The sequence below is a fragment of the Streptococcus sp. IsoGale022 genome, assembly GCF_031142805.1.
GTDB lineage: Bacteria > Bacillota > Bacilli > Lactobacillales > Streptococcaceae > Streptococcus > Streptococcus sanguinis_A.
In genome coordinates, this window is the sequence record NZ_JAKZJI010000001.1 from 1 (window position 1) to 57671 (window position 57671).

Sequence of the window (57671 nt, forward strand, 5' to 3'; positions counted from 1 at the left end):
ATCAGGAGATGTTTTTTATAATTAGTTTTTAGATGCTTCTTGGAATTCAGGATTCTTCCATGCTTCGTCAATAATTGCTTGCAATTCTTTAGCAGAAGCTTGCATTTTTTGAGTTTCAGCATCATTCAGAGGGATGTTTACTGGACGTACGATACCGTGAGCACCAACGATAGCAGGCTGACCAATGAAGACATTTTCAACGCCATATTGGCCTTCTTGGAAGACTGACAATGGCAATACAGCATTTTCATCGTCAAGGATAGCTTTTGTAATACGAGCCAAAGCAACCGCGATACCGTAGTAAGTTGCGCCTTTTTTGTTGATGATTGAATATGCTGCATCACGAACGGAGATGAAAAGATCAACCAAGTCTTGTTCGTTCAAGTGACGGTTAGCTTGCAACCATTGTTCCAATTTCACACCTGCAACGTTAGCATGTGACCAAACGGCAAACTCTGAGTCACCGTGCTCACCCATGATGTAGGCATGGACAGAACGAGCATCGATACCAATCTTTTCAGCAAGAGCTTGACGGAAGCGAGCTGAGTCAAGTGAAGTACCTGAACCGATAACGCGCTCTTTAGGGAAACCAGAGAATTTCCAAGTTGAGTATGTCAAAACGTCCACTGGGTTAGCAGCAACGAGGAAGATACCGTTAAAGCCTGATTCAACGACTTGAGTAACGATAGATTTGTTGATAGCCAAGTTTTTACCAACAAGGTCAAGACGAGTTTCGCCTGGTTTTTGAGGTGCACCTGCAGTGATAACAACGAGGTCTGCATCCGCACAGTCTGCATAAGTAGCTGCGTAGATTTTCTTAGGTGAAGTGAAAGCAAGGGCATGACTAAGGTCTTCAGCATCACCGACAGCTTTTTCAAATAATTGAGGAATTTCAATGATACCAAGTTCTTGAGCAATACCTTGGGTTACAAGAGCAAATGCGTAAGATGAACCTACAGCACCGTCACCGACAAGGATGACTTTTTTATGTTGTTTAGTAGCAGTCATTTCTAAACATCTCCTTATTTTTTTAGGAAAGATTTCCCATACACATTCATTCTACCACTTTTGGCATATTTTGTCACGGTCAACCTGTGTATCTAGCGATGTAAACGTTTTTACAAACGGTTCAAAATACTGAAAAATTAAAGAAAATGTGGTATAATATAGGATAGTTTAATATGAAAGAAAGGCATTTTTTAATGCAAGACAGAAACTTAGTAAATGTTAATCTGACTAGTGAAATGAAGACTAGTTTCATCGATTACGCAATGAGTGTTATCGTGGCTCGGGCACTTCCAGATGTTCGTGATGGTCTCAAGCCAGTTCACCGTCGGATTCTCTATGGTATGAATGAGCTGGGCGTGACGCCTGATAAGCCTCACAAGAAATCAGCTCGTATCACAGGGGATGTCATGGGTAAGTATCACCCGCATGATGACTCCTCTATTTATGAAGCGATGGTGCGGATGGCTCAATGGTGGAGCTATCGCTATATGCTAGTAGACGGTCATGGGAACTTTGGTTCTATGGACGGAGACGGAGCCGCTGCCCAGCGTTATACAGAAGCACGTATGAGTAAGATTGCTCTTGAGATGCTTCGTGATATTAATAAAAATACTGTTGATTATATTGACAACTATGATGCCAGTGAGAGAGAGCCTGTAGTTCTTCCTGCTCGCTTCCCTAACTTACTTGTAAATGGTGCGACAGGGATTGCGGTTGGGATGGCGACCAATATCCCACCACATAATCTTGGTGAGTCTATTGATGCAGTTAAGCTTGTTATGGACAATCCGGAAGCAACAACTCGCGACATCATGGAAGTCCTGCCTGGACCAGATTTTCCGACAGGTGCACTAGTTATGGGCAAGTCCGGTATTCATCGGGCTTATGAAACAGGGAAAGGTTCGATTGTTCTTCGTTCTCGCACTGAAATCGAAGAGATGAAAAATGGTCGTGAGCGAATTGTCGTAACCGAGTTTCCTTACATGGTTAATAAGACTAAAGTCCATGAGCATATTGTTCGTCTGGTGCAGGAAAAACGCATTGACGGTATCACAGCTGTTCGTGATGAGTCCAACCGTGAAGGGGTCCGTTTTGTCATTGAGGTTCGTCGTGATGCCTCTGCACATGTCATTCTAAATAACCTTTTCAAGCTGACTCAGATGCAGACCAATTTCAGCTTCAATATGCTGGCTATTCAAAATGGTGTTCCGAAGATTCTGTCTCTACGTGAGATTTTGTTGGCTTACATTGAGCACCAAAAAGAAGTAGTGACTCGACGGACGGCTTTTGATAAAGAAAAGGCGGAAGCTCGAGCTCACATCTTGGCTGGTTTGCTGATTGCGCTGGATCACATTGATGAAGTGATTCGCATTATCCGTAATAGCGAGACGGACGCAGAAGCTCAGGCTGAATTGATGGCTAAGTTTGAGCTGTCTGAGCGCCAGAGTCAGGCTATCCTTGATATGCGTCTGCGTCGTCTGACTGGTTTGGAACGTGATAAGATTCAGTCAGAGTACGACGAGCTGATTGCCTTGATAGCAGACTTGGCTGATATTTTGGCTAAGCCAGAGCGAGTTATCGCTATTATCAAGGAAGAGTTAGACGAGGTCAAACGTAAATTTGCGGATGATCGCCGAACTGAACTGATGGTGGGAGAAGTCCTTTCTCTTGAAGATGAAGATTTGATTGAGGAAGCGGATGTTTTGATTACCTTGTCTAATAAAGGTTATATCAAACGTCTGAATCAGGCTGAATTCACTGCTCAGAAACGTGGTGGCCGCGGTGTTCAAGGAACTGGTGTCAAAGACGATGACTTCGTCAAAGAGCTGGTTTCAACGAGTACTCACGATAGACTGCTCTTCTTTACCAATAAAGGCCGAGTTTATCGTCTCAAAGGATATGAAATTCCTGAGTACGGTCGGACAGCCAAGGGCTTGCCAGTGGTCAATCTCTTGAAGCTGGATGAAGGAGAGACTATTCAGACTATTATTAATGTTCAGCAAGACCGAAGTGATGATTCCTATCTCTTCTTTACTACCCGTCATGGGGTAGTAAAACGGACCAGTGTAACGGAATTTGCTAATATTCGTCAGAACGGCCTTAAGGCTTTGAATTTGAAAGACGAAGACGAGTTAATCAATGTCTTTCTGACGGACGGCGCTGCAGACGTTATCATTGGTACTAAGTTTGGTTATTCTGTCCGCTTTAATGAGACAGCTGTTCGGAGCATGAGTCGTATAGCGACTGGTGTCCGCGGAGTTAATCTTCGAGAGGGCGATCAGGTTGTTGGAGCGGGTGTGATTGCTGAGGGAGACGAAGTGCTTGTCATTACCGAAAAAGGCTATGGTAAGCGTACTCTTGCCAGCGAGTATCCAACCAAGGGCCGTGGTGGTAAAGGGATTAAAACAGCCAATATCACTGATAAGAACGGGCCTCTTGCTGGTCTGATGACAGTGACTGGCGAAGAAGATTTGATGATTATCACTAATACTGGTGTCATCATTCGGACCAGTGTGGCTAATATTTCTCAGACCGGTCGCTCAACCATGGGAGTTAAGGTCATGCGTCTGGACCAAAATGCTCAGATTGTCACCTTTACAAGCGTCGAAGCAGACGATAAAGAAGATGTAGCAGAGGAAGAAAACGAATCGTAAAAGAGGACCTCTATATGGCACAAGGAAAAAGAAGTCGAAAAAGAAAACAAAAAAGCAAAAGAAATATTTTTATCAATATTGTTGCGACATTATTAATTATTGTGGCTCTTGGCTTAATCTTTAATGCGCAAATCCGAAACATGATTATGGTTTGGCATACCAACCAATATCAGGTTAGCAAGGTTTCCAAAGACTCTATAAATAAAAATAAAAATGCTGAGACTAGCTTTGATTTTAATAAGGTAGAGTCGCTTTCTACAGAAGCGGTCATCAATGCTCAGTGGAAAGCGCAGCAACTGCCTGTTATCGGAGGCATCTCTATTCCAGAAGTATCCATGAACTTGCCGATCTTCAAAGGACTGGATAATGCTGGATTGTATTATGGTGCTGGTACGATGAAAGAGACCCAGCAGATGGGGCAGGGAAATTATGCCTTGGCTAGCCACCATGTCTTTGGCATCACAGGGGCTAGTAACATGCTCTTTTCCCCACTGGACCGTGCTAAGGCTGGTATGAAGATTTATATCACCGATAAAGAGCAAGTCTATACTTATGTAATCACCAGTGTTGAAACAGTAACTCCGGATCGAACGGATCTGATTGAGGATACAGAAGGTGTTACAGAGATTACTTTAGTTACTTGTGAGGATGCCGCGGCAACCAACCGGACTATTGTCAAGGGAACATTAGAAGGTTCTGTCGAGTATGATAAGGCTCCTAAGGAAGTTCTTGAATCTTTCAGTAAGTCTTATAACCAAATGCAGATTTAAAGACAAAAAACTAAAAAAATTTCACTCCAAAGGTTAGGAAGAACTCTAACTTTTGGAGTTTTTTTATCTAAATTTTGTTTTAGGCGAAAGATTTTTTATATCAATTCTTGCTGATTCTGACTCTTTTTCCGAATTATAAGATAAGGAGGTTTCTATGTATAGCATTTCATTTCAAGATGATATTAGCATGATGCCACGGGAGCGTTTGATGAGAGAAGGGGCTGAAAAACTCAGTAACCAGGAGCTCCTATCAATCTTTCTCAGGACAGGCAATAAAAAAGAAACTGTTTTTCAAGTTTCTCAAAGAATTTTATCATCTATTTCCAGTCTGAACGATCTTAAGTATTTAACTTTGCAGGAATTGCAGACTATTTCTGGAATCGGTCCGATTAAGGCTGTGGAGCTGCAGGCCATTATCGAATTAGGGCGTCGGATTAACCGAGCAGAGGTTCTTCAGAAAGAGCAGATTATGGGCAGTCAAAAATTAGCTCAGAAGATGCAGCAAGAGCTAGGAGACATGAGGCAGGAGTGCTTGGTTGCTATTTATCTTAATAGTCAAAATCAAATCTTGCACCAGCAGACTATTTTCATGGGGACTGTAAGCAGAAGTATTGCTGAGCCAAGAGAAATTCTCCACTATGCTCTCAAGCACCTAGCGACATCTATCATACTGGTACACAATCATCCATCAGGCTCAGTCGTTCCTAGCAGAAACGACGATGAGGTGACCCAGCATATGAAAGAAGCGTGTGAGATGATGGGCTTGGTTCTTTTAGATCATTTAATTGTGTCCAAGTCTAACTACTATAGCTACCGAGAAGAGGCAGATATGATATAATTTGATTTACGTGAATATAAAAAACTTCTATTCGTGTAGAACAGAAGTTTTTCTAGGAATAGAGGATTTTAAAGAATATTGACAACATAATCAAACAGAGCTAAGTCTCCTTCTCTGGAGCCAAACAAGAACTCTGGGTGCCATTGGACGCCAAGGAAAGGACTGCCGTCAGTAGAAGTGATGGCTTCAATAATTTTATCTCGCGGATCATAGGCGATGACTTCTAGGCCAGCAGCTAAATCCTTGATACTTTGGTGGTGGAAGGAGTTGATTTCAGATGCAGGGCCATAGATTTCATGCAGAATGGAGCCGTTCTTGGTCACCATGCTTTGAGTTGTGTACTCAGCAGAGCTATCTTGCCAATGATCTTCAATGTCTTGATGAAGAGTACCGCCTAGGGCGACATTATAAAGTTGAGTTCCGCGGCAGACGGTGAAGATTGGTTTATTTTGACGACGGGCTTCCTTGATTAAAGCTAATTCAAAAATGTCCCGTTTGAGTAGATAATCATCGCTGTCAATGACTTTTTCTTCTCCATAGAACTGGGGACATACATTCTGACCGCCTGTGATGATTAATTTATTGACAATGGAAACATACTGTTTAGCCATTTCTTCATCACCGATTGGCAAAATCATTGGAATTCCGCCAACTTCTTTAACTCCCTCAACGAATCCTGTCGCTGTATAGCTCATATGGATGAAGTGATCGTCTGGGATTTCTCTTTCATTTCCGGTTATTCCAATAATAGGTTTACTCATAGAGTGTTTAATACCTCTTTCAAATTAATAATCATTTTTTCTCATGAAGTAGAGCAGAGTCTGCAGTTCGCTAGTCAGGTCAACATACTGAACGACCACGTCCTTAGGCAGGGATAGGTTCACTGGTGAGAAGCAGAGAATACCCTTTACACCAGCCTGAACTAAGATAGATGCGACTTCTTGGGCTTTTATGCTAGGTACAGTTAGGATGGCAGTTTGCACATTTCCTGACTGTATTTTTTCTTTGGTTTGGGAAATTCCATAGATAGGAATCCCATCGTTGGTTGTGCTGCCAACTTCTGGATGGTCATCTGTGTCAAAAGCCATTACAACCTTCATTTTATTGCGCTCATGAAAACGATAGTGCAGTAGAGCCCGCCCCATATTACCAACACCAACAATCATGACATTGGTGATAGCATTGTCATTCAAGAGGTCAGCAAAAAAGTTCATTAATTTCTTGACATCATAACCAAATCCTCTGCGGCCAAGTTCACCGAAATAAGAAAAATCTCGTCTGACAGTAGCAGAGTCAATACCAATGGCTTCAGCGATTTGCTTGGAGTTGGCTTTCTCAATCTTCTCAGCATTAAACCGTTTAAAAATACGATAGTAGAGCGACAGTCTCTTAGCTGTTGCTCGAGGAATTGTAGTATTTTTTTCAGTTTTCACAAAATCACAACCTTTCTAATTCTATTTTATAGGAAGTTTGTGAAAAAATCAACTAATTAAGGATGTTTGATTTATAAAAAAGAAAATCAGTAATCGCTGGGAATGGTAGGGGTGAAAAACTTAGTCCTGATAGGGACGTAGGTCTAACTGGTACATTTGGCGGTACAAGTCCCCAATTAGCCCTGTAAAAGGCAGCTGGTGTCCCTTATAAGTAACAGTAAGCACCTTGAGCGAGTCAGGAACCGTGACGCAGCCAGAGAAGGCTAGAAGAAATTCGTCGAAGTCTTCATAGGTGAGTGTTCGTTTTACCTTATATGAGTCCAAATAGGTCAGTTCAACCATGGTTAATCCTTTCTTTTGGTTCGATTAGTCATTTGATATTTTCAAGCGTTCCAAGTAGAGGTCAAGCTCGTTTAAATTTTGAAGAGTCAAAACCAAAAAAGCAAAATTACGAGAATCTTGCTTATTGTGGTGTCTTTTCAAAAATATTTCTTTCAACCAAGCTATCCATCAAGAAATAAAATTTTTGTTGGATAATGTGATGATCTTCTGATTTGAAAATATTGACCAAGCGCAGGCCTGATTTGTCAGTGATGTTGATTTTGAAGCCATTCAAATCTTTATTGACGATGATTTTCAGCAGAAAGCCATTTCCGCTATTGGGTACAGATTCCAGCAGACGAGAGAGTTCATAGTTGCCAACCTTGCTTTCAGCGAATGTATTGTCGCGCAAGGTGAATTTCTTGACATTTGGGTGAAGTGAATAGGTATATTCACAGTTTGCTAAGCTAACAGATGTTTGAAAGGCCATCTTATCCTCCTAAAATTTCTTTTAATTTCTTTGTAAATGATTGAATCTCTTGCAAAGTCGTTTGGTCCGAAGTGCTGATCCGAATGGACTCATACAAGCGATTGGAATCCCTGCCATACATAGCCTGCAAGACATGACTGGGTTGTATAGCTCCGGCTGTGCAGGCTGAGCCTGTTGAAATGGAAAAGCCATTTAAATCCATTTGAAGCAGAAGCAGGTCATTTTTTTGATTGGGAAATCCCAAATTGATGACATATGGCAAGCTTGGTTGACTTTCATTTAAGTAAAAGTCAATGTCCGATAAGTCAGCAAGTAAGTTGTCTTTTAAGTCTTGTGCACGCTCTAGATTTTCTTTTAGATGTTCCATGCTTTCTGACAGAGCCGCCGCCATGGCTGTGATAGAGATTAGATTTTCAGTTCCGGCCCGGTGTTTTTCTTCCTGATCACCACCGTGCATGAAATTGTCAAAATCCATCTTCTTGGCATAAAGGAAGCCAACGCCTTTGGGACCGTGAAACTTATGAGCTGAAGCAGATAGAAAGTCAATCCCTAGCTCGTCAGGGGAGATGGGAAATTTACCAATTGCTTGGACAGCATCAACGTGAAAAGCAGCAGGATGTTCTTGCAGTAATTTACCAATTTCCTTAATGGGAAGGATAGCACCAGTTTCGTTATTAACTGCCATGACAGATACAAGAATAGTGTCAGGTCTAAGTGCCTTCTTAATATCCTCCGCTCGAATCTGACCATCCACTGGCTGAACAAAAGTAGCTTCGAAGTCGAATTTGTCTACTAAGTACTCTACCACTTCTAAGACAGCATGGTGCTCAATAGCGGTGGTGACAATATGCTTCCCTCGGTTCTGGTGACGAAGGGCATAGCCTTTGATAGCAGTATTATTGCTTTCAGTGCCGCCTGAAGTAAAAAGAATCTTATTGCTTTGAGTATGCAGGGCATGAGCAATATCCTCACGCGCTTGTCTGAGCAGTTTACTAGCTTCTCGGCCATGGCTGTGCGTACTGGAAGGATTTCCAAAGACGGTCATAGTCTTGGTCATTGCTTGGATTGCAGCGGACGACAAAGCAGTTGTAGCAGCATTATCTAAATAAATCACTCCGGTTACCTTATTTCTTTTGATAGGCAAAGAGCGGGCTGACTGGTCTTCTTTCTTGGATGCGGACAATGGCATCACCAATCAGTTCACTTGCTGTAATGTAGTGGAGATTCTTAGGTGTTTTTTCTTTGGTATCAACAGAGTCGGTCACAAGAATTTCCCGGATAGGAGAATTATCCAGTAATTCTGCAGCTTTATCTGCAAAGAGTCCATGACTGGATACGGCATAAATTTCGACTGCGCCTTCGCGGCTGACAATTTTAGCTGCTTCAGAGAAAGTCCGGCCGGTATTTAAAATATCGTCAATCAGAATAGCTTTCTTGCCTTCGACATCTCCGATGATATAGCCCTCAGAGCGACCTGCCTCGTCTTCGCCATAATCAATGATAGCGATAGGGGCATCCAGATATTCAGCCAGATTTCGAGCGCGTTTAACACCAGAGTTTTTAGGGCTGACGACAACGACATCATCTCCCGTTAACCCCATATTACAATAATGTTTGGCAAAGAGTGGGATAGTGAAGAGGTTATCAACTGGGATATCAAAGAAACCTTGGACCTGCACGGCATGAAGATCCAGAGAAATCACACGATCTACTCCAGCTCCGACAAGCATGTTGGCAACCAGTTTAGCTGTGATTGGCTCGCGAGGAGCAGCAGTCCGATCCTGACGGGCATAACCAAAATAAGGCATGACAACATTAATCGTATTGGCACTGGCACGCTTGCAGGCATCAACCATAATCAAGAGTTCCATCAAGTGATTATTGACAGGGAAGCTAGTAGACTGAATGATGTAAATATCATAGCCACGGACACTTTCTTCGATGTTAATTTGAATCTCGCCGTCCGAGAATTGGCGGGAGGAAAGTTTTCCCAAAGGAACCCCAGCAGCCTCAGCGATTTTTTCAGCTATGGAATGATTGGAGTTGAGGGAAAAAAGCTTCATATTTTTTTTATCTGACATGAGTTGGACCGTCCTCTTTTTGTCTCTTTTTATATTTAATGCTCTATGAAATTTATTTTTCAATAGGCTTTAAATTGCTACCTTTTATTTTACCAAAAAAAATAGATTATTTCAGCTATTTTGTGGTCTTGGATTTACAAGTTTTCAGAAAATCTTGCTATTTTGCTCTTGCCAGGCTTGTAGTCGATTTTGTGCTGCTTTAGGAAGTCAAGGAAATTTTCCTTTCCTTTTTCGAAATCTTCAACTTCGACTTCAAGTTCGAAGTCTGTTTTGCCATAATAGTGGCTCTCATCCAGAGCCAGCAGACCAATTTCGTCTTCCTTTTCATAGCGAATAGTCTCTAGAGAACCTAAAATTTTTAAGTCTTGAATGGGAAGTCCTTTTTGAATCAGTGTATCTAAAATCTCACCAGCAGGAAAGATATTGTTCTGTAAAATATTTTTGGTTTCTTCTGGTGTCAAGTTCTGATTGAGTTCCAAGGCTCCGACTTCTTGAGGAATCTTGAGCGTCAGCTCAGCTTCGCGATACTTAAAAGTTCGTACTCGAAAAGCCATGTGAGCGTGACGAATACTTTGCTGGTCTGACTCGATATAATAGTTGGTCTGGCTAACGGGAGTGATGTCAGCAAACAACTGGAGCAAACGGTCGTGCTCTCCTTTGGTCAGCATGGTTTTGAATTCAATTTCTAAGTGATTCATTTTCATATCCTTTTCTTTGCTTTTGTTTGAAAGCGATTTATGTTATAATAACAGTTGTGTTTATTTTATACAAAAAATAATGATATGACAAGGTAAGTGTATGACAATAGAATGGGAAGAGTTTCTAGACCCCTATATTCAAGCGGTTGGAGAGCTGAAAATTAAGTTGCGTGGAGTGCGAAAGCAATACCGCAAGCAGCAGCGTCATTCCCCGATTGAGTTTGTGACCGGACGAGTCAAGCCGATTGAGAGCATTAAAGAAAAGATGATTCTGCGAGGCATTCGCGAGGAAAATATCGAGCAGGAGATGCAGGATATCGCTGGCTTACGGGTCATGGTCCAGTTTGTCGATGATGTGGATGAGGTTTTAGAAGTCCTGCGAAACCGGACCGATATGCGTATCGTCCAGGAGCGAGATTACATCAAAAACAAAAAAGCCAGTGGCTATCGGAGCTACCATGTGATTATAGAGTATCCAGTTGATACGATTAATGGTCATAGGCTTATTCTGGCTGAAATTCAGATTCGCACCCTTTCGATGAATTTTTGGGCAACGATTGAGCATTCTTTGAATTACAAGTATAAAGGAGAATTTCCCGAGGAAATCAAATGTCGCTTGGAAACCACAGCTAATCTTGCTTATCAGCTGGATGAGGAGATGGGTGCTATCCGTGACGCTATCCAGGAGGCTCAGGCCCTCTTTGACCCTCTTCACCGCAAGTTAAATGACGGTGTGGGAAATAGTGATGATACAGATGAAGAATACAGATAAAAAAATAGCGATTATCCGCAATCGGAAAAGACAGAGTGAACAAGTTTATCAGGATTTGAAGCAGAAGCTGAAACAGAACGGCTTTATTTTAACTCCTAAGAATCCCGACATCGTGATTTCGGTGGGTGGTGACGGCATGTTGCTATCGGCTTTTCATATGTATGAAGAACAGCTGGACCGGGTTCGCTTTGTTGGTGTGCATACAGGCCATCTCGGATTCTATACGGACTACCGTGATTTTGAACTAGATAAGCTGGTAGAAAATCTCAAATTAGACTCCGGTGCTCAAGTTTCTTATCCGATTTTAAATGTCAAAATCACTTTTGAAAATGATGATACACGCATCATTCGTGCTTTGAACGAAGCAACAATCAAGCGCTCGGATCGAACCATGGTAGCCGATGTCATTATCAATCGGGTTCATTTCGAGCGTTTCCGAGGAGATGGAATTTCCGTTTCTACTCCGACGGGAAGTACAGCCTATAATAAATCTCTGGGTGGAGCGGTATTGCATCCGACCATTGAAGCCTTGCAAGTAACAGAAATTGCCAGTCTCAACAATCGGGTTTATCGGACGTTGGGCTCGTCGGTCATTGTTCCCAAAAAGGATAAGATTGAGTTAGTGCCGACCCGCAGTGACTATCACACTATCGCGGTTGATAATCAGACTTTCTCTTTCAAAAATATTGTCCGCATTGAGTATCAGATTGACAATCATAAGATACATTTTGTGGCTTCGCCAAGTCATACCAGCTTTTGGAATCGTGTCAGAGACTCCTTTATTGGAGAGTGCAAGGAATGAGGTTTGAGTTTATTGCCGATGAGCATGTCAAGGTGAAGACCTTTTTAAAACGGCACGAAATTTCCAAAGGCCTCTTGGCTAAGATAAAATTTTCCGGAGGGAACATTCTCGTCAACCATCAGCCTCAGAACGCTGTTTATCTCTTGGATATTGGCGATAGGGTAACGATTGATATCCCGTCTGAAAAGGGATTTGAAAGTCTGAAGGCTGTTGATAAGGACTTGTCTGTCATCTATGAAGATGAACATTTCTTGGTTTTGGATAAGCCGGCAGGGGTGGCTAGTATTCCCAGTGTTAACCATTCCAATACTATGGCTAATTTCGTCAAGGCTTACTATATTCGTCAGGGCTATGAAAACCAGCAGGTGCATATCGTGACGCGTCTGGATAGGGATACAAGTGGGCTCATGCTCTTTGCCAAGCATGGCTATGCTCATGCCAGATTGGACAAGCAGCTGCAGAAGAAGCTGATAGAAAAGCGCTATTACGCTCTGGTTAGGGGTAGTGGACTCTTAGAAGAACAAGGCGAGATTATTGCTCCGATTGGGCGCAACCCTGAGAGTATCATTACGAGATGCGTGACAGAGGATGGCAAGTATGCTCATACCAGTTACAAGGTCATAGAGCGATTTGGAGATGTCTATCTGGTGGATATTCATCTGCATACCGGGCGGACTCATCAAATCCGCGTTCATTTTTCAAATATTGGCTTTCCGCTTTTGGGTGACGACCTTTATGGAGGAAGTTTGGAACACGGAATAAAGCGCCAGGCTTTACATTGTCATTCTTTGAAATTTTATAATCCTTTTAGTGGCCAGGAAGTTGAGCGCGCCAGTCCTTTGCCGGATGATTTTAAACAAGTTATCGAGAAATTAAAAGCTAAATAGATAAAGGAGTGTAAAGAAGCATGAAAATTTTTGACTCAATTCGTGAAGCCTTGAAGGATAAGGAAGTAAAGATTGTCTTGCCAGAGGGTGAAGAACCGCGTATTCTGCAGGCGACTAAACTATTGGTAAAAGAAACCAGTATTACACCAGTTCTTTTGGGGAATCCTGATAAAATCCGCATTTATCTAGAAATTGAGGGAATAAAAGAAGGATATCAGGTTATTGATCCTTCAAACTGTTCCTGCTTTGAGGAATTGGTAGAAGCATTCGTTGAGCGTCGAAAAGGGAAAATCACAGCAGACGAAGCACGCCAGTTGCTCAAGGAAGATGTCAACTACTTTGGGGTCATGTTGGTTTATCTTGGTAAGGTTCAAGGGATGGTTTCAGGAGCAATCCACTCTACGGCAGCGACTGTTCGGCCAGCTCTCCAAATCATCAAGACCCTGCCTTGGGTGTCTCGTACTTCAGGAGCCTTCCTCATGGTGCGTGATGACGAACGCTATATTTTCAGTGACTGTGCCATCAATATCGATCCAGATGCCAATGTTTTGGCGGAGATTGCTGTTAACTCAGCTTTGACAGCACAAATTTTCGGTATCGATCCCAAAGTTGCCATGCTCAGCTATTCGACCAAGGGCTCTGGTTTCGGAGAAAAGGTTGATAAGGTTGTGGAAGCGACTAAGTTGGCTCAAGAAATGCGTCCTGACTTGGTTATCGATGGTGAATTACAGTTTGATGCAGCTTTCGTTCCGGCAACAGCTGAGCTGAAAGCACCTGGCAGCCCGGTAGCTGGTCAAGCGACTGTCTTTGTCTTCCCAAGTATCGAGGCTGGTAATATCAGCTACAAGATGGCAGAGCGTTTGGGTGGATTTTCAGCGGTAGGACCAATCCTTCAGGGACTTAACCACCCAGTTAATGACCTTTCTCGAGGCTGTAATGCGGATGATGTTTATAAGCTGACTTTGATTACAGCTAGTCAGGCTGTCGGCCATTATTAAACGATAGGAAACAATTGGAGGGCATAAGCTCTCCTATTTTTCTTGCCTTATGCTATACTAGATTTATGTTAGATTTGAAAGAATACGGAATTGAGATGTGGGAGGCAGATAAAATTGCCTCTTTTCGCGAGAAATTATTGACTTGGTATGATGAAAATAAACGTGATCTACCTTGGCGCAGAACAAATAATCCTTATCATATCTGGATTTCTGAGATTATGCTGCAGCAGACTCGGGTGGATACAGTGATTCCTTACTACGAGCGTTTTCTTGACTGGTTCCCGACTGTAGCTGATTTAGCACAGGCGCCAGAGGATAGACTGCTCAAGGCTTGGGAAGGGTTGGGATATTATTCGCGGGTGAGAAATATGCAAAAAGCAGCCCAGCAGATAATGACGAATTTCGCTGGAAAATTTCCTGATAGCTATGAAGGAATTGCTAGCCTTAAAGGAATTGGGCCTTATACGGCTGGTGCCATTGCTAGTATCGCCTTTGGTCTAGCTGAGCCTGCGGTGGATGGCAATGTCATGCGGGTCCTGAGTCGCTTGTTTGAAGTTGATTTAGATATTGGCCAACCTAGCAATCGTAAGGTCTTTCAAGCCATGATGGAGATTCTGATTGATCCAGACAGACCTGGAGATTTCAATCAGGCACTGATGGATTTGGGATCGGATATCGAAGCTCCTGTTAATCCTCGTCCAGAAGACAGTCCTGTAAAAGAGTTCAGCGCAGCCTATTTACACGGAACAATGGATAAATATCCAATCAAAGCACCTAAAAAGAGGCCAGTTCCAGTCTATCTGCAAGGCTTGATTATCGAAAACGAACAGGGACAGTTCTTACTTGAAAAGAATGAAGCTGCCGGCTTGTTATCAGGTTTTTGGCATTTCCCCTTGATTGAAGTTGAGGAATTTCAAACTGAAAATCAGATGTCCCTCTTTGAGGTGGAAGAAAATCAGCCCAGTCTGGACTTGTCTCCTCAAGAAAGCTTTGAGCAGGATTATGATTTGATTGTTGATTGGCAGCAGCAGTCCTTTTCAAAAGTGCAGCATGTTTTCAGTCATCGCAAGTGGCATATCCAGCTGGCTTATGGCCGAGTTAAAGATAGCCAGTACGCTGCTGATGGAGAGGTCTTGTGGCTTCATCCAGAAGACTTTGGCAATTACCCCTTTGCCAAACCCCAGCAGAAGATGTGGGAGGCTTTTCAGGAAGTTAGAAATAAATAAAAAATCTGAGACTAATTTGGTCTCAGATTTTTTTGAATCAATTTTACAAGTTTGCAAAAGCTTTAATCTCATCCGCAGTCATAGAAGAATCACAACGAACAGAGACTTGGCCGTCTTGAACATGAACAAAACCAGGAACCGTCGGAATGCTGTATTCAGAGCGGAAGGCTTGCAGTTTCTCTAATTCGCTAGCTTCTTCGCTATTGATAAAGAAAATATGCGCCTTAGTATCAGTGACAACGCCAGCAAGAGTTGCAGCAAATTTACGACAGTAGGGGCAAGTTTTGCGACCGATGAAGAAAGTTGCTGTCTCTTTATCAGCAATTGCTTGACGAGCACGGCCAACAGTTGTGACTTCAAGGTCTTTAATATTTTGAGCAAATTGTTCCATAAATAATCCTCATTTCTTTTTATAAAACTAGTATGCCATAAAAATCAGAAAAATGCTTGATTTGGAAACGAAAAACCAGAGAATGTGAAATTTATTCTCTGGTTGATTGGTTGATAGTGTTATTTTACTTGATAAAGGCATTAATCTCTGCTTCAATAGCAGCAATTTTTGCTTGAGCATCTTCATTGCTGTCACCGACAACGGCAATGTAGAACTTGATTTTTGGTTCTGTTCCGGATGGACGGACAGCAATCCATGAACCATCAGCCAAGGTGTATTTCAGCACATCACTTGGAGGAGTCGTCAGAGCTGTAACAGTACCGTCTGCGGCAGTAGAAGTCTGCGCCTTAAAGTCTTCAGTAACAGAAATAGCAGTAGCGTTGAAATCTTTTGGACCATTGTCACGGAACTTAGCCATGATAGCCTTGATTTGCTCAGCTCCATCAACACCGGACAAGGTCACAGAGATAGTCTTTTCAGCAAAGTAACCGTACTCTTTGTAGATTTCTTCAATACCGTCAGCCAGAGTCAAGCCACGTGAGCGGTAGTAGGCAGCAAGCTCAGCCACGACCAAAACAGCTTGGATAGCGTCTTTATCACGTACAAACGGTTTAATCAGATAGCCGAAGCTTTCTTCAAATCCCATCATGTAGGTGTGGTTGTGCTTTTCTTCGAATTCTTGAATCTTTTCAGCGATAAATTTGAAACCAGTCAGGACATTGAACATAGTAGCGCCATAGCTTTCAGCAATCTTAGTCACCAAGTCAGTAGAAACGATAGACTTGCAGAGAGCTGCGTTAGCTGGCAGAGTTCCAGCACTCTTATGAGCTTCCAGGATGTACTTAGCCATGATGGCACCGATTTGGTTACCAGAAAGATTGAGGTAGCTTCCGTCTTTTTGCAGAACTTCTACACCGACACGGTCAGCATCTGGGTCAGTTGCAACCAGAACATCTGCACCAACTTTACGACCTAATTCCTCCGCTAAAGTAAAGGCTGCTTGGCTTTCAGGGTTTGGAGACTTAACAGTAGAGAAGTCTGGATCAGCTACAGCTTGTGCTTCAACAACTTCAACAGAATCAAATCCAGCTTGAGCTAAAGCGCGACGAGCCAACATTTCACCAGTACCGTGCAGAGGAGTATAGACAATCTTCATGTCCTTACCGTATTCATCAATCAGTTTTTGGTTGATATTGACATCTTTAACTTCCTTGAGGTATTCAGCATCAATATCATCGCCAATTACTTCAATCAAGCCAGAAGCTTTTTCAGCTTCAAGATCAGCGACCTCAATAGCAAAAGGATTTTCAATCGCACGGATGTAGTCTGTCAATGCATCTGCATCATGCGGAGGCATTTGTCCGCCGTCTTCACCGTATACCTTGTAGCCGTTAAATGGAGCAGGGTTGTGGCTGGCTGTAATCATAATACCAGCAAAAGTTCCCAGATGACGCACTGCAAATGAAAGTTCCGGAGTTGGGCGCAGACTTTCAAAGACATAGGACTTGATGCCGTGCTTAGCTAAAACAGCAGCAGATTCAAAGGCAAATTCTGGTGAGAAATGACGGGAGTCGTAAGCAATTGCAACACCGCGTTTTTTGAACTCATCACCTTTTTCTTCAATCAAGCGAGCCAAACCTTCGGTTGCCTGACGAACAACATAAATATTAATACGGTTGGTGCCAGCACCAATTAAACCACGCATACCAGCAGTACCAAACTCAAGATTGGTGTAAAAGGCATCTTCCTTAGTTTTTTCGTCCATACTATTCAATTCTTCACGAAGATAGTCAGGAAGTTCAGCATAATCAAGCCATTTTTTGAAGTTATCTTGATAAGTCATAGGTGGAGTCTCCTTTATTTTTGAAATGAAGAGATGGAAATTTTAGTAAAAAATCCTGCTCTTAAATTTTCTTAATCGCTTTCATTGTAGCATATTTTCATTAATTTTAAAAGAGGTTACCTAGAAAACAATGAAATACTTTTCAAGCTATCGTTTCAAAGATTTCAAAATGGTATTGCAGAATTGCTAGCTTAAAAAAGACCAAAGCAAGGCTTGGTCTGGAAAGCTAATTTATCATCATTTTTTGGCTTTTTCAAGCGCAGGAATGATAGTTGCTGTCAAAACCGCAGAAATGATTAACTCGGCAATGGAATTTGCTGATAGAATCACAGCTAGAAGTGCTTTGATATCTCCTTGATATACATTTGCAAAGAGAAAGAAGATGCCCCCCAAGACGAAGATAGTATTGGTGGCAGAACCAACGGAACCTGCTACAATCAAGCCGACCTTATTTTTCATTGCTTTATATACGAAATAAGGAGTGATACCGATGAGAATGCGAGGTACCATGGCAACAAGAAGCGAAGAAAGGCTTCCATTTGGCACAAAGGGGCTAAAGAGATAGCTGGTTGGCAATAAAACTAAGGTATTAGTGATAACGCTGATAGATCCCATGAGGCCACCTAGAACAGCTCCGACTTTAGGGCCATAGAGAATACTGGCAATGATAACTGGAATGTGGATAATCGTAGGTTTAATCGGTACTGGAAGTAAGTTGAAAATAACCGAGCTGAGCAGGTGCAGTACCAACATAATGGCAAAGAAAATAGCAATTTGAGCAATTTTAGACTGTTTTTTCATAAATAAGTTCCTTTACTGTATCAATAATTGTATCAATCTCAGCTAGAGCACCTGTCCCCTGATCGCCACAGGCCAGAACAGCTTCGCGCGGCTGGATAATCTTCCATCCAAAACGCTGCAGACGCTCCAAATTCTGCTGGGTTAGTGGATTTTCAAACATCTTAGTGTTCATAGCTGGAGCTAAAACTTTCTTGGTATGAGGCGGCAGAGCCAGAGCAGTAGCTGTCACCATATTATCAGCTAAACCGTTGGCTAGTTTAGCGATGGTATTGGCTGTAGCAGGCGCCAACAAAAAGAAGTCAGACTCTTTAGCGATGTCAATGTGATTGACCTTGCTAGGGTCAGGTTCTTGCATAATATCAATTGCAACTGACCTTTGTGACAAGACTTGTAGAGTCAGCGGTGTGATAAATTCTGTCGCTGCCTCTGTCATGAGGACAGCAACTTCAAAGTTCTCTTTCTTTAGACGACTGGTGATGTCAGCAGCCTTGTAAGCTGATATGCTGCCACTGACGGCTAAGGTAATCTGTGTCATCATTTACCTCCTTATGGACTATGGATATGCAGGTAGAGGAGCTGAGCAATTTCTTCTTTGGATTGAGATCGGGTTACAGTATCATTTCCGACAAGATAGGCTTTGTGCTCCTGATTAGAAATCTCTGTCAAATCGTTGGCAACAATGATTTCAGCCTGATTTTTTATGAGACTGGCTCGTGCGGTCTTGAGTAGCTCTTCCTTAGAAACATCGACCAAGAGTTTAAAGCCAATCAAGCGAATGTGCGGATTCCATTTTTTTATCAGACTGATGATTTTCGGTGTCTTTTTGAGAAAAAGAACTTGAACATCATCCTGAGAAGAAATCTTGCTTTCTGAGTTAGTCTTATCCAGAAATTCAGTCATATCAGAGCTAGCTGCTACAGCTTCCAAACCAGTCATGTAGACGGGAGTATAGTCAGAGACTGCCATTGCATGAATCAGTACATCATGTGTGTGAACAAGTGGCTCCAAGCTTTCAAGCAGTTCTGCAACATTTTCAATCTGGACAATGGTAAGATTGGGATGAGCTGCAGGGCGGACAGCCATGGGAGTCGTCACCAGAGTCACCTGATCGCCCTTGTCTAGGAAAGTTTCAGTTATGATTTTGCCAAGCCGGCCTGTCGAATGATTGGTAATAGAGCGGACACGGTCGATTTTCTCGCTGGTCCCGCCAGAAGTAATCAATATGTTCATAGAACTATTTTACAAGAAAAAAGAAATTTAGTAAAATAATTCTAATTGCAGAGTGTCACAGCGGAAAATAACTCTCTGAAATCTTATATTTTAGAGAATATAATTTTCTTAACTTTCCTTTTTTCCGAACATTAAAATCTTTTTAGAGCTTAATCATGTAGATTTTGCTCTTTTTTGTTATAATCTTTATATTAATTGACAGAGGAGTTCTTGATGAAAACAGATATTGAAATTGCTCAAAGTGTTGAATTGCAGCCTATTGTTGATGTAGTGAAAAAAGTCGGCATCGACTATGATGATTTGGAATTATATGGTAAGTACAAGGCTAAGCTCAGCTTTGATAAAATTCGTGAGGTTGAAAAAAATCCTGTTGGGAAACTGATTTTGGTAACAGCGATCAATCCAACTCCAGCTGGAGAAGGCAAATCTACCATTACCATTGGACTGGCTGACGCGCTTAACAAGATTGGCAAGAAAACTATGATTGCCATCCGCGAACCATCTTTGGGGCCGGTTATGGGCATCAAAGGGGGAGCAGCCGGCGGCGGTCACGCGCAAGTTTTACCGATGGAAGATATCAACTTGCATTTTACTGGTGATATGCATGCCATCACGACTGCCAATAATGCCCTATCAGCTCTTATCGATAATCATCTTCATCAGGGAAATGCTTTGGGTATCGATCAGCGTCGTATTATCTGGAAGCGGGTAGTTGACCTAAATGACCGAGCACTGCGCCATGTGACTGTCGGCTTAGGCAGTCCGCTCAACGGTATTCCGCGGGAAGATGGTTTTGATATCACGGTTGCCTCTGAAATTATGGCGATTCTTTGCCTAGCTACGGATATTGAAGATTTGAAGAAGCGCTTGGCTAACATTGTCATCGGTTATCGCAATGACCGCTCACCAGTCTATGTTCGTGACCTTGAGGTAGAAGGAGCCTTGGCTTTAGTCTTGAAAGATGCGATTAAGCCAAATCTGGTACAGACTATTTACGGAACACCAGCCTTTGTTCATGGCGGTCCTTTTGCCAATATCGCCCACGGCTGTAACTCTGTTTTGGCGACTAGCACAGCGCTGCGCTTGGCCGATTATACAGTGACAGAAGCAGGATTTGGTGCGGACCTTGGTGCTGAAAAATTCTTAGATATTAAAACTCCAAACTTACCAACTTCTCCAGATGCAGTAGTGATTGTTGCGACCTTGCGCGCCCTCAAGATGAATGGTGGAGTAGCTAAGGATGCACTTACAGAAGAGAATGTTGAGGCGATCCGAGCTGGTTTTGCTAATCTCAAACGTCACGTTGAAAATATCCGTAAGTTCGGTATTCCAGTTGTAGTAGCTATCAATGAATTTGTCTCAGATACGGAGGCTGAAATTGCTACTCTTAAGGAGCTTTGTGCAGAAATTAAGGTTCCAGTTGAGTTAGCTAGCGTCTGGGCTGACGGCGCTGAAGGTGGTGTGTCTCTAGCTGAGACTGTAGTCAAAACCATTGATGAAGAACCTGCTCGTTACACTCGCCTCTATGACAACGACCTCTCTATTGAAGAAAAAATCGAGAAAATTGTCAGAGAAATCTATCGTGGTTCAAAAGTGAACTTTGAGAAAAAAGCGCAGACTCAAATTCGAGAAATTGTCAAAAACGGCTGGGACAAGCTGCCGATCTGCATGGCCAAAACACAGTATAGCTTCTCAGACAATCCTGCTGCTCTGGGTGCGCCAGAAAACTTTGAAATTACCATTCGTGAGTTGGTACCAAAACTTGGGGCAGGCTTTATCGTGGCTTTGACAGGAGATGTCATGACCATGCCAGGATTGCCGAAACGTCCTGCGGCACTCAATATGGATGTTGCAGCAGACGGCACAGCGATTGGTCTATTTTGATCATGGTTTAAAAGGCTCTTTATGAGTCTTTTATTGGTATAATAATGAAAATACGGAGAATGTGGAGTCATTATGGATATCAGATTTGCTAAGCCATCAGATGCCAGAGCCTTGTTAGATATTTACGCGCCTTACGTAGAGAATACGGCCATCACTTTTGAATATGAAGTACCGACCATTGAGAATTTTGCAACTAGGATTGGGAAAACGTTGGAAAAATATCCTTATCTGGTAGCGGAAGAAGATGGTGTAGTCTTAGGTTATGCTTACGCTTCGACATATTATGCGCGCGCAGCCTACGATTGGGCTGTGGAATTATCCGTTTATGTCAGTCAAGATGCTCGAGGAAAAGGAGTCGGCAGCAAGCTTTATGATAAGCTCGAAGACCTGTTAGATCAGATGGGATATATGCATTTTCTAGCCTGTATTTCTCTGCCAAACGAAGCTAGCCTAGCTTTGCATCGAAAAAGAGGCTTATCAGCAGGTTGCTCATTTCCCTAAAATTGGCTATAAATTCGAACGTTGGCATGACATTGTTTGGCTGCGAAAATCCTTGGACAAGGTGGCTGAACCCATCAAACTTTTAAAAGAAATGGAGTGGAAATGGTGAAAAAGAAACATTTATTAATAACTCTTCTAAGTATTGGCCTTTTGACCTTGACCGGCTGTTAGGCCGTTGAAAATTGGTTTAAAAATGCCAAGGAGGAATGGATTGGTTTAGAGATGACGGTTCGCACCTATGATGAAAATTCTCAGCTCATTGACCAGATGTCAGGCAAGTCCCTATCCATTTCGCGCAACGAGGAATTTGACTCAGTTGATGCGGAAGGAAATTCCAAGGAAGACTCATCTGTGCTCAAAATCACCTTGGGTAAGTATGAGATTGACCATGTGGGATCTTCCTTAATAGCAGAAGAAAAAGGCTTGAAAGATGTGTTTGCCCAGTATCAAAAGACGGCAGATGTTGAGGAGAATAGCCATTCAGTTCCCGTTTTAAATCGCATGATTTCAGCTTTTAAAAACGACTTTACTGGCAAGAAGAAGGTCATTCTGATTCGCTCTCAAAACGGGACTCCTCTAGCAGCTTATGCTGGCGACCGTGTCTCTCTTGATAAGTCAGATGCTCCTAAAACTTCTGAGTTGCTGATTGACGGCAAGCGTCTCGTTATTTACCGCTGTGACTACACTATTTATGACCGTGAATTGCTGGAGTAAGCTATGAATGTAGAGGAATTGGTAAAAGAGTTAAAAGCTGTAGCTAACCCTGATGATGCAGTGGCTATGAAATCCTATATGAAAAATAAATTTGAGTTTCTAGGAGTCAAGACTCCAGCCAGACGGAAACTCGCAAAAGCTTTTTTCAAACAGCAAACTGACTATGTTATTGACTGGAATTTTATAAATGAAGCTTGGAACAATCTTTATCGAGAATTGCAGTATGCCGCGCTAGATTATCTGGAGATTAGCAAGAAGCTGTTGACTCCATCTGACTTGCCTTGTTTGAAAAAGCTGGCTCAAACAAAATCTTGGTGGGATACTATTGACTTTTTGGATCGCTTGGTCGGATCAATCATTGCCCGATTTCCAGAAACCAAAGAGATTATTTTATCCTGGAGTTGTGATGAGGATATCTGGCTGCGGCGCTTGGCGATCGATCATCAGCTGCTGCGAAAAGAGGAAACAGACACAGGGCTGTTGGAGAAAATTTTAGTCAATAATCTAGGCCAAACAGAATTCTTTATTAACAAGGCAATCGGCTGGGCGCTGAGAGATTATTCCAAAACCAACCCAGACTGGGTCAGAGATTTTATCGAGCGGCATCAGGCAGAAATGGCTGCGCTTAGTATTCGAGAGGGAAGTAAGTATTTATGAAACATATTTATTTAAAATATCTGGAAGAGAAAGATTATTCGGCTTGGCTGGAAGGATTTTCCGATAGACTGCCTTCCCAATCCCCATTTGATGATGGGCTTTTAGATATGACGATTTGTACAGAAAGTTGGTTTGCGGATTTGGTGGCTAAGCACCGAGATTTCCGAGAGAAAGACCAACAGTATATTTGGGGAATTTATGATGCAAAAAACGGAAAACATGTAGGAATGGTTAATTTATTTGTGCTGGCTAGAGACGATTTTCAATGGGCGGAAATAGGTTATACGATACATAATCAATTTTGGCGTCAGGGCTACGCCAGAGCTATGCTAGGTGAACTTAAGAAAGTCAGTCGTGAACTAGGATTTCATCGTTTAGAAGCACATGTTGATCTACAAAATATCCCTTCACAGAATTTGCTGGAGCAAGCTGATTTCTATCTTGAAGGAGTACGGAAACAATTCCAAAAAGAAGATCAGGAATGGAAAGATAGACAAGTTTTTGTTTATATTTTAGATTAAATACCTTGACAAAACGGAAAAAGATAAGGTAAACTATATTTCGTGCGATGAGTCGATATGCAGATTTTCTGCAAATTGAAGCATGGGAGGTCATAACGCAGGAGCGGACCTTGATCGGTTGTGTGAACCTGCTGATCACACGAAAGTGCCCTTATCCCCAATCTACGGATTGGGGATTTTTCTATGTCTCTTAGAGAGGTAGGAGCGTTAGTTGAAGCCGAGCTTAGAGACATTGATTCTGAGACGGACTGTGTCGTGAGTGCTATTACTCTTGATGAAACGAATCTGCAGTAAGAAGTTGAGTCGAAGAGCAATGGATGCAGTTTTGATCGTGAGAGCAAAAACTGTAAACCTTGAAAGCTCTCTTAGAGAGGCAAGACGGTTTGTCTCAGCTGAACTTAGAGACATTGATGCTGAGACGGTTGGCGTCGTGAGTGCTATTGCTCTTGATGAAACGAATCTCTAGGAAAAAGTTGAGCTGTAGAGCAGTGTGTAAATGCAGTTTATCTAAAATATCGAACATTTATTCTTTAGAACCATTTGCATTTTTCCCTAAAAATAGTATAATACTAACAATACAAAATTTTTTGAAAATTCAGAGAGGTTATCGCATGGGATATACAGTTGCTGTAGTAGGTGCCACTGGTGCCGTTGGATCTCAAATGATTAAAATGCTGGAAGAGTCTAGCCTTCCAATTGATAAAATACGCTATCTGGCGTCTGCTCGTTCAGCTGGTAAAGTTCTCCAATTCAAGGGACAAGATATTACTATTGAAGAGACGACTGAGACGGCTTTTGAAGGTGTAGATATTGCTCTCTTTTCAGCTGGTGGTTCTACCTCAGCAAAATACGCTCCTTACGCAGTTAAAGCTGGAGCAGTGGTGGTCGATAACACCTCTTATTTCCGTCAAAATCCTGATGTTCCTCTGGTTGTTCCAGAAGTCAACGCCCATGCCTTAGATCAGCACAAAGGAATTATCGCTTGCCCTAACTGCTCGACAATTCAGATGATGGTGGCTTTAGAGCCTGTTCGTCAGCAATGGGGGCTGGAGCGCATCATTGTATCTACCTATCAAGCAGTTTCTGGTGCAGGCATGGGAGCCATTCTTGAAACCCAAGCTCAATTACGATCTGTTCTCAATGATGGTGTAAATCCTAAGGATGCAGAAGCCAATATCCTGCCATGCGGCGGCGATAAAAAACATTATCCTATTGCCTTTAATGCCTTACCTCAGATTGATGTCTTTACAGATAACGACTATACTTACGAAGAGATGAAGATGACTAAGGAAACTAAGAAAATCATGGAAGATGATTCTATTGCTGTTTCTGCGACTTGTGTCCGTCTTCCAATCTTGTCTGCTCACTCAGAGTCTGTCTACATCGAGACTAAGGAAGTTGCGCCTATTGACCAGGTAAAAGCAGCAATTTCAGCCTTTCCTGGTGCTGTTCTGGAGGATGATGTAGCTCATCAGGTTTATCCGCAAGCAATCAATGCGGTTGGTAAGAAAGAAACCTTTGTTGGTCGGATTCGTAAAGATCTAGATGCGGAAAAAGGAATCCATATGTGGGTGGTTTCAGACAATCTTCTTAAAGGAGCAGCTTGGAATTCTGTTCAAATCGCAGAGACACTGCATGAGCGTGGTTTAGTTCGTCCGACAGCAGAAGTGGTTTTTGAATTAAAATAAAGTGACAAAGGAAACTTGACAGCACAGGGTTGAATAATCGTTCTTTCAACCCTCTTTTCGTATAATAAAGAGAGGTAAGTTTATGGCGTATGCGGATCTGAAAAACTGTAAAATCATCACAGCTTTTATTACTCCTTTTCATGAAGATGGCTCCATCAATTTTGAAGCTATTCCAGACTTGATTGAGCACCTTTTGGCCCACCATACAGATGGGATTTTGCTGGCTGGAACAACTGCTGAAAGTCCAACCCTGACTCACGATGAAGAGTTGGAGTTATTTGCGGCAGTTCAAAAGGTTGTCAAGGGGCGTGTTCCTTTGATAGCCGGTGTCGGTACCAACGAAACGCGCGACTCTATCGAATTTGTCAAAGAAGTAGATGAATTTGGTGGTTTTGCAGCTGGTTTGGCCATCGTACCCTATTACAACAAACCTTCTCAGGAAGGGATGTATCAGCATTTTAAAGCCATTGCGGATGCTTCAAACCTGCCTATCATTATCTACAATATACCTGGCCGAGTAGTGGTTGAGATGACTCCTGAGACCATGCTGAGACTGGCAGAGCATCCAAATATTATCGGGGTTAAAGAATGTACTAGTCTGGCGAATATGGCCTATCTGATTGAACATCGTCCAGAGGAGTTTCTGATTTACACTGGTGAGGATGGCGATGCCTTTCATGCTATGAATCTGGGGGCTGATGGAGTTATTTCAGTTGCTTCTCACACAAACGGTGATGAAATGTTTGAAATGCTGGACGCTATTGAACACAATGACATCAAAAAAGCAGCAGCTATCCAACGGAAATTCATCCCTAAAGTCAATGCCCTTTTCTCTTACCCAAGTCCAGCTCCAGTCAAGGCAGTCCTCAATTACTTAGGATTTGCAGCTGGGCCAACCCGCTTACCACTTGTGCCGGCGCCCGAAGAAGATGCCAAACGTATTATTAAGGTCGTGGTTGATGGCGACTATCAAGCAACCAAAGAGACTGTTAAAGGTGTCCTGAGACCGGATTATTGATTGATGCAGCAGCCTTAGGAATGCCATAGATAAAAATAATTAAGAAAGAATTGAAAATTGTGACAGAAAAACATAGTGAACGAATTGAGGAGTATAAAGCTAAGCATAGACTGGAAAAACTTGAAGGTAAAAAAGTTTATGATAAGCCGGTTATTCGGACCGGTGATAAGGCAGGATGCTACGGTTCAGCATTGATTTTGCTTGGATTTGTTTTAGGAGTTATTTATTTACTTCTTATATTTATAACGGATTGGGATCTGAAACTTTTCTCTTTCATCTGGGAAACACTTGTTGCGTTAGGGATTGTTTTCAGCCTTTTTGGAGCTTTTAAAATCGGTCAGTTGGAGTTGCACAGTTTGTCAATGGTAGCTGATAAAGAGAAAAATTTTGAAATCGATAAAGCTTTCAATCTTTATAACATTATTCACAAACCAACAAAGAAAATTCTACTTCAATATGATAGTGAGGATGATAGTTTAATTTCTCTAAACGCTGGAGGAGAGTTATTAGTTGAGCTCTTAAAGAGAGTTGAAGAAGAGAAATTGTCATTTAAGCCTATTAACAAAACATTGATATTAGAAGAAGCGTCTGAAAATCACTGGAAAATGCACTATCGTTACAAAAGACAAGACATAACATTAGAGAAATCCGATACATAATGTTTGGATTGCTAAGTTAGTCGTCTTGACTTAAACTTAAAAGTGAATTCAGTATCTGATAGTTTATGAAAACCATAAAATGGATTGCCCAGAGCAGTCCTTTTATATAGTCTTTTAAGACTAAAGGAAAAAGAGGGCTTCTTTTGAAAAATATTGGAAAAAATTATATAATGTAAAAGTATGGTCTATTTTTGAGCAGACTATAGATAACTAGATTGACAGCAATCATGTTAGAGACATACATTAGATTAGAAATATATAATATAAAAGGAGTTTTTTATGCAAGTTATTAAACGGAGTGGTGAGGTTGTAGAATTTGACCCAGATAAAATTTATCAAGCGGTTTTAAAGGCGGCGCAGACAGTCTATGTGTTGACAGATGATTTGCGTCAGAATTTAGCGCAGGTTACAAAGAAAGTTGTTCTTGATTTGGAAGAAGCTAAGGTTGAGCGTGCGACGATCAGCATGATTCAGTCCATGGTTGAAAGCCGCCTTTTGGGTGCAGGCTATATTACCATTGCAGAGCATTATATTTCCTATCGCTTGCAGCGCGATTTAGAGCGCAATGGCTATGGAGATCATATCGCTGTACATCTGCATTTTGAGCAAGTGAGATAAAGTTAAAAAGCCTGCTAGGGCTTTTTTTGCTCTTGAGGTAGAGAGCGCCGCTTTAGCATTCACCCGCTTAAATCGTAGAAATATGTTAAAATAGTTAAAGATATAAAATTTTATCAATGATATTCGTTGAAAGGATAAATTATGGCAACGATTCAATGGTTTCCGGGGCATATGTCCAAGGCACGGAGACAGGTACAGGAAAATATTAAGTTTGTTGATTTTGTGACAATACTGGTTGATGCGAGGCTTCCTTTATCTAGTCAAAATCCTATGCTGACTAAGATTGTGGGCGATAAACCTAAGCTTTTGATTTTAAACAAGGCTGATTTGGCAGACCCTGTTCGGATTAAGGAATGGCAGAGCTATTTTGGAAGTCAGGGAATTCCGACTTTATCTATTAATTCCAAAGAGCAATCTGCTGTAAAAAAAGTGACAGATGCAGCTAAGAAACTTATGGCAGACAAATTGGCGCGTCAGAAAGAGAGAGGAATTCGCATCGAAACTCTGCGTACCATGATAATCGGTATTCCAAATGCTGGAAAATCAACCCTCATGAACCGCTTGGCTGGTAAGAAAATCGCTGTTGTTGGGAATAAACCGGGTGTGACCAAGGGTCAGCAATGGCTCAAGTCAAATAAAGACTTGGAAATCTTGGATACACCAGGAATTCTCTGGCCTAAGTTTGAAGATGAGACGGTTGCTCTCAAGCTTGCTCTGACTGGAGCTATTAAGGATAATCTGCTGCCTATGGATGAGGTGACGATTTTTGGCCTTAATTATTTTAAGGAGCATTATCCTGAGGAGCTAACAGCACGCTTCAAACAGCTGGATCTAAGTCAGGAAGCACCTGATATGATTATGGATATGACCCAAAAACTTGGCTTCCGCGATGACTATGATCGTTTTTACAGCCTTTTTGTCAAAGATGTCCGTGATGGCAAGTTAGGTCGTTATTGCTTGGACACGGTTGGAGAACTAGATGGCAACGATTAAAGAAATCCAGCAACGATTAGAGTTAGTGACTGATTTGGCTGATCCTTTTCTGGTAGAAGCATCGAATGATTTACGCAGTGGAGTTCAAAAGGCGATTGAAAAGCGTAAAAGAGCCATTCAGGCGGAGTTAGACGAGGAACTGCGTCTGGAGCAGATGTTACGGTATGAAAAAGAGCTTTATAAAGCCGGCTACCAAGCAATAGCTGGAATTGATGAAGTCGGCCGCGGCCCTCTAGCTGGACCAGTTGTCGCTGCAGCTGTCATCTTACCTCCAGGATGTAAAATTAAAGGGCTCAACGATAGTAAAAAAATTCCCAAGAAAAAACATCAAGAAATCTATCAGGCAGTTCTAGATAAAGCTTTGGCGGTCGGTATTGGCCTGATGGACAATGAGATTATTGACCAAGTCAATATCTATGAAGCGACTAAGCTGGCTATGAAAGAGGCTTTGTCTAAGCTTCGTCTCAAGCCAGATTATCTGCTGATTGATGCCATGAAACTGGATGTTGAGATTCCGCAAGAGTCCATCATCAAGGGCGATGCTAATTCGCTATCTATTGCAGCGGCCAGTATTGTTGCTAAGGTCACTCGGGATAAGCTGATGACAGACTATGACAAGGAATTTCCTGGCTATGATTTTGCGAAAAATGCAGGTTATGGGACCAAAAGTCATTTGCAAGGATTGGAACGAAATGGCGTAACTCCTATTCATCGCAAGACATTTGAACCCGTAAAATCAATGTGTGAATAAACATAAAAAGGAGGATGGCATGCGAAGCGAATACGAAAAAATGATTGCTGAAGAGATTTACCGACCACAAGATGAAGATTTAAGAAAAATTAGAGCCCGATCCAAAGAATTTCAATATCGTTTTAACCAAGAGCAAGACAGCGACAAGAGAAGTGCTATTATCAAAGAATGGTTTGGCAGCACAGGGGAGAATCTTGCTATGAAGCCAGATTTGGTTTGCGACTACGGAATTAACATTCATTTAGGAGAAAATTTTTGTTCTAACTGGAACCTGACTATGCTGGACGTTTGCCCGATTCGCATCGGAGACAATGCTATGCTTGGTCCAAATTGCCAGTTTCTGACACCTCTTCATCCACTTGATCCAGTGGAAAGAAATTCCGGTATTGAGTACGGAGCACCAATCACTATTGGTGATAATTTCTGGGCTGGCGGCGGTGTGACGATTCTGCCAGGTGTGACACTAGGGGATAATGTGGTTGTCGGAGCAGGAGCGGTTGTGACCAAGTCTTTTGGTGACAATGTAGTCTTGGCTGGTAATCCAGCACGAGTTATTAAGGAAATCCTTGTTCATAAAGAATAAAAGATGGGTTAAAGGCAATAGGCAAGGAGACCATCTATTGATAACACCAAATTTAATAGAATCGTAAAGAAGGAACTGTACTGCAGTTCTTTTTTTGAACTTTTTTACGAATAAGAAAGTGAGGTGAAAAAATGAATAATTTTGAGATTTATAAAATGAAAAAAGCTGGCTTGACCAATTATCAGGTTTTAAATGTTTTGAGATATGCCGAGAGCAGAGATGGCAAGCTTTCTCTGCGAGATAAGGCTGTCGTATCTGAGTGCCGCAATCCCGCTCTCTTTATAGAGAAATACAAGAGGCTTGATTTACCGGCTTTGAAGGAAGAATTTGAACTTTTCCCTTCCTTTTCTATCTTGGATGATATTTACCCTTGGGATTTATGCGAGATTTACGATGCTCCGACCTTGTTATTCTATCAGGGAAATCTAGATCTACTAGAATTGCCCAAGGCTGCGGTGGTTGGCAGTCGAGACAGCAGTAAGCAAGGAAATGCCTCTGTACAAAAGATTGTCAAGGAGCTAAATAATGAATTGGTTATCGTCAGTGGCCTAGCTCGTGGAATAGATACGGCAGCTCATATGGCTGCCCTGCAAAACGGAGGTCAGACTATTGCTGTCATCGGAACGGGATTAGATGTCTTTTATCCCAAGGCCAACAAAAAATTACAAGCTTACATTGGCAAAAATCATTTATTACTGACAGAGTATGGTCCAGGTGAACAGCCCTTGAAATTTCATTTTCCAGAGCGGAATCGTATCATCGCTGGTCTCTGTCGAGGCGTCATCGTGGCAGAAGCTAAGATGCGCTCAGGCAGCCTGATTACCTGTGAGCGAGCCATGGAAGAAGGGCGTGATGTCTTTGCTATTCCGGGGTCAATTTTAGACGGAAAATCTGACGGTTGTCACCATTTAATACAAGAGGGCGCAAAGTGCATCACATCGGGCTCTGACGTTCTTTCTGAGTTTGATTTTTAAAACAAGTTTTCCTATAAGAAAAGTTAGCAGTTGACATCTATCAAAAAATAGTTTAAACTCTATGAGATTTATTTCTTATAGAAGGTGTCTAAATTGGTAACAAAAACAAAGAAAAAGTCTACGACCAAGAAAAATCTTGTCATTGTAGAGTCGCCTGCTAAGGCAAAAACAATAGAAAAATATCTGGGACGAAACTACAAGGTTCTGGCCAGTGTCGGGCATATTCGTGACCTGAAAAAGTCTACTATGTCCATTGATTTTGAGAACAACTATGAGCCGCAATACATCAATATTCGTGGTAAAGGTCCGTTGATTAATGACTTGAAAAAAGAAGCGAAGAAAGCTAAGCAAGTCTTTCTGGCAAGTGACCCGGACCGCGAAGGAGAAGCTATTTCTTGGCATCTGGCTCACATTCTTAATTTGGATGAGAAAGAGAAAAACCGCGTCGTCTTTAATGAAATCACCAAAGATGCAGTCAAGAACGCTTTTAAAGAGCCACGACAGATTGATATGGATCTGGTCGATGCGCAGCAGGCTCGCCGGGTTCTGGACCGCTTGGTGGGTTATTCCATTTCTCCTATTCTTTGGAAGAAAGTCAAAAAGGGCCTGTCAGCTGGTCGGGTGCAGTCTGTCGCGCTCAAGCTAATTATCGACCGGGAAAATGAAATCAATGCCTTCAAACCAGAAGAATACTGGACAATTGACGGAACCTTCAAGAAGGGAACTCGTCAGTTTCAGGCCAGCTTCTATGGTATGAATGGCAAAAAGATGAAGCTGACAAATAACGACGAGGTCAAAGAAGTGCTTTCTCATCTCAAAGGAGATGATTTTATAGTCGACAGCGTTGAAAAGAAAGAGCGTCGACGTAATGCTCCGCTACCCTACACGACTTCCTCTATGCAGCAGGATGCCGCTAATAAGATTAATTTCCGGACTCGTAAGACCATGATGGTGGCTCAGCAGCTTTATGAGGGGATTAATATTGGTTCTGGCGTACAAGGTCTGATTACGTATATGCGTACCGACTCGACTCGTATCAGTCCAGTAGCGCAGAATGAAGCAGCAAGCTTTATCACGGATAAATTTGGCGCCAAATATTCCAAACATGGCAGCAAGGCTAAGAATGCTTCTGGAGCTCAAGATGCCCACGAGGCCATTCGTCCTTCCAGCGTTTTCAATACACCGGAAAGTATCGCAAAGTATCTGGATAAGGATCAACTTAAGCTCTATACGCTGATTTGGAACCGCTTTGTTGCCAGCCAAATGACTGCAGCAGTCTTTGATACTATGAATGTCAAGCTGGGGCAAAATGGTGTCCAATTTGCTGCCAACGGCAGTCAGGTCAAGTTTGATGGTTATCTGGCTATTTACAATGACTCTGACAAGAATAAAATGCTGCCAGACATGGAAAAGGGTGATACCGTCAAGCGTGTCAATACCAATCCAGAACAGCACTTTACCCAGCCACCTGCTCGTTATTCTGAAGCGACTCTCATCAAAACTTTGGAAGAAAATGGTGTTGGTCGTCCGTCTACCTATGCACCGACCATTGAAACTATTCAGAAACGATATTACGTTAAGCTGGTTTCCAAGCGCTTTGAGCCAACGGAACTAGGAGAGATTGTCAATTCTCTGATTGTCGAATTCTTCCCAGGCATCGTAAATGTGAAATTCACAGCAGAAATGGAAGCTAAACTAGATGATGTAGAAGTTGGCAAAGAGCAATGGCAGAAAGTTATTGACGAGTTTTATCAACCTTTTGAAAAGGAAGTGGCTAAAGCCGAAACTGAAATGGAGAAAATCCAAATCAAGGATGAGCCAGCCGGTTTTGACTGCGAGGTCTGCGGAAGTCCTATGGTTATCAAGTTGGGGAGATTTGGAAAATTCTACGCCTGCAGCAATTTCCCTGACTGCCGTCACACTCAGGCTATTGTCAAGGAAATCGGCGTGACCTGCCCGCAGTGTCAGAAGGGTCAAGTTATTGAGCGTAAGACTAAGCGAAATCGCATTTTCTACGGTTGTGATCGTTATCCAGACTGTGATTTTACATCTTGGGACAAGCCGGTTGGCCGGAACTGTCCAAAATGTGACCATTATCTGATTGAAAAGAAAGTTCGTGGTGGCGGTAAGCAGGTAGTCTGCAGCAATGGCGATTATGAAGAAGAAAAAGTGAAATAGTTATTTTTACATAATTTATATTACGTAAAATATATTTCTAAAAAAGAGGTGCAGTTTTATGACAGATAAATTTGGAGAATTTCTAAAAATCGCGTCCCAACTGAATAAGATGGGAATTGTTCCACTTCTGATGGGTTCTCTAGGTCTGGAGCAAGTTACTGGACAAGACTGGCAGGCGCGTGATATTGATATTCATGTTCATGGTGATGAGCGTGGCTGGGAAGCACCAGACGAAGAACGTATTTACGATATGGACAAGATTGAGCCTATGATGGAGCGCTTAGGCTATCGCTTAGTCGATCTGCACGAGCATGAATTTCAAAAAGAAGGCTTATCTATTGAATTTGGAGCCATGGAAACCTTGGAGGCATTCGCTGGTGTGCCGCTAGAGAAGTTGACTCGAAAAGAAGTTGAAGATGTTGAGTTTCTACTGCCGAATGCAGAGCAATTCTTAGCTATCTACCATGCTTCTTCCCAAGATTCTTACCGAAATGAAAATAACAATCATAAGGATTTTGCTAAGATTGCTTACTTGGAAAAAATGACAAAATGAGAGACATTCAGGAATTCTCCTGTCTGTCTTTTTTACTATCTTTTTGTTATAATGGTCAGAGTGAAAATCTAGAAATATCTAAGGGAGAGTATCATGTCATCATCCTATATCAATGTTATCGGTGCTGGTCTGGCTGGCAGTGAAGCAGCTTACCAGATTGCCAAACGTGGAATCCCAGTCAAAATCTATGAAATGCGGGGGGTTAAGTCAACTCCTCAACACAAAACTGCGGACTTTGCAGAACTGGTCTGCTCTAACTCTCTGCGAGGAGATGCGCTGACCAATGCAGTCGGTCTGCTCAAGGAAGAAATGCGACGATTGGACTCGGTTATTTTAAAATCTGCAGAAGCGACTCGGGTGCCAGCAGGTGGTGCTCTAGCGGTTGATAGAGAAGGTTTTTCTCAGATGGTAACGGAGCTAGTGACCAATCATCCATTGATTGAGGTCATTCGTGAAGAAATCACCGAAATTCCAGAGGATGCCATCACAGTTATTGCGACAGGACCCTTGACCAGCGATGCTTTGGCCGAAAAAATCCACGCGCTCAATGGGGGAGACGGTTTTTACTTCTACGATGCAGCAGCGCCAATCATCGATGTCAATACCATTGATATGACCAAGGTCTATCTCAAATCCCGCTATGATAAGGGCGAAGCTGCCTATCTCAACGCGCCAATGACTAAGCAAGAATTTATGGATTTCCATGATGCTTTGGTCAATGCTGAGGAAGCACCGCTCAATTCCTTTGAAAAAGAAAAATACTTTGAAGGCTGCATGCCAATTGAAGTTATGGCTAAGCGAGGCGTTAAAACCATGCTTTATGGACCAATGAAGCCAGTTGGTTTAGAATATCCAGATGACTACCAAGGGCCTCGTGACGGAGATTTTAAGACGCCGTACGCTGTGGTGCAGCTTCGTCAGGACAATGCAGCAGGCAGTCTTTACAACATTGTCGGCTTCCAAACTCATCTCAAGTGGGGCGAGCAAAAGAGGGTCTTTCAGATGATTCCTGGTCTTGAGAATGCAGAATTTGTCCGTTATGGTGTTATGCATCGAAACTCCTATATGGACTCTCCAAATCTGCTTGAACAGACTTTCCGCTCTAAGAAACAGCCAAATCTTTTCTTTGCAGGTCAAATGACTGGAGTTGAAGGCTATGTCGAATCAGCGGCTTCTGGTTTGGTTGCTGGTATCAATGCCGCTCGACTCTTCAAGGGAGAAGAAGCACTTGTTTTTCCAGAAACGACTGCTATTGGAAGTCTGCCTCATTATGTTACTCATGCTGACAGCAAGCATTTCCAACCCATGAATGTCAATTTTGGCATTATCAAAGAACTGGATGGCCCTCGGATTCGTGACAAGAAAGAGCGCTATGAGAAAATTGCTGAGCGAGCCTTGCAGGATTTACAGCCCTATTTGGATAAATAATCTATTTTCTATCATTATCTAATAAAAATCATCAAAAAGTTAGGAAATTCCTAACTTTTTTGCTTAATTTGTGATATAATAAATAAAAATTTTGAAAATAGAAAGTTTTCTGAAAATGAATAAATCCTATTTTTACCTTGAAATGAAAACACATGAGTTAGTTGTTCCTTATACCAAGCAGAAACGCCGTGTCCGCGTATTACTTCCAAAGAACTATAGTCAGGATACAAACAAGACCTATCCGGTCGTTTATTTTCATGACGGACAAAATGTTCTTTATAGCAAGGAATCTTTCAGCGGCCATTCGTGGAAGGTTATTCCGACAATCAAGCGTAATCCAGATATTGAAAAAATGATTGTCGTGGCTATTGACAACGATGGTCAAAGGCGGATGAATGAATACGCAGCTTGGAAGTTCCAAGAGTCCAATATTCCCGGTATTCAGTTTGGCGGCAAGGGAACGGAGTATGCGGAGTTTGTCATGGAAGTTGTCAAGCCTTTTATTGATCAGCATTATCGGACCAAGTCTGATCGGTTGCATACGGCTATGATTGGCTCTTCTCTTGGGGGAAATATCAGCCAGTTTATCGGTGTTGAATACCAAGATCAGATTGGCTGTCTGGGCATCTTTTCGTCTGCAAATTGGCTGCATCAGGAAGCCTTTGACCGTTATATTGAGAGAAAAAAACTTCAGGCAGACCAGCGAGTTTTCATTTACGTTGGGACGGAAGAGGCTGATGATACGGATAAAACATTGATGGCGGGCAATATCAAGCAGGCCTATATTGATTCATCGCTCAGCTATTTCCGGCAGTTACTTGTATCTGGGGTAGATTTGTCCAATATTCAGATTAAGATCCAGTCTGGAGCTATTCACAACGAGGTCGCTTGGGCGGAGCACTTGCCGGACTGTTTCCGTTTTATCGGCGAAAAATGGTAATCTAGTCAAACACTAAGAAAGAGGTAGAAACTATGCATGTAGAATTTTTAAGTCATTGGAGTGGCAATCTAGGTCGTGAAATGTATGTCAATCGCTATGGCCACTCTGGGCTCCCGATTATAGTCTTTGCATCATCAGGCGGCAGCCACAATGAGTATGCTGACTTTGGCATGATTGAGGCCTGCGCTGGCTTTATTGAGGCCGGTAAGGTCCAGTTTTTCACTCTCAGCAGTGTTGATAGTGAGAGCTGGCTGGCGGACTGGAAGCATCCTCACGACCGAGCAGAAATGCATCGTGCCTATGAGCGTTATGTCATTGAAGAGGCGATTCCTTTCGTAAAGCATAAGACGGGCTGGTTTGACCCTATGATGACGACAGGCTGCTCCATGGGAGCTTATCATGCTGTTAATTTCTTCCTGCAGCATCCAGATGTTTTCAATAAAGTGATTGCCCTCAGTGGTGTCTATGATGCACGTTTCTTTGTCGGTGACAATTTGAATGACGAAGTCATTTATCAAAACTCGCCAGCTGACTATATCTGGAACCAAAATGATGGCTGGTTTATTGACCGCTATCGACAGGCGGATATTATCGTTTGTACTGGCTTGGGCGACTGGGAGCAGGATGGCCTTCCTTCCTTCTACACGCTGAAAGAGGCTTTTGAGCATAAGAATATTCCAGCTTGGTTTGCTGAATGGGGCCATGATGTTTCCCACGACTGGATTTGGTGGCGTAAGCAAATGCCGTATTTCCTTAATGAACTCAATCTTTAAAGGAGGTTTCCTATGAATTATATCGTTATTTCTCCCTACTATCCGCAAAATTTTCAGCACTTTACTGTAGAGCTGGCTAATAAAGGAATCACTGTTCTGGGAATCGGTCAGGAGCCTTATGACCAGCTAGACCAGCCTTTGAAGGATTCATTGACTGAATATTTCAGAGTAGAAAATCTTGAAAATCTTGACGAAGTCAAAAGAGCTGTTGCCTTTCTTTTCTACAAGCATGGATCTATTGATCGGATTGAGTCTCATAACGAATACTGGCTGGAACTGGACGCTGAGTTGCGTGAACAATTCAATGTCTTTGGAGCAAAACCAAAAGACTTGAAAAAGACCAAGTTCAAATCAGAGATGAAAAAACTCTTTAAAAAAGCAGGCGTTCCAGTCGTACCTGGTCAGATTGTCAACACAGAAGCGGGTGCTGATTTGGCTGTCAAGAAACTTGGTCTGCCTTTGATTGCCAAGCCTGATAATGGAGTGGGAGCAGCTGCGACCTTTAAATTGGAAACAGCAGAAGATGTCGAACGATTCAAGCAAGAATGGGATCATCAGACGGCTTATTTCTTTGAAAAGTTTGTCCAGTCTGGCGAAATCTGCACCTTTGATGGTTTGGTAGACAAGGACGGTCAGATTGTCTTTTCAACCACCTTTGACTATGCGCATACACCGCTGGATTTGATGCTGTATAAGATGGACAATTCTTACTACGTTCTCAAGAATATGGATCCAAAGCTGCGTGCTTATGGAGAAGCGATTGTCAAAATCTTCGGCATGAAAGAACGCTTTTTCCATATTGAGTTCTTCCGTGAGGGTGATGATTATGTAGCCATTGAGTACAATAACCGTCCAGCAGGCGGCTTTACCATTGATGTCTATAATTTCGCTCACTCAATCGATCTTTACAGAGGCTATGCAGCGATTGTAGCAGGAGAGCCTTTCCCAGCTACCCACATGGAGCCCCTGTTCTGTCTGGCAACCTCGCGCCGTGCATCAACGAACTATGCTTACCCTGAGGCTGACTTGCTGGAGAAATACAGAGATAACTTCAAGGTTAAGAAAGACATGCCAGCCGCATTTGCGGAGCTGCAAGGTGACTACCTCTATATGCTGACAATACCAAGCCGCGAGCAGATGGAGCAGATGATTGCAGACTTTGCTAAACAGGCTGACTAATCAGAGGCATGCTCTGCTATTATTTTCGTATAACAGTTTCAAAATAGTAAAAACTACTCTAGCACAAAAAGTTTGTGAAATTTCTATTTTGGCGTCGGAAACCAGTTTATCCAATGGATTGACTGGTTTTTCTTTGTGAAATATAAGTGAGCAAAAGTTTTGACAGTGCTTACAGCTTTAGATAGAATTAAATAGAAGAATTATGCTTAGAAAGGCAAAAAAATGGCAACTTTAGATAAAGATCTTTTGTTAGAGATGTTCCGTAAGATGGAAGAAATCCGTCGTATGGACTTAAAAATTGCTCAACTTGTAAAAAAAGGAAAGGTTCCTGGAATGACTCACTTCTCAGTGGGTGAGGAAGCAGCCAATGTCGGTGCTATGCTGGCCTTAAATGAGGATGATTTGCTGACTTCTAATCACCGGGGACACGGTCAAGCTATCGCCAAAGGAATCAACCTCAATGAAATGATGGCGGAAATCCTAGGAAAATACACTGGGACCTGTAAAGGAAAAGGCGGTTCTATGCACATTGCTGACCTAGATGCTGGAAACCTTGGTGCCAATGGTATCGTAGGTGGAGGCATGGGAATCGCTGTCGGAGCAGCTCTGACCCAGCAAATGCAGAAGACAGGCAAGATTGTTGTCTGCTTCTTTGGAGACGGGGCTACCAACGAAGGCGTCTTCCACGAAGCTGTCAACATGGCTTCTATCTGGAATTTACCAGTTATTTTCTATTGTATCAATAACGGCTATGGTATTTCTGCTGACATCAAGAAAATGACCAACGTAGAGCATATCCACGAGCGCAGCGCAGCCTATGGCATTCCTGGTATGTTCATCGAAGATGGAAATAATGTTTTGGATGTCTATGAAGGCTTCCAAAAAGCTGTAGAGCATGTTCGCAGCGGTAAAGGACCTGTCTTGATTGAGAGCGTCACTTATCGTTGGTTGGGACACTCTTCTTCTGACCCAGGTAAATACCGTACTCGTGAAGAAGTAGAAGAATGGAAGAAAAAAGATCCAATCGAAAATCTTCGTAAATATTTGCTTGAAAACAAGATTGCAAGCGAGGAAGAGCTGGAAGCTATCCAAGCTGGAGTCAAAGAAGCAGTAGAAGCATCTGTGAAGTTCGCAGAAGAAAGCCCGTTCCCGCCGCTTGAATCTGCCTTTGAAGATATTTACGCAGACTAAAGAGAGGAGAAAAAGAAAATGGAAACTAAAACTATGTCTTTTCGTGACACCATTATCCTCGCTATGTCTGAGGAAATGCGTCGCGATGAAAATGTACTCTTGATGGGAGAAGATGTCGGAGTCTTTGGTGGAGATTTCGGAACATCTGTTGGTATGCTGGAAGAGTTTGGACCTGAGCGTGTGCGTGACTGTCCGATTTCTGAAGCAGCTATTTCTGGAGCAGCAGCTGGAGCAGCTATGACAGGGCTTCGTCCAATCGTAGATATGACCTTTATGGACTTCTCAGTAATTGCCATGGATGCTATTGTTAACCAAGCCGCTAAAACTCGTTATATGTTTGGCGGAAAAGGCCAAGTGCCAATGACTGTCCGCTGTGCAGCAGGTAATGGAGTTGGTTCTGCCGCTCAGCACTCACAGTCTTTGGAATCTTGGTTTACCCACATTCCAGGTCTTAAGGTAGTCGCTCCAGGAACTCCGGCAGATATGAAGGGTCTCCTTAAGGCTTCTATCCGAGACAACAACCCGGTCATTATCCTGGAATACAAGTCTGAATTTAACCAAAAAGGCGAAGTGCCACTGGATCCTGAATATGTAATCCCACTTGGTGTAGGTGAAATCAAAAAAGAAGGTACCGATGTAACAGTTGTTACCTACGGAAAAATGCTTCGCCGTGTCATGCAGGCAGCTGAAGAATTAGCAGAAGAAGGTATCTCTGTAGAAGTGGTTGACCCACGTACATTGGTGCCGCTTGATAAGGATATTATCATCAATTCTGTTAAGAAGACCGGAAAGGTCGTTTTGGTTAATGATGCCCACAAAACTAGCGGTTTCATTGGTGAAATTTCAGCGATTATTTCTGAGTCTGAAGCATTTGACTATCTAGATGCTCCAATCCGCCGTTGTGCAGGTGAAGATGTGCCGATGCCTTATGCACAAAACTTGGAAAACGCGATGATTCCAACTGTTGAAAGCATTAAAGACGCTATTCGGAAGACATATCATAAAGAATAAGGTATAATAAAGAAAAGGCCTTCTTATGAATTAGATTACATAAATTATTTTATGTAATCTAATCTTGTGTAGAGGGTCAAAGTAGCTAAAATTTTACTAATTACAGACAATCGTTATTCGGACTGATTTTATCCGATGAGCGAATTAGTAAATCTACAAGGTTAATCGCCGATAGTGACAACCGTAGTAACTTGAGATACGTTTGTATACAAGTTACTTGTAAAGTTGCAACAGGAGAGAGTCGAATCAATGATATTCGACGAACGACTTAGTAAGTCTACTAGGTTGGTCGCAGATAGCGGCAACCGTAGTAACTTGAGATACGTTTCGTATCCAAGTTACTTGTAAAGTTGCAACAGGAGAGAGTCGAACCGATGATATTCGACGAACGACTTAGTAAGTCTACTAGGTTGGTCGCCGATAGCGGTAACCGTAGTAACTTGAGATACGTTTCGTATCCAAGTTACTTGTAGAGTTGAACATGGGCTAAAAGCTTGGAAAAAAGATAAATCTCCTTGGCTTCATTGAAACCTGCATTGATTTTCTATTTTCTGTCGTTTTTCAAGTCCTTAGTATCATGTAATTGAATTCGGACGGAGGTCTGTGAAGAAAAGATAGATTTCCTTGTGTTCATCGAACACAGCGTCAATCTCCTATTTTTTCATTGTCCTCTGCGTCCTTAATATCTTATATTTGAACACGGGCTAAAAGCTCGGAAAAAAGATAAATCTTCTTGACTTCATCGAAGCCTGCGAAGGTTTCCTATTTTTCAGTCGCTTTTTAACGCCCTTAGTATCATAATTAGAATTGGAGAGGTCATGGCTGATGATAAGCTAAGAGCGACTCCTGCAGCTAGAAAGTTAGCGGATGATTTTGGAATCAACCTCTATGATGTTTCTGGTTCAGGTGCAAACGGTCGTGTCCACAAAGAAGACGTGGAAACTTATAAAGATACAAATGTGGTGCGCATTTCACCACTGGCAAAACGAATTGCCCAAGAACACAATATTGCTTGGCAAGAGATTCAAGGAACTGGCCATCGTGGCAAAATTATGAAGAAAGATGTTCTTGCCTTCTTGCCTGAGAATGTTGAGAGCGATACAATCAAATCTCCTGCTCAAATTGAAAAATTGGAAGAAGTGCCTGATAATGTCACTCCTTACGGTGAAATTGAGCGTATTCCAATGACGCCTATGCGGAAGGTTATCGCCCAGCGGATGGTAGAATCTTACCTGACGGCGCCAACCTTCACACTTAACTACGATGTTGATATGACAGAAATGCTGGCCTTGCGTAAAAAAGTGCTGGATCCAATCATGGAAGCAACTGGCAAGAAAGTAACTGTCACAGACCTGCTTTCGCTGGCTGTTGTGAAGACGTTGATGAAACATCCTTACCTTAATTCGACCTTGACAGAGGACGGCAGGACCATTATCACACACAACTATGTCAACCTTTCAATGGCAGTCGGTATGGATAATGGCCTGATGACACCAGTTGTCTATAATGCAGAAAAAATGAGCCTATCAGAGCTTGTAGTAGCCTTTAAAGATGTAATCGGACGTACCTTGGAAGGCAAGTTGACTCCGAGCGAGCTGCAAAACTCAACCTTCACAATCAGTAACTTAGGTATGTTCGGCGTTCAGTCCTTTGGTCCTATCATCAACCAGCCAAACTCTGCTATCTTGGGTGTGAGCTCAACGGTAGAGAAACCTGTCGTTGTTAATGGCGAAATTGTTATCCGTCCAATTATGAGTCTGGGCTTGACCATTGACCACCGTGTAGTTGATGGAATGGCTGGAGCTAAGTTTATGAAGGATTTGAAGGCTTTGATTGAAGATCCAATTTCAATGTTGGTATAAGATTTTATTTTCTTTGCTATTCTAAAAAGCGAAGAAGCACTCAGTAAATGAAAAATTAAATTAGAAAAGGAAAGAAAAATGGCTTTAGAAGTAATTATGCCAAAAGCCGGCGTGGATATGACCGAAGGGCAAATTGTCCAATGGAATAAGAAAGTCGGAGAATTTGTCAAAGAAGGGGAAATCCTTCTGGAAATCATGACTGACAAGGTCAGCATGGAATTGGAAGCTGAAGAAGACGGCTATCTGATTGCCATTCTCAAAGGTGACGGAGAAACTGTTCCAGTAACGGAAGTCATCGGTTACTTGGGAGAAGAAGGAGAAAACATCCCAACTGCTGGCGGATCTGCACCTGCGGAAGCACCAGCTCCTGCAACAGCTGCAGCAAGTACAGATGATGATAAGAGTGATGATGCTTACGATATCGTTGTTATCGGTGGAGGACCTGCTGGTTATGTAGCAGCTATCAAAGCAGCTCAGCTGGGTGGTAAAATTGCCTTGGTAGAGAAGTCTGAGCTAGGCGGAACCTGCTTGAACCGTGGCTGTATCCCTACTAAGACTTACTTGCACAATGCTGAAATCATTGAAAACCTTGGTCACGCTGCTAACCGCGGTATCATCATTGAAAATCCAAACTTTACAGTTGATATGGACAAGGTCCTTGAAACTAAAAACAAGGTTGTTAATACGCTTGTTGGCGGTGTTGCTGGCCTTCTTCGCAGCTATGGCGTAGATGTTCATAAAGGAATTGGTACCATTACTAAAGACAAGAATGTTCTTGTAAACGGCAGCGAGCTGCTAGAAACGAAGAAGATTATTTTGGCCGGTGGTTCAAAAGTCAGTAAGATCAATGTCCCAGGTATGCAATCATCTCTTGTTATGACTAGTGATGATATTCTGGAAATGAACGAAGTGCCTGAAAATCTGGTAATTATCGGCGGTGGTGTTGTCGGTATTGAGCTTGGACAAGCCTTCATGACATTTGGCTCAAAAGTTACCGTTATCGAAATGATGGACCGCATTGTACCAGCTATGGATGCGGAAGTTTCTAAAAATCTTCGCCTCATCTTGGAGCGTAAGGGCATGACAATTCTAACTGAAACTAAGTTGGAAGAAATCATTGAAGAAAACGGAAAACTTCGTATCAAGGTCGAAGGAAAAGAAGATGTCCTCGCAGATAAGGCCCTTCTTTCTATCGGACGCGTGCCAGACCTAGAAGGCATTGGTGAGGTTGAATTCGAACTGGATCGCGGCCGTATCAAGGTCAATGAGTACATGGAAACTTCTGTTCCAGGTATTTACGCACCAGGTGATATCAATGGTACTAAGATGCTGGCTCATGCAGCCTTCCGTATGGGTGAAGTAGCAGCTGAAAATGCTCTGAAAGGTAATCACCATGTTGCTAAACTCAATCTGACGCCTGCAGCTATTTACACCCTGCCAGAAGTAGCAGCAGTTGGTTTGACAGAAGAGCAAGCTCGTGAGAAATATGATGTAGCGATTGGTAAGTTCAACTTCGCTGCTAACGGCCGTGCTATCGCTTCTGATGCGGCTCAAGGCTTTGTTAAAGTCATTGCTGATAAGAAGTATGGTGAAGTGCTCGGTGTTCATATCATCGGTCCTGCCGCAGCAGAATTGATCAACGAAGCATCAACCATCATCGAAATGGAAATCACTGTAGAAGAAATGCTTAAGACCATTCACGGTCACCCAACCTTCTCAGAAGTTATGTACGAAGCTTTTGCAGACGTACTGGGGTTAGCAGTTCACTCACCTAAGAAAAAATAATTTAAAAGATAGATTAGACTGGACATAAATCATTGTTCCAGTCTCTATCGTATAAAGAGGTAGCTTATGAAATACATTGTTAACTACTCAAATGATACAGCTTTTAATATTGCTCTGGAAGAATATGCTTTCAAACACCTCTTGGATGAGGATGAAATTTTCCTGCTTTGGATTAACAAACCTTCTATCATTGTGGGGCGCCACCAAAACACCATCGAAGAAATCAACCGTGATTATGTTCGTGAGCATGGCATTGAGGTTGTACGTCGTATCAGCGGTGGTGGAGCTGTTTATCACGATTTAAACAACCTCAACTACACCATCATCTCCAAGGAAAGCGAAGATAGAGCTTTTGACTTCAAGAGTTTTTCTACGCCGGTTATCAACACCTTGGCTGAACTTGGAGTAAAGGCTGAATTCACCGGCCGTAATGATCTGGAGATTGATGGCAAGAAGTTCTGTGGCAATGCACAGGCATATATTAATGGCCGTATCATGCATCATGGTTGCCTGCTCTTTGATGTTGATCTGTCAGTCTTGGCCAATGCACTTAAGGTTTCCAAAGACAAGTTCGAATCAAAAGGGGTTAAATCTGTTCGTGCACGCGTGACCAATATTGTCAATGAATTGCCAGAAAAGATTACTGTCGAAGAATTCCGCGACCTGCTTCTGGACTACATGAAGAAAGAATATCCAGAAATGACAGAATATGTCTTTTCCGAGAAAGAACTGGAAGAAATCAAGCAAATCAGAGATAGCAAGTTTGGAACTTGGGACTGGAACTACGGTAAATCGCCTGAATACAATGTGCGCCGTGGGACCAAGTTTACCAGCGGTAAGGTAGAAATCTTTGCCAATATTGTTGAATCCAAGATTCAGAATATTAAAATCTATGGAGACTTCTTTGGTATTGAGGACGTAGCAGCAGTAGAAGATGTGCTGCGCGGCGTTAAATACGAACGCGAAGATGTGCTCAAAGCCCTTGAAACGATTGATATCAGCCGCTACTTTGCCGGAATCAGCAGAGAAGAGATTGCTGAAGCTATCGTCGGTTAAAATATGACATAAAGAAAACCAAGCTCTCGAAGAGTTTGGTTTTTCATGTAAACAGTATATTTCAAATCAACAACATTCTTACGTTTCCTTGACCAGCTAGTTTTCTCTAGGCTTTATCTGCCAGATATGATAAAATGATAGGGAATCAGAGAAAGAGGTGTCTTGATGCAGAAAGTCCCAGTAGAAAGCCTTGGTCTGTTTGAGCAGTTGGACCGCACAGTTGTAGCTTTTCTGAAGAAAAAACCATCTCCTAATCCAGACAATTTTTATGTTAGCATATCTGCAGAAGATTATGAGAAAAAGAAAGAAGAATTTGAAAAATCAGGCTATCAAGCCGTCAAATTGCCACTTGGCATGGCGCTAGATAATGTTATTCAGCAACTTTCTTTCCAAAATCTTGTCATTGGCGGACTCTATATGGTAGATATCTTCGTTCCCAAGGAAGACCTGATGCCCTTAAAGGATCTTGTTGATAGCTTTTGCATCATGTTTGCAGCAGCTAATAATCGAATAGAGAATATCAAGGCTTACGACCTGATGAAGAGTAAGACAGTTTACTTTATCGGAAGACTCTTCACAGACAACCCTCAGCCAGGTGATGAAGTTAGCTTTGAAGGGCTGAATAGAGAAACAGCAGACGGCTCCTACGAAGCGGTCAAATGCTTCCTAACTAGAGAAAGCGCTGAAAAGTACAACTCTAAAAATCGACCTGTCACAGCAGCAAACCTTGAACATCTCAAGCACTTCTGGGGCAAACCGCTGATTATTGAGCCGCATCGGAACTATTGGATTGAGTTTTTATAAAGGAAAGAGCGAAGCATCTAAACTAGATTTTCGCTCTTTTGTTATTATTGTCATTCTGTTAATTACATATTTTAAATTATGTAACATTATAATTTATCCAAAGCATTTTTTTGCTCGTCGTTGACAATATGAGTGTAGAGGTCAGTTACCTGAGTACTAGCATGCCCTAGCTGATGACTGACGAGAACTTGAGATTTGGTTGCATCGTATAAGCGTGTAGCAAGCGTGTGGCGGAGTTTGTGAGGCGTCACTCGCACCTTGAAGTCCTCAGAATACTTGGCTACCATTTTTTCGACACTAGAAGCATCGATTCGATTAGGAGTGCCACGGTATTCAGTCAAAAAGAAGGCTGTATCCGTCTTTTCGGCCTTGTATCGTTTGCTTCGAATACTCAGATAGTCTTCTAAATAGGGCTTAGCAAATGCAGCAACATTGACAGAATCCCTTTTTCCTCCTTTTCTTGTCACTTCAATGACCATCATTTTGAGATTGATGTCTTTTAGGTCTAGATTGACAGCTTCAGACAGACGAACACCAGAGGCTAGCAGCAAGGCAATGATAGCTAAATCTCGTTCTTTGTTTTTGTTGAAGGAGGACAGAGCGCGGTTAGAGAGCTTCTTAGGGTACTCCGTATCAATATACTGGAGAAATTCTTCCGTCTCATCCCCTAAAAAGAGCTTTTGCTTAATATTCTCTGCACGAGCAGCCAGAGTTTCCTTTTTCTTCTTAGTAGCAACCTTTTTCATCACATTTCGATAGAAGTAGGGCTCACCCTGCTCGTTTTCCACTTCCTCCGTCAAATATTTGTAGAGACTGGACAAAGCTGAAAGAGTCCGGTTGATGGTTGTCTGGGAAACACCGTTTTGAGTTGTATTAGCATTGAGAAGCGGACGTTCACGCAGATAAAGAATGAAGGCTTCCATGTCTTTCTTGGTCATATTTTCCAAGACCGATAGAGGGATCTCAGCAATATGCGAAGCATCCGTTATACCAGATTCAAGCACCCAGTTAAAAAAGCGATCATATTCTTTGAGGTATTCGTATAAGGTTGTAAAACTATAAGGCACCGCCAGCTTAGACTGGTAATATTCCAAAATGTACCAGGGCATAGTGGCTTTGAGTTTATCAATTCTTTCTAATAACAGTTCACGTCTCATCATACTTCTCCGTTTTTTCCATAACAGTAGTATAGCATATCTAGATATATTTTTCAAGAAAATTATAGTTTTTCGGAAAGATGATGTAGGGAGGTGAGTAATTTAACTTTACTACAAAACAGATAATAAAAACAAGACAGAGTTAGTTTCTCAACCCTATCTTGTTTTACCTAAAACTTATTCTTCTAATTCGATTTTTTGAAAATAATCCAGTTGCCATTTTTGTGTTGCCTGAGCTGTTTTATTTAAATTTGTGCACCAGGACGGATAAAACCGCATAGCCATCTTTCCTTTACAATCCTTTGTAGAAAGAATTTTTTTACTAATAGCCACCTCTTTGGGAATTATAAATATACCGCAATGACAGTCGTCAATAACGACAATAACTAGTTCATCACCCAAGTCTCTATCAGTATAAGGAATATTCTTGTTGTCTTGGTCTTTTTTCCAAAAGACTGTAAAGTATCCTTCTTTTTTGGGTGTTTTCTTTGCCAAACGGCATCTTTTATATTCTTGATTATCCTTTGGTTTAATTAAAATGCTTTCATAGTCTTCGTTCCATTTTTCATTTATCAGATCAAAGTCACCATAATACCTATGAAGAATGTCTGTCATTTTCATTGTTTTATCACCTTTCTAATTTTTTACTAAAATTAAATTATGTAAAATATTTACTAGAATAAAAACTCCCTAATCAAATCAACTACCTGTTCATTTTGCGGCAAGGAAGAATGATGGGCGTCCTTGCCTACGATGACGACCTCTCTGTGTGAAGCGATTTTTCCTTTGTAAATCAAGCTCCCAGCTTCTACACTGCTTTTATGAACAATTCCGTCACCATCTCGGAAAAAGATTCCCAAAATTGACAAATGCTGCAGCTTCTTAGGCAGTTTTCCTTGGTTGGCTACAAAGTCATCTAGCATTGGGACTCGATGCTTGAGATTTTTCTTGTTTAGATTATAAGGACTGCCAATAGTCAGGAGCTTTTCCATCTCTAGCTCAGAGTGGTTTGCAAGGTATTGCTGCAGGAATACTGTATAAACTAGACCTCCATTAGAATGCCCCAGCGCCTTAAACCTGTTAAAAGAATACTTCTTTCGCAAGACAGTCAAGGCAGCATCAAACATGGCCGCTTGTTTCTTGATATTTTCATAACCATCACGATTATTTTGAAAGCCAATCACAAAAATTGGCTGACTATCCTTCCGTTTCAAATGTCCTCGATAGGTCATGTGCCCGTCATTCCAGACTTTAATTCGGACCAGACTATGATGCGGATGCTGATTGCGATTGAGCTTCTTAACCATTCGATTAAAACGATTCTCTGTCGCCGAACTACCTGGAATCATGATAATAGGATGTATTTCGACCTTGCTGGCAGGTAGATGAGAAATCGGGTGGGAAGGCAGCTTATTCAATAATTTTTGAAAAGTTTTAGCAAGTCGATGAATGAATTGAATCAAAAAAGGCTTCATACTAGTCTCCGTATCTGAATCTGATGTTTCCAAAAACAAGCCACATAAAACTTAGTTATGCGACTTGTTTTTTTGTTATTACTTCCGCTTCTTCTTGTTTTTCTTCATTTGCTTGGCCATCTTGTTCATGCTGCGGCGCATCAGGAACTCTCCAGCCTTGCCCTTGAGGCCACCGCCAAACATTTGGCTCATATCCGGCATGCCGGCTCCTCCTATGCCTGACATATCAGGCATACCGCCTTGGCCCATCATGCCTTCAAGAGCCGACATGTCGGGCATTCCTCCGCCACCGGGCATGTTCTTAGGCATATTGTTTGGATTGAGACCCATTTGCTTCATCATCTTGCTCATATCGCCTGACAGAACGCCCTGCATCATCTGCTTAGCTTGATTGAAGTCTTTGATAAATTTATTGACATCGACGAAGCTGTTACCTGAACCATTGGCAATCCGACGGCGACGGCTAGGACTCAGCAAGTCAGGATTTTCCCGCTCAGCTGGTGTCATAGAGGATACGATGGCACGCTTGCGAGCAATTTCTTTCTCATCTACTTTGATATTCTTGAGAGCAGGATTATTGGCCATACCTGGAATCAGCTTGAGCAAGTCTTCCATAGGTCCCATGCCTTGTACCTGATCCAGCTGATCAATGAAGTCATTGAAATCAAAGGTGTTTTCCCGCATCTTTTCAGCCATTTCAAGCGATTTTTTCTCATCATATTCTTGAGAGGCTTTTTCGATCAGAGTCAACATGTCCCCCATGCCCAAAATCCGGCTGGACATGCGGTCTGGGTGGAAGGTTTCGATATCAGTGATCTTTTCACCGGTACCTGTAAATTTAATAGGCTTACCAGTAATCTGACGGACAGACAAGGCTGCACCGCCACGGGTATCACCATCAATCTTAGTCAGGATAACCCCAGTCACTTCCAGTTGACTGTTAAATTCGCGAGCAACATTAGCCGCTTCCTGACCAATCATGGCATCGACAACCAAGAGGATTTCATTCGGATTAGCCAGCGCTTTGACATCTGACAGCTCCTGCATGAGCTTTTCATCAATCTGAAGACGACCAGCCGTATCAATCAGGACATAATCGTTGTGGTTGGCTTTTGCCTGCTCCAGACCTTGACGGACAATCTCAACAGCTGGAACTTCCGTTCCCAAAGCAAAAACTGGTACATCAATTTGCTGTCCAAGTGTTTTCAACTGATCAATAGCCGCCGGACGGTAAATATCCGCCGCAATCATGAGCGGACGAGCATTTTCTTCTTTCTTGAGTTTATTAGCAAGCTTTCCGGCAAAGGTAGTCTTACCAGCCCCTTGCAGACCAACCATCATAATAATAGTCGGAATCTTTGGTGACTTGATAATCTCAGCAGTATCAGAGCCCAGGATAGTTGTCAGCTCTTCGTCAACAATTTTGATAATCTGTTGCGCTGGATTGAGGGTATCTATAACCTCATGGCCGACAGCCCGCTCACGGACTTTCTTGATAAAATCTTTGACAACTGGCAGGGCAACGTCTGCTTCTAAAAGGGCCAGACGAATCTCTTTTGTTGCTTCCTGAACATCGCTCTCTGAGATTTTTCCTTTTCTGCGTAGATTTTTAAAGACGTTCTGCAAACGTTCCGTTAAACTTTCAAATGCCATTTTTTATTTCTCCTAGTTTCTATTTCAATTAATTCAGTGGAAATTTTCCAAAACGGGTTAAAGAAGCAAATTCCTCAGAAGAGACTTCTTTCATAATCTCATTTGGGTATCCCCAGCAGCTGAAGCCTTCCTGTATCGCCTTAGAAAGATCATCAGGGGAGATGATTTGTATCCTAGCAGGGAAAGACTCTTCCGACTCCAACAACCAGCAGGACATTCCCTTGTAGATAACTTGTTTAGCCATGGTCACTCTCGATTGTCAATACCAGATAGAATCCCGATCTGCTCCTGCAGATAGCTGTCTTCAGGGTATTTCTCTGTAATCTGGTCAAATATCTGACTTCTAACGATGTAGTCCGAGTACATGTGCAGCTTTTTCTCATAGTCTTCCAGAATCTTCTCCGTCCGCTTAATATTATCATAAACAGCCTGACGGCTAACACCAAACTCCTCAGCAATCTCCGCCAGACTGTAGTCGTCTGCATAGTAGAGCTCGATGTAGTTCATCTGCTTGTCAGTCAAAAGCGCCGCATAAAACTCAAAGAGAGCATTCATTCGGTTTGTTTTTTCAATTTCCATAAGAAACATTATACCAGAAAAGCATGATAAACTCTAGTCTGACAAGGGAAATAAACACACGAAATATGAGCTTGCAAAAGGTCAATCAGCTTTTTCTGCCGAGTAAAAGACAAGTTAAAAACTCTTAGTGATAACCAAGAGTTTTGCAGCTATTAATTGTTTTCCAAATAAAATTCAAAGCGATCGCCAACATACTGGCTTTTTACATATTCAAAAGCTGTTCCATCATCAAAGTAAGAAATCTGAGTCAGTCCTAAGATAGCATGGCCGCGGGGAATATCAAGGTAATTGGCGATTTTTTCCTTAGCCAGCCGAGCATAAATAGTCTGCTGGGACTTGCCAATCTTATAGCCGTGTTCCTGCAAGGTCTGGAAGAAATGACTGGTCACCTCTTCTTTTTTAAAATTCTTAATAAACTTCTCTGGAATTGAAGCCACCTCGTAAACCACTGGCAAATCATCAGCGTAGCGAACCCGCTCCATCCGAATGACATTTTCCGTCTTGTTGATGCCTAGTTTCTCCACTTCCTGCTCACTCGGCAGAGTACGCCGATAAGAAATAAGCTGACTGGATGGCGTTTTGCCTTGTGCCTTCATGATTTCCGTGAAGCTAGTGGTGCCGCGCATTTTTTCCTGAACACGTGTGCTGGCTACGAAAGTTCCACTACCGACTCGACGCTCCAGCACTCCCTCCTCAACCAAGAGTGTAATAGCCTGACGCAGGGTCATACGGCTTACTTTAAAAGTTTCGGCTAGATCTCGCTCGCTAGGCAGGCGCTCCCCAATCTCCCAAACGGCATCGTCGATATCTTTCTTAATCTGATCATGAATTTTGATATATGCGGGTAACATGTCGGCTCTTCTTTCTTATTTGGTACCTTCCTTTATTTTAGTACCAAATACTTCAAATGTCAAACTAAATATTGAAGAGCGGAGGCTTTTCTCACGAAATCAGTTATTTTTTCAAAAAAGATCAACATTTTAAGAGCTTGTTTATTTGATTTTAGTCAGAGATAGCACTAGCGTCCATGGCAAGTCGGTCTAATCAAACAATAATAGCAAACTAAAGTCTCATATTCGTTTTTTCATCACACTTACTCCTTATTACCTTGGAAAAATTCCTTTTTTGTGATAAAATGAGGGGAAAAGATTACTTCTTTTAAGAAAGGGAACAGATGACAACTAGAACTGAATTGCAAGATGTCGAAAAGATAATCGTGCTTGATTACGGAAGTCAATACAACCAGCTGATTTCACGCCGCATTCGTGAAATCGGTGTTTTTTCTGAGCTCAAGAGCCACAAGATTACCGCTGACGAAGTCCGTACTATCCAGCCTGTCGGAATTATCCTTTCCGGCGGTCCAAATTCTGTATATGAAGACGGCTCTTTTGATATTGACCCAGAAATTTTCGAGTTGGGAATCCCGATTTTGGGGATCTGCTATGGTATGCAACTGTTGACTCACAAGCTGGGCGGCAAGGTTGTCCCTGCTGGTCATGCTGGAAATCGAGAATATGGGCAGTCAACTCTGTCACATACTGCCAACTCCAGCCTTTTCAACGGAACACCTGAAAGTCAGCTAGTTCTTATGAGCCATGGAGATGCAGTAACAGAAATTCCTGCTGACTTTGTCCGTACTGGTACTTCTGCCGACTGTCCTTTTGCAGCAATTGAAAATCCTACTAAGAAAATCTACGGCATTCAGTTCCACCCTGAGGTTCGTCATTCAGAATTTGGCTATGATATTCTTCGTAACTTTGCTCTTAATATTTGTGGAGCCAAAGGCGACTGGTCTATGGATAACTTCATTGACATGGAAATCCAAAAAATCCGCCAAACCGTTGGTGACAAAAAGGTGCTGTTGGGACTTTCGGGTGGTGTAGACTCTTCTGTCGTCGGTGTTCTCTTGCAGAAAGCAATTGGTGATCAACTAATCTGTATCTTTGTGGATCATGGTCTTTTGCGCAAAGGCGAAGCTGATCAGGTCATGGACATGCTTGGCGGCAAATTTGGTTTGAATATCGTCAAGGCAGACGCAGCTAAACGTTTCCTTGACAAACTAGCCGGTGTCTCAGATCCAGAGCAAAAACGTAAAATCATCGGAAATGAGTTTGTCTATGTCTTTGATGACGAAGCCAGCAAACTGAAAGATGTGAAATTCTTGGCTCAAGGGACTCTCTATACAGACGTTATCGAGTCCGGAACTGACACCGCTCAGACTATCAAGTCTCACCATAACGTTGGTGGTCTGCCGGAAGACATGCAGTTTGAGCTGATTGAGCCGTTGAACACACTTTATAAGGACGAAGTTCGTGCTTTGGGTACAGAGCTTGGTATGCCTGATGAAATTGTCTGGCGCCAACCATTCCCAGGACCAGGACTTGCTATTCGCGTTATGGGAGAAATCACTGAGGAAAAATTAGAAACTGTCCGGGAATCGGACGCTATTCTCCGTGAAGAAATCGCCAAAGCTGGTCTTGACCGCGACATCTGGCAATACTTTACTGTTAATACTGGAGTCCGTTCGGTTGGTGTCATGGGCGACGGCCGGACTTACGACTACACAATTGCGATTCGCGCCATCACTTCTATCGATGGAATGACAGCTGACTTTGCCAAGATTCCTTGGGATGTCCTGCAAAAAATCTCTGTTCGTATCGTCAACGAAGTAGACCATGTCAACCGCATCGTCTATGATATCACCAGCAAACCACCTGCAACTGTAGAGTGGGAGTAAAAATATAAAAAGCATTATTCTTACTTAAAAAAGGGCAAAAAGCCCTTTTTAATTTTGCGACTTTCAGTCTATCTCGCTCCGCTAGGTGCGAGACAAATAAACCACCCGCTATGCGGGTGCGCATTGAAGGTTATACCAAAAAAACTCCCAACGCGATACAATAAAGGTGTTCAAGCCAATTGTAAAGCGAAAGGAGAAATATATGGCGCAAAAGTCACATAGTTTATCACACACAAAGTGGATGTGTAAATATCACATTGTGTTTACACCTAAGTATAGACGAAAAGTTATCTATAATCAATATCGAAACAGTTTGGGTGAAATATTTCACCGATTATGTAGTTATAAAGGTGTTGAAATTATCGAGGGTCACTTAATGCCAGATCATGTACAAATGAAGCCACCATTAAGAAATATATCCAAGAACAGGAAAAGCATGATATAGCGTTGGATAAATTGAGTGTAAAAGAATATGGGGGCCCCTTTAGGGATAGTGGTAAGTAATGCAAACACCTCTTTGAGAGGTTTGGGACGAGACAAGAGTAATGAGGCTTGAACAAAGTGAAAGCCAGCGCCTTTAGGCGCTAGCTGGTGATGTGGGCTTATAGCCCTGGGACAAACCACCCGTTAGACGGGTGGTTATGATTGCATTGACTTCGCACATCATTTTTTATATAATGACTAGTAAAATATTGATGAAGGAGTTAGAGATGAAAAAATCACTGGATGCTTTTCATTTGAAATTGATTGCTATTGCTGCTATGCTTATCAACCATTTGGGACATACGCTAGAGTTGGAAAACCAGAATATTTACTTGTATTTCTTGACTGAAACAATTGGACGACTGACTTTTCCAATCATGGCTTATTTACTGGTTGAGGGCTTTCAGTATACACGAAGCAGAGGGAAATACGCACTTCGCCTAACTCTTTTTTGGTTGCTATCCATTCTGCCGTTCTATTATCTTTTTGAAAGCCACAAACCGTTGACAGTTGACAATAACATTCTTTATACTTTACTCTTAGGGCTTTTATTGCTAGTATTTTTGGAAAAGGTTCAACATTCTTTTCTGCGCTTGCTCTTGATTTTAACATTCTCTTTTCTGACTTGGCAATCGGACTGGGGCTTTTTGGGAATCTTGACGATTGTTGGTTTCTACGAAAAACGGGAGGAATCAGACGGCTTTGTCACACCAATCCTCACCCTTATGGTAGTGTCTATTCTGATAAATCTTTGGGCCTTTTATACAGATCCCAATCCTGTCCTGCTCTGCGATGCGGCTGCTATGTTGGGTCTACTCCTGACTCTGCCGCTTCTCAAAGCTTATAACGGCCAGCGCGGCTATTCGCCTGCCTGGGTAAAGTGGGGCTTTTATGCTTTCTATCCGCTTCATCTTTGTCTACTGCTGCTCTTCCGTATTTTCTTTTTAAAAAGCTAAATTAAAATTTCATTTCTAGGCATAAAACAAGGCTAGGACATTTTAGTCCCAGCCTTGTTTTACATAGTCTTGGAATTAACCGCCAAACAATCCTTTAAAGAAGTTGACAATGGCATTCCAGATATTAGAAAAGAAATTACCGCCTTCTTGAAGGAGGCCGTTTGCATCAAAGTTGAGGTTAATATTGTTAAAGGTATCCCCTGCCTTTGAAACAATGCTATCTTTCAAGTCACTAAGAGTCTTTGTAAAGTCAGAATCCGTAATGACTCCACTGTTTGAAAGATTGATAGCAAAATTCACAATGAGGTTGATTTGATCGCTAGTTACTGACTGAGTCAATCCATAGTTTTTCAAGGTTTCTTCAACAATCTTACGGACATCATCTGCTGTCAAATTACTGTTGTTCTTCTTAGCATTGGCGATAGCCGCTTTGATATCAGCCAGAGCCACGTTGAGCTTGTCTGCGTCATAGCCTTCCTTACCTGTGTTTTCAGCATTGATGCCAGAAAGGGCAGCCAGTTCTTCCTGCGCTAGGTTTTTATTTTCCTGAGGAATGGTCGCACCGTTATCTTCCAGAGAGTAGTAAATCCCTGCCAAGGCGCTCTCACCTGTTACCGGAATCGGTGCTGCAACGGTAATTTGCGCGTGCTGAACACCTAGAGTAACAGCCGCATTGCGATACATATCTTCTGTAACCTTAGTGATGTTTTGCGGAGTGACAATTTTGACCTCTAATGGCTTATTGCTGCCTAACTTCTGAATTTTTACAGAAGAATAAAGCTGCAGGCTAGGGTCGTTAGCAACATCCATGATTTTAGAGTAGACTTCTGGAGTCATGGTCTTAAGTGGCTTGCTGTCGCTGGATGAATTGTAGCCCAACATCTGCAAGGTCTGCTGTTTTTGGTTCTCATCTAAGGAGTAACCTAGAACATACTCAGGCTGCACGTAAGTCTCATCAATGACTTTCTGAACATTTGAATCGGCAGCTGCAGTCGATACAGTAAACAGAGTAGCCAGCAAGGCTCCTGCTGTCATTAAAGTTTTTTTGAATTTCATATTTTTTCCTCTTTTCCTACCGCTATAGTTTCCCAAATTCTATAGCTTTTTTATAGAGCAAACTTTTTATCTGAGTACCTCTAATTTCTGTTTCTTGAGCTTGTGATTTTCGCTCCTTTTGATGTTTAGAGTGCTTCAGTTAAGTTGCTGCAATGATGGAGTTATTATTATCTCATCCATTGAGGGCTTGAGATAATAGATACATTTTACAACATTTCTCAAAGAAGTTCAAAGAAAAAACAGTCACTGGATTTGCTTGCCAGTAACTGCTCTTTCCTACTTTTTCCAAAGGAAGTCAATTAGTAATTCGTCTACTTCTGGATTCTCATGCAATTGGCTGTGCTGAGCCAACTGACCTGTGATTTTCTTTTCCTGGTAAGATTTGGCATTTTCAACTAGGAGATATTTAAGACTGCGAGAAGAAATATTGAGGACAGAACCGTCGGATTCATTTTTATAATCACCGTAAATGTTCAAAACATCTACCTGCTCTTGCGGGTAAACTTCTCGTAATCCCAGTAGCTTTTGATAAGTCTGGCTCATAGCACTAGGCTGGCCAGTTTGGTCGTCTAAGATACTCAAATCTTCAGGCAAGTCCCTTCCCTTCAGACCGTTAACATGGTTGGCAATATTGACCTGCTTTTGCAACTGAGGAAGATTTTCATCCTGACCGTTCTCCAGCATATAAAAGAGGATGGACATATTCCCCATCGAATGGCCTACCAGATTCATCTTATCAAAGCCATAAGTCTCTTGTAACTTACGAATCACAGCTGCTGCATATTTGCCATCTTGAGCATAGTCGGCATTGCGGTTATCTTCGTAGTTTACTTTAATAATGGGATTGATAGCACCTTTCGGTATCTCTCCTAATAAGCTTACTTGCCTATTTTTACTGACATTTGCTGTGATAATTGTCTGAGTGACTCCAGCCTTTTTGGCAGCCTCTGTCATATGGTTTTCAGCATTAGAGCTGGATCCAAAACCGTGGAAAAACAAGGTCGGCGTTGTTGACTGCACATATTGTTTTGTATTGAGGCTAGTGGCTTCTTTATGGTTGTAAAAAGCTGTTAGACCGGCAATTGTCACCAAAACCAGAATGAGGAGCTTAAAACCAAGTTTCTTGTTCATTTTTCATTCCTTTTTATGATAGATGTACAAAATTATATCATGTATCCATCGTGGTTACAAATATCCGGATTATTACTTCACCATCAAAAAAGAGGCTGGGACAAAAGTCCTAGCCTCTCAATTGTCTTTGGATTGTCGGGCAAGACGCAGTGGTTGAGTGGGCTCTACTACGCTGATTTCATCAGCTTTTACAGCCCTACTCAACTGTGCGGAGGTGGGACGACGAAATCGAATTCTAACGAATTACCGATTTCTGTCCCACTCTCTAAAACCATTTTAAGAGGCGCATGATATGCATGTTCATCTTGACCTGACGGGAATAATAATAATTACCGCCGTTGATATAGAGTTCTGGACCGTGGAAAATTGAAATCAGGTTATAGTAGCCGTAGGTCTTGCCAGTTACATTGCCTAAGCTTGGAGCGACTACATCTTTGGAATATTTCTTAGCCAGCTCCAGTGTATTTTCACCACCGTTTTTAGCGACATAGTCGATATAGGCCTGACCGAAATTATAGGCTTGTACTGCTGTCCAAACATCTACCTTTTTTTCACTGGCTAACTCTAGGTTATCAGATAAGGTCTGAACTCCCTGGCGAATACTTTCTTTGTTGTCCGTAATGGCATTGGTCTGACCAGTCGCGCTTTCACTGGACTGCATGACATCAGTATCTTTCCCCTTGGTTTCTGTATAAATCATGGCCAGTACCAATTCTTCATTGGCCGCTGTGTCCTGCTCATCCAGCACTTCTCTGACCAAAGTCTGATACTTCATGACCTGCTTGACATCATGATGAACCTGATAAATCTTGTAGCCAGCAAAGAGCACGAAAAGGAATAAAATCAGTCTTCTTAGAAATTTAAACATTATTTATTTTGG

57 protein-coding genes and 3 pseudogenes (1 of these 60 running past the window's edge) are annotated in these 57671 nt (G+C 42.2%); 36 read left to right on the plus strand and 24 right to left on the minus strand.

Going from position 1 to position 57671, the window contains the following annotated elements:
- Positions 1-21 precede the first annotated feature (21 nt).
- Complete coding sequence (locus tag RG608_RS00005; RefSeq protein ID WP_002930548.1) at positions 22-1008, minus strand: L-lactate dehydrogenase; 987 nt, start codon at positions 1006-1008, stop codon at positions 22-24.
- A 194-nt stretch (positions 1009-1202) separates the two neighbouring features.
- Between RG608_RS00005 and gyrA the strand changes: the two genes are divergently transcribed.
- From gyrA to radC, 3 genes are all read left to right on the plus strand, one after another.
- Positions 1203-3662, plus strand: coding sequence for a DNA gyrase subunit A (gyrA, locus tag RG608_RS00010; RefSeq protein WP_308946360.1), 2460 nt, complete (start codon positions 1203-1205; stop codon positions 3660-3662).
- 14 nt (positions 3663-3676) lie between these two features.
- On the plus strand, positions 3677-4432 hold the full coding sequence (locus RG608_RS00015) for a class A sortase (RefSeq protein WP_308946361.1): 756 nt from the start codon (positions 3677-3679) through the stop codon (positions 4430-4432).
- Positions 4433-4586: 154 nt separating this feature from the next.
- Complete coding sequence (gene radC / locus RG608_RS00020; RefSeq protein ID WP_308946362.1) at positions 4587-5270, plus strand: DNA repair protein RadC; 684 nt, start codon at positions 4587-4589, stop codon at positions 5268-5270.
- A 68-nt stretch (positions 5271-5338) separates the two neighbouring features.
- Here the strand turns inward: radC and RG608_RS00025 are convergent, their stop codons facing one another.
- The 7 genes from RG608_RS00025 to RG608_RS00055 form a co-directional block, all read right to left on the minus strand.
- Complete coding sequence (locus RG608_RS00025) at positions 5339-6031, minus strand: gamma-glutamyl-gamma-aminobutyrate hydrolase family protein (RefSeq protein ID WP_308946363.1); 693 nt, start codon at positions 6029-6031, stop codon at positions 5339-5341.
- A gap of 24 nt (positions 6032-6055) precedes the next feature.
- Positions 6056-6703 carry a redox-sensing transcriptional repressor Rex gene (locus tag RG608_RS00030; protein ID WP_308946364.1) on the minus strand — a complete coding sequence of 216 codons (648 nt, stop codon included), beginning with the start codon at positions 6701-6703 and terminating at the stop codon, positions 6056-6058.
- A 120-nt stretch (positions 6704-6823) separates the two neighbouring features.
- On the minus strand, positions 6824-7045 hold the full coding sequence (locus RG608_RS00035) for a DUF4649 family protein (protein WP_308946365.1): 222 nt from the start codon (positions 7043-7045) through the stop codon (positions 6824-6826).
- 121 nt (positions 7046-7166) lie between these two features.
- Positions 7167-7514, minus strand: a complete 348-nt coding sequence (locus tag RG608_RS00040) for a DUF1831 domain-containing protein (RefSeq protein ID WP_002902952.1) — start codon at positions 7512-7514, stop codon at positions 7167-7169.
- 1 nt (position 7515) lies between these two features.
- Entirely contained in the window at positions 7516-8628 is a 1113-nt protein-coding gene (locus RG608_RS00045) for a cysteine desulfurase family protein (RefSeq protein WP_308946366.1), read from the minus strand.
- A 10-nt stretch (positions 8629-8638) separates the two neighbouring features.
- A complete protein-coding gene (locus tag RG608_RS00050) occupies positions 8639-9595 on the minus strand; it encodes a ribose-phosphate diphosphokinase (protein WP_308946367.1) in 957 nt (318 codons plus the stop codon).
- A gap of 134 nt (positions 9596-9729) precedes the next feature.
- Positions 9730-10293, minus strand: a complete 564-nt coding sequence (locus tag RG608_RS00055) for a CYTH domain-containing protein (protein WP_308946368.1) — start codon at positions 10291-10293, stop codon at positions 9730-9732.
- 100 nt (positions 10294-10393) lie between these two features.
- On the opposite strand from RG608_RS00055, the gene RG608_RS00060 reads away from it, so the two are divergent.
- The 5 genes from RG608_RS00060 to mutY all read left to right on the plus strand — a co-directional run bounded on the left by RG608_RS00060 (position 10394) and on the right by mutY (position 14978).
- Positions 10394-11065 carry a GTP pyrophosphokinase family protein gene (locus RG608_RS00060; protein WP_002930530.1) on the plus strand — a complete coding sequence of 224 codons (672 nt, stop codon included), beginning with the start codon at positions 10394-10396 and terminating at the stop codon, positions 11063-11065.
- A complete protein-coding gene (locus RG608_RS00065) occupies positions 11040-11867 on the plus strand; it encodes an NAD kinase (RefSeq protein ID WP_308946369.1) in 828 nt (275 codons plus the stop codon). Before RG608_RS00060 ends, RG608_RS00065 begins: the two co-directional genes overlap by 26 nt.
- Positions 11864-12754, plus strand: a complete 891-nt coding sequence (locus tag RG608_RS00070) for an RluA family pseudouridine synthase (RefSeq protein WP_308946370.1) — start codon at positions 11864-11866, stop codon at positions 12752-12754. Before RG608_RS00065 ends, RG608_RS00070 begins: the two co-directional genes overlap by 4 nt.
- A gap of 20 nt (positions 12755-12774) precedes the next feature.
- A complete protein-coding gene (gene pta, locus RG608_RS00075) occupies positions 12775-13752 on the plus strand; it encodes a phosphate acetyltransferase (RefSeq protein ID WP_049553087.1) in 978 nt (325 codons plus the stop codon).
- A gap of 65 nt (positions 13753-13817) precedes the next feature.
- On the plus strand, positions 13818-14978 hold the full coding sequence (mutY, locus tag RG608_RS00080) for an A/G-specific adenine glycosylase (protein WP_268686742.1): 1161 nt from the start codon (positions 13818-13820) through the stop codon (positions 14976-14978).
- Between the two features lie 43 nt (positions 14979-15021).
- On the opposite strand, the gene RG608_RS00085 is transcribed toward mutY, so the two are convergent.
- From RG608_RS00085 to RG608_RS00105, 5 genes are all read right to left on the minus strand, one after another.
- Positions 15022-15369: a thioredoxin gene (locus RG608_RS00085; RefSeq protein WP_268686741.1), complete on the minus strand. Its 348-nt coding sequence runs from the start codon at positions 15367-15369 to the stop codon at positions 15022-15024.
- 124 nt (positions 15370-15493) lie between these two features.
- Positions 15494-17212 carry a phospho-sugar mutase gene (locus RG608_RS00090; protein ID WP_268686740.1) on the minus strand — a complete coding sequence of 573 codons (1719 nt, stop codon included), beginning with the start codon at positions 17210-17212 and terminating at the stop codon, positions 15494-15496.
- 237 nt (positions 17213-17449) lie between these two features.
- Positions 17450-18013: an ECF transporter S component gene (locus RG608_RS00095; protein ID WP_268686739.1), complete on the minus strand. Its 564-nt coding sequence runs from the start codon at positions 18011-18013 to the stop codon at positions 17450-17452.
- Positions 17997-18548 carry a phosphopantothenoylcysteine decarboxylase gene (gene coaC / locus RG608_RS00100; RefSeq protein ID WP_268686738.1) on the minus strand — a complete coding sequence of 184 codons (552 nt, stop codon included), beginning with the start codon at positions 18546-18548 and terminating at the stop codon, positions 17997-17999. The genes RG608_RS00095 and coaC overlap by 17 nt, the downstream gene beginning before the upstream one ends.
- An 11-nt stretch (positions 18549-18559) precedes the next feature.
- Positions 18560-19243, minus strand: coding sequence for a phosphopantothenate--cysteine ligase (locus tag RG608_RS00105; RefSeq protein WP_002930510.1), 684 nt, complete (start codon positions 19241-19243; stop codon positions 18560-18562).
- 213 nt (positions 19244-19456) lie between these two features.
- Between RG608_RS00105 and RG608_RS00110 the strand changes: the two genes are divergently transcribed.
- The 25 genes and pseudogenes from RG608_RS00110 to RG608_RS00230 all read left to right on the plus strand — a co-directional run bounded on the left by RG608_RS00110 (position 19457) and on the right by RG608_RS00230 (position 45564).
- Positions 19457-21127 carry a formate--tetrahydrofolate ligase gene (locus RG608_RS00110; protein WP_268686737.1) on the plus strand — a complete coding sequence of 557 codons (1671 nt, stop codon included), beginning with the start codon at positions 19457-19459 and terminating at the stop codon, positions 21125-21127.
- 72 nt (positions 21128-21199) lie between these two features.
- A pseudogene (locus RG608_RS00115) lies at positions 21200-21737 on the plus strand (GNAT family N-acetyltransferase).
- Positions 21731-22342 (plus strand): annotated as a pseudogene (locus RG608_RS00120) (DUF5052 family protein). The pseudogenes RG608_RS00115 and RG608_RS00120 overlap by 7 nt, the downstream one beginning before the upstream one ends.
- Positions 22343-22345: 3 nt before the next feature.
- Complete coding sequence (locus tag RG608_RS00125; RefSeq protein ID WP_268686736.1) at positions 22346-22999, plus strand: DNA alkylation repair protein; 654 nt, start codon at positions 22346-22348, stop codon at positions 22997-22999.
- Positions 22996-23520 (plus strand): GNAT family N-acetyltransferase, encoded by a 525-nt coding sequence (locus RG608_RS00130; protein WP_268686735.1) that lies wholly within the window; start codon positions 22996-22998, stop codon positions 23518-23520. Before RG608_RS00125 ends, RG608_RS00130 begins: the two co-directional genes overlap by 4 nt.
- Before the next feature lie 611 nt (positions 23521-24131).
- Positions 24132-25208: an aspartate-semialdehyde dehydrogenase gene (locus RG608_RS00135; RefSeq protein WP_268686734.1), complete on the plus strand. Its 1077-nt coding sequence runs from the start codon at positions 24132-24134 to the stop codon at positions 25206-25208.
- An 82-nt stretch (positions 25209-25290) separates the two neighbouring features.
- A complete protein-coding gene (gene dapA, locus RG608_RS00140) occupies positions 25291-26226 on the plus strand; it encodes a 4-hydroxy-tetrahydrodipicolinate synthase (protein ID WP_002902934.1) in 936 nt (311 codons plus the stop codon).
- 59 nt (positions 26227-26285) lie between these two features.
- Positions 26286-26885 carry a hypothetical protein gene (locus tag RG608_RS00145; protein WP_268686733.1) on the plus strand — a complete coding sequence of 200 codons (600 nt, stop codon included), beginning with the start codon at positions 26286-26288 and terminating at the stop codon, positions 26883-26885.
- A 279-nt stretch (positions 26886-27164) separates the two neighbouring features.
- The gene (locus tag RG608_RS00150; protein WP_002895476.1) at positions 27165-27503 is read left to right on the plus strand and encodes an ATP cone domain-containing protein; all 339 of its coding nucleotides are present in this window, start codon (positions 27165-27167) and stop codon (positions 27501-27503) included.
- Positions 27504-27644: 141 nt separating this feature from the next.
- The gene (ylqF, locus tag RG608_RS00155) at positions 27645-28496 is read left to right on the plus strand and encodes a ribosome biogenesis GTPase YlqF (protein ID WP_308946371.1); all 852 of its coding nucleotides are present in this window, start codon (positions 27645-27647) and stop codon (positions 28494-28496) included.
- A complete protein-coding gene (locus RG608_RS00160; protein ID WP_268686731.1) occupies positions 28483-29247 on the plus strand; it encodes a ribonuclease HII in 765 nt (254 codons plus the stop codon). The genes ylqF and RG608_RS00160 overlap by 14 nt, the downstream gene beginning before the upstream one ends.
- 19 nt (positions 29248-29266) lie before the next feature.
- On the plus strand, positions 29267-29830 hold the full coding sequence (locus RG608_RS00165; RefSeq protein ID WP_268686730.1) for a sugar O-acetyltransferase: 564 nt from the start codon (positions 29267-29269) through the stop codon (positions 29828-29830).
- A 131-nt stretch (positions 29831-29961) separates the two neighbouring features.
- Complete coding sequence (gene dprA, locus RG608_RS00170; protein WP_268686729.1) at positions 29962-30804, plus strand: DNA-processing protein DprA; 843 nt, start codon at positions 29962-29964, stop codon at positions 30802-30804.
- An 84-nt stretch (positions 30805-30888) separates the two neighbouring features.
- The gene (topA, locus tag RG608_RS00175) at positions 30889-32982 is read left to right on the plus strand and encodes a type I DNA topoisomerase (RefSeq protein ID WP_268686728.1); all 2094 of its coding nucleotides are present in this window, start codon (positions 30889-30891) and stop codon (positions 32980-32982) included.
- A gap of 58 nt (positions 32983-33040) precedes the next feature.
- Positions 33041-33535 (plus strand): phosphoribosylanthranilate isomerase, encoded by a 495-nt coding sequence (locus tag RG608_RS00180; protein WP_268686727.1) that lies wholly within the window; start codon positions 33041-33043, stop codon positions 33533-33535.
- A 93-nt stretch (positions 33536-33628) separates the two neighbouring features.
- Positions 33629-34963, plus strand: a complete 1335-nt coding sequence (gene trmFO, locus RG608_RS00185; RefSeq protein ID WP_268686726.1) for a methylenetetrahydrofolate--tRNA-(uracil(54)-C(5))-methyltransferase (FADH(2)-oxidizing) TrmFO — start codon at positions 33629-33631, stop codon at positions 34961-34963.
- A 115-nt stretch (positions 34964-35078) separates the two neighbouring features.
- The gene (locus RG608_RS00190) at positions 35079-35903 is read left to right on the plus strand and encodes an alpha/beta hydrolase (protein ID WP_268686725.1); all 825 of its coding nucleotides are present in this window, start codon (positions 35079-35081) and stop codon (positions 35901-35903) included.
- 32 nt (positions 35904-35935) lie between these two features.
- Positions 35936-36676 carry an esterase family protein gene (locus RG608_RS00195; RefSeq protein WP_268686724.1) on the plus strand — a complete coding sequence of 247 codons (741 nt, stop codon included), beginning with the start codon at positions 35936-35938 and terminating at the stop codon, positions 36674-36676.
- Positions 36677-36688: 12 nt separating this feature from the next.
- Positions 36689-37855, plus strand: coding sequence for an ATP-grasp domain-containing protein (locus RG608_RS00200; RefSeq protein ID WP_308946372.1), 1167 nt, complete (start codon positions 36689-36691; stop codon positions 37853-37855).
- 222 nt (positions 37856-38077) lie between these two features.
- Positions 38078-39046, plus strand: a complete 969-nt coding sequence (locus tag RG608_RS00205; protein WP_002906568.1) for a thiamine pyrophosphate-dependent dehydrogenase E1 component subunit alpha — start codon at positions 38078-38080, stop codon at positions 39044-39046.
- A gap of 18 nt (positions 39047-39064) precedes the next feature.
- Positions 39065-40057 carry an alpha-ketoacid dehydrogenase subunit beta gene (locus RG608_RS00210; RefSeq protein WP_002900354.1) on the plus strand — a complete coding sequence of 331 codons (993 nt, stop codon included), beginning with the start codon at positions 39065-39067 and terminating at the stop codon, positions 40055-40057.
- 818 nt (positions 40058-40875) lie between these two features.
- On the plus strand, positions 40876-41919 hold the full coding sequence (locus RG608_RS00215; RefSeq protein ID WP_268686722.1) for a dihydrolipoamide acetyltransferase: 1044 nt from the start codon (positions 40876-40878) through the stop codon (positions 41917-41919).
- 78 nt (positions 41920-41997) lie between these two features.
- Entirely contained in the window at positions 41998-43704 is a 1707-nt protein-coding gene (lpdA, locus tag RG608_RS00220; RefSeq protein ID WP_268686721.1) for a dihydrolipoyl dehydrogenase, read from the plus strand.
- Between the two features lie 66 nt (positions 43705-43770).
- Positions 43771-44760, plus strand: a complete 990-nt coding sequence (locus tag RG608_RS00225) for a lipoate--protein ligase (protein WP_268686720.1) — start codon at positions 43771-43773, stop codon at positions 44758-44760.
- Positions 44761-44925: 165 nt separating this feature from the next.
- On the plus strand, positions 44926-45564 hold the full coding sequence (locus RG608_RS00230) for a hypothetical protein (protein ID WP_002930456.1): 639 nt from the start codon (positions 44926-44928) through the stop codon (positions 45562-45564).
- An 86-nt stretch (positions 45565-45650) separates the two neighbouring features.
- Here the strand turns inward: RG608_RS00230 and xerS are convergent, their stop codons facing one another.
- The 7 genes from xerS to RG608_RS00265 all read right to left on the minus strand — a co-directional run bounded on the left by xerS (position 45651) and on the right by RG608_RS00265 (position 51279).
- The gene (gene xerS / locus RG608_RS00235) at positions 45651-46721 is read right to left on the minus strand and encodes a tyrosine recombinase XerS (RefSeq protein WP_032914844.1); all 1071 of its coding nucleotides are present in this window, start codon (positions 46719-46721) and stop codon (positions 45651-45653) included.
- A gap of 177 nt (positions 46722-46898) precedes the next feature.
- On the minus strand, positions 46899-47342 hold the full coding sequence (locus RG608_RS00240) for a MepB family protein (protein ID WP_268686719.1): 444 nt from the start codon (positions 47340-47342) through the stop codon (positions 46899-46901).
- A 53-nt stretch (positions 47343-47395) separates the two neighbouring features.
- The gene (locus tag RG608_RS00245; protein WP_268686781.1) at positions 47396-48196 is read right to left on the minus strand and encodes an alpha/beta hydrolase; all 801 of its coding nucleotides are present in this window, start codon (positions 48194-48196) and stop codon (positions 47396-47398) included.
- Positions 48197-48274: 78 nt separating this feature from the next.
- Positions 48275-49849, minus strand: coding sequence for a signal recognition particle protein (ffh, locus tag RG608_RS00250; protein WP_268686718.1), 1575 nt, complete (start codon positions 49847-49849; stop codon positions 48275-48277).
- Positions 49850-49877: 28 nt separating this feature from the next.
- Positions 49878-50093, minus strand: a complete 216-nt coding sequence (locus RG608_RS00255; protein ID WP_268686717.1) for a 2-oxoglutarate:acceptor oxidoreductase — start codon at positions 50091-50093, stop codon at positions 49878-49880.
- A 2-nt stretch (positions 50094-50095) separates the two neighbouring features.
- Positions 50096-50428, minus strand: coding sequence for a putative DNA-binding protein (locus RG608_RS00260; protein WP_125331069.1), 333 nt, complete (start codon positions 50426-50428; stop codon positions 50096-50098).
- A gap of 152 nt (positions 50429-50580) precedes the next feature.
- Positions 50581-51279, minus strand: a complete 699-nt coding sequence (locus RG608_RS00265) for a GntR family transcriptional regulator (protein WP_268686716.1) — start codon at positions 51277-51279, stop codon at positions 50581-50583.
- A gap of 323 nt (positions 51280-51602) precedes the next feature.
- Between RG608_RS00265 and guaA the strand changes: the two genes are divergently transcribed.
- From guaA to RG608_RS00280, 3 genes and pseudogenes are all read left to right on the plus strand, one after another.
- Positions 51603-53165 carry a glutamine-hydrolyzing GMP synthase gene (gene guaA / locus RG608_RS00270; RefSeq protein ID WP_308946374.1) on the plus strand — a complete coding sequence of 521 codons (1563 nt, stop codon included), beginning with the start codon at positions 51603-51605 and terminating at the stop codon, positions 53163-53165.
- Between the two features lie 202 nt (positions 53166-53367).
- Positions 53368-53669: pseudogene (gene tnpA / locus RG608_RS00275) on the plus strand (IS200/IS605 family transposase).
- Between the two features lie 173 nt (positions 53670-53842).
- Positions 53843-54604 (plus strand): TraX family protein, encoded by a 762-nt coding sequence (locus tag RG608_RS00280; protein WP_308946459.1) that lies wholly within the window; start codon positions 53843-53845, stop codon positions 54602-54604.
- 75 nt (positions 54605-54679) lie between these two features.
- On the opposite strand, the gene RG608_RS00285 is transcribed toward RG608_RS00280, so the two are convergent.
- From RG608_RS00285 to RG608_RS00300, 4 genes are all read right to left on the minus strand, one after another.
- Complete coding sequence (locus tag RG608_RS00285) at positions 54680-55660, minus strand: DUF1002 domain-containing protein (RefSeq protein WP_308946375.1); 981 nt, start codon at positions 55658-55660, stop codon at positions 54680-54682.
- A gap of 276 nt (positions 55661-55936) precedes the next feature.
- Positions 55937-56791, minus strand: a complete 855-nt coding sequence (locus RG608_RS00290) for an alpha/beta hydrolase (RefSeq protein WP_308946376.1) — start codon at positions 56789-56791, stop codon at positions 55937-55939.
- A gap of 265 nt (positions 56792-57056) precedes the next feature.
- Positions 57057-57659, minus strand: a complete 603-nt coding sequence (locus RG608_RS00295) for a lysozyme family protein (RefSeq protein WP_268686713.1) — start codon at positions 57657-57659, stop codon at positions 57057-57059.
- A protein-coding gene (locus tag RG608_RS00300; protein WP_268686712.1) for a nucleoid-associated protein crosses the window boundary here: on the minus strand, positions 57659-57671 show its 3' end. 962 nt of this gene lie beyond the right edge of the window; only the last 13 of its 975 coding nucleotides appear in the window; its start codon lies off the right edge, out of view — the gene reads right to left on this strand; the stop codon is at positions 57659-57661. The genes RG608_RS00295 and RG608_RS00300 overlap by 1 nt, the downstream gene beginning before the upstream one ends.

Coding starts and splice junctions, on each gene's coding strand:
- RG608_RS00065 (WP_308946369.1), top strand. CDS start 11,040: ATGATACAGATGAAGAATACAGATAAAAAAATAGCGATTATCCGCAAT.
- RG608_RS00050 (WP_308946367.1), bottom strand. CDS start 9,595: ATGTCAGATAAAAAAAATATGAAGCTTTTTTCCCTCAACTCCAATCAT.
- RG608_RS00070 (WP_308946370.1), top strand. CDS start 11,864: ATGAGGTTTGAGTTTATTGCCGATGAGCATGTCAAGGTGAAGACCTTT.
- RG608_RS00025 (WP_308946363.1), bottom strand. CDS start 6,031: ATGAGTAAACCTATTATTGGAATAACCGGAAATGAAAGAGAAATCCCA.
- xerS (WP_032914844.1), bottom strand. CDS start 46,721: ATGAGACGTGAACTGTTATTAGAAAGAATTGATAAACTCAAAGCCACT.
- RG608_RS00135 (WP_268686734.1), top strand. CDS start 24,132: ATGGGATATACAGTTGCTGTAGTAGGTGCCACTGGTGCCGTTGGATCT.
- RG608_RS00085 (WP_268686741.1), bottom strand. CDS start 15,369: ATGGAACAATTTGCTCAAAATATTAAAGACCTTGAAGTCACAACTGTT.
- RG608_RS00290 (WP_308946376.1), bottom strand. CDS start 56,791: ATGAACAAGAAACTTGGTTTTAAGCTCCTCATTCTGGTTTTGGTGACA.
- dprA (WP_268686729.1), top strand. CDS start 29,962: ATGAATAATTTTGAGATTTATAAAATGAAAAAAGCTGGCTTGACCAAT.
- RG608_RS00240 (WP_268686719.1), bottom strand. CDS start 47,342: ATGAAAATGACAGACATTCTTCATAGGTATTATGGTGACTTTGATCTG.
- gyrA (WP_308946360.1), top strand. CDS start 1,203: ATGCAAGACAGAAACTTAGTAAATGTTAATCTGACTAGTGAAATGAAG.
- radC (WP_308946362.1), top strand. CDS start 4,587: ATGTATAGCATTTCATTTCAAGATGATATTAGCATGATGCCACGGGAG.
- RG608_RS00150 (WP_002895476.1), top strand. CDS start 27,165: ATGCAAGTTATTAAACGGAGTGGTGAGGTTGTAGAATTTGACCCAGAT.
- RG608_RS00255 (WP_268686717.1), bottom strand. CDS start 50,093: ATGGCTAAACAAGTTATCTACAAGGGAATGTCCTGCTGGTTGTTGGAG.
- RG608_RS00060 (WP_002930530.1), top strand. CDS start 10,394: ATGACAATAGAATGGGAAGAGTTTCTAGACCCCTATATTCAAGCGGTT.
- ylqF (WP_308946371.1), top strand. CDS start 27,645: ATGGCAACGATTCAATGGTTTCCGGGGCATATGTCCAAGGCACGGAGA.
- RG608_RS00285 (WP_308946375.1), bottom strand. CDS start 55,660: ATGAAATTCAAAAAAACTTTAATGACAGCAGGAGCCTTGCTGGCTACT.
- RG608_RS00015 (WP_308946361.1), top strand. CDS start 3,677: ATGGCACAAGGAAAAAGAAGTCGAAAAAGAAAACAAAAAAGCAAAAGA.
- RG608_RS00195 (WP_268686724.1), top strand. CDS start 35,936: ATGCATGTAGAATTTTTAAGTCATTGGAGTGGCAATCTAGGTCGTGAA.
- trmFO (WP_268686726.1), top strand. CDS start 33,629: ATGTCATCATCCTATATCAATGTTATCGGTGCTGGTCTGGCTGGCAGT.
- lpdA (WP_268686721.1), top strand. CDS start 41,998: ATGGCTTTAGAAGTAATTATGCCAAAAGCCGGCGTGGATATGACCGAA.
- RG608_RS00105 (WP_002930510.1), bottom strand. CDS start 19,243: ATGAACATATTGATTACTTCTGGCGGGACCAGCGAGAAAATCGACCGT.
- RG608_RS00190 (WP_268686725.1), top strand. CDS start 35,079: ATGAATAAATCCTATTTTTACCTTGAAATGAAAACACATGAGTTAGTT.
- RG608_RS00225 (WP_268686720.1), top strand. CDS start 43,771: ATGAAATACATTGTTAACTACTCAAATGATACAGCTTTTAATATTGCT.
- RG608_RS00040 (WP_002902952.1), bottom strand. CDS start 7,514: ATGGCCTTTCAAACATCTGTTAGCTTAGCAAACTGTGAATATACCTAT.
- RG608_RS00125 (WP_268686736.1), top strand. CDS start 22,346: ATGAATGTAGAGGAATTGGTAAAAGAGTTAAAAGCTGTAGCTAACCCT.
- RG608_RS00165 (WP_268686730.1), top strand. CDS start 29,267: ATGCGAAGCGAATACGAAAAAATGATTGCTGAAGAGATTTACCGACCA.
- RG608_RS00130 (WP_268686735.1), top strand. CDS start 22,996: ATGAAACATATTTATTTAAAATATCTGGAAGAGAAAGATTATTCGGCT.
- RG608_RS00260 (WP_125331069.1), bottom strand. CDS start 50,428: ATGGAAATTGAAAAAACAAACCGAATGAATGCTCTCTTTGAGTTTTAT.
- RG608_RS00280 (WP_308946459.1), top strand. CDS start 53,843: ATGACTAGTAAAATATTGATGAAGGAGTTAGAGATGAAAAAATCACTG.
- RG608_RS00245 (WP_268686781.1), bottom strand. CDS start 48,196: ATGAAGCCTTTTTTGATTCAATTCATTCATCGACTTGCTAAAACTTTT.
- dapA (WP_002902934.1), top strand. CDS start 25,291: ATGGCGTATGCGGATCTGAAAAACTGTAAAATCATCACAGCTTTTATT.
- ffh (WP_268686718.1), bottom strand. CDS start 49,849: ATGGCATTTGAAAGTTTAACGGAACGTTTGCAGAACGTCTTTAAAAAT.
- RG608_RS00110 (WP_268686737.1), top strand. CDS start 19,457: ATGAAAACAGATATTGAAATTGCTCAAAGTGTTGAATTGCAGCCTATT.
- guaA (WP_308946374.1), top strand. CDS start 51,603: ATGACAACTAGAACTGAATTGCAAGATGTCGAAAAGATAATCGTGCTT.
- RG608_RS00230 (WP_002930456.1), top strand. CDS start 44,926: ATGCAGAAAGTCCCAGTAGAAAGCCTTGGTCTGTTTGAGCAGTTGGAC.
- RG608_RS00180 (WP_268686727.1), top strand. CDS start 33,041: ATGACAGATAAATTTGGAGAATTTCTAAAAATCGCGTCCCAACTGAAT.
- pta (WP_049553087.1), top strand. CDS start 12,775: ATGAAAATTTTTGACTCAATTCGTGAAGCCTTGAAGGATAAGGAAGTA.
- RG608_RS00205 (WP_002906568.1), top strand. CDS start 38,078: ATGGCAACTTTAGATAAAGATCTTTTGTTAGAGATGTTCCGTAAGATG.
- RG608_RS00200 (WP_308946372.1), top strand. CDS start 36,689: ATGAATTATATCGTTATTTCTCCCTACTATCCGCAAAATTTTCAGCAC.
- mutY (WP_268686742.1), top strand. CDS start 13,818: ATGTTAGATTTGAAAGAATACGGAATTGAGATGTGGGAGGCAGATAAA.
- coaC (WP_268686738.1), bottom strand. CDS start 18,548: ATGACACAGATTACCTTAGCCGTCAGTGGCAGCATATCAGCTTACAAG.
- RG608_RS00095 (WP_268686739.1), bottom strand. CDS start 18,013: ATGAAAAAACAGTCTAAAATTGCTCAAATTGCTATTTTCTTTGCCATT.
- RG608_RS00160 (WP_268686731.1), top strand. CDS start 28,483: ATGGCAACGATTAAAGAAATCCAGCAACGATTAGAGTTAGTGACTGAT.
- RG608_RS00035 (WP_308946365.1), bottom strand. CDS start 7,045: ATGGTTGAACTGACCTATTTGGACTCATATAAGGTAAAACGAACACTC.
- RG608_RS00055 (WP_308946368.1), bottom strand. CDS start 10,293: ATGAATCACTTAGAAATTGAATTCAAAACCATGCTGACCAAAGGAGAG.
- RG608_RS00295 (WP_268686713.1), bottom strand. CDS start 57,659: ATGTTTAAATTTCTAAGAAGACTGATTTTATTCCTTTTCGTGCTCTTT.
- RG608_RS00265 (WP_268686716.1), bottom strand. CDS start 51,279: ATGTTACCCGCATATATCAAAATTCATGATCAGATTAAGAAAGATATC.
- RG608_RS00005 (WP_002930548.1), bottom strand. CDS start 1,008: ATGACTGCTACTAAACAACATAAAAAAGTCATCCTTGTCGGTGACGGT.
- RG608_RS00210 (WP_002900354.1), top strand. CDS start 39,065: ATGGAAACTAAAACTATGTCTTTTCGTGACACCATTATCCTCGCTATG.
- RG608_RS00215 (WP_268686722.1), top strand. CDS start 40,876: ATGGCTGATGATAAGCTAAGAGCGACTCCTGCAGCTAGAAAGTTAGCG.
- RG608_RS00090 (WP_268686740.1), bottom strand. CDS start 17,212: ATGACTTATCAAGATAACTTCAAAAAATGGCTTGATTATGCTGAACTT.